51 protein-coding genes are annotated in these 57,671 nt (G+C 63.3%); 29 read left to right on the top strand and 22 right to left on the bottom strand.

Features of this window, described 5'->3' with window-relative positions; genetic code table 11:
• The first annotated feature begins 82 nt into the window (after positions 1-82).
• From nudC to GGD90_RS11350, 5 genes are all read left to right on the top strand, one after another.
• The gene (nudC, locus tag GGD90_RS11370) at positions 83-871 is read left to right on the top strand and encodes an NAD(+) diphosphatase (RefSeq protein ID WP_153116948.1); all 789 of its coding nucleotides are present in this window, start codon (positions 83-85) and stop codon (positions 869-871) included.
• Positions 872-1,010: 139 nt separating this feature from the next.
• Positions 1,011-1,433 carry an RcnB family protein gene (locus tag GGD90_RS11365; protein WP_153116949.1) on the top strand — a complete coding sequence of 141 codons (423 nt, stop codon included), beginning with the start codon at positions 1,011-1,013 and terminating at the stop codon, positions 1,431-1,433.
• 82 nt (positions 1,434-1,515) lie between these two features.
• On the top strand, positions 1,516-2,079 hold the full coding sequence (locus GGD90_RS11360) for a lipid-binding SYLF domain-containing protein (RefSeq protein WP_153116950.1): 564 nt from the start codon (positions 1,516-1,518) through the stop codon (positions 2,077-2,079).
• A gap of 192 nt (positions 2,080-2,271) precedes the next feature.
• Positions 2,272-3,378 (top strand): glutamate--cysteine ligase family protein, encoded by a 1,107-nt coding sequence (locus GGD90_RS11355; RefSeq protein WP_153116951.1) that lies wholly within the window; start codon positions 2,272-2,274, stop codon positions 3,376-3,378.
• 359 nt (positions 3,379-3,737) lie between these two features.
• Complete coding sequence (locus tag GGD90_RS11350) at positions 3,738-5,366, top strand: methyl-accepting chemotaxis protein (RefSeq protein ID WP_153116952.1); 1,629 nt, start codon at positions 3,738-3,740, stop codon at positions 5,364-5,366.
• A gap of 71 nt (positions 5,367-5,437) precedes the next feature.
• On the opposite strand, the gene GGD90_RS11345 is transcribed toward GGD90_RS11350, so the two are convergent.
• The 4 genes from GGD90_RS11345 to GGD90_RS18230 are packed head-to-tail and all read right to left on the bottom strand — an operon-like array spanning position 5,438 to position 9,669.
• Positions 5,438-6,880 carry a mannose-1-phosphate guanylyltransferase/mannose-6-phosphate isomerase gene (locus GGD90_RS11345; protein ID WP_153116953.1) on the bottom strand — a complete coding sequence of 481 codons (1,443 nt, stop codon included), beginning with the start codon at positions 6,878-6,880 and terminating at the stop codon, positions 5,438-5,440.
• 31 nt (positions 6,881-6,911) lie between these two features.
• Positions 6,912-7,931: a UDP-glucose 4-epimerase GalE gene (gene galE, locus GGD90_RS11340; RefSeq protein WP_153116954.1), complete on the bottom strand. Its 1,020-nt coding sequence runs from the start codon at positions 7,929-7,931 to the stop codon at positions 6,912-6,914.
• A gap of 24 nt (positions 7,932-7,955) precedes the next feature.
• Positions 7,956-8,978, bottom strand: a complete 1,023-nt coding sequence (locus GGD90_RS11335) for an SDR family oxidoreductase (protein ID WP_153116955.1) — start codon at positions 8,976-8,978, stop codon at positions 7,956-7,958.
• Between the two features lie 37 nt (positions 8,979-9,015).
• Positions 9,016-9,669, bottom strand: coding sequence for an outer membrane lipoprotein-sorting protein (locus GGD90_RS18230; RefSeq protein WP_228273736.1), 654 nt, complete (start codon positions 9,667-9,669; stop codon positions 9,016-9,018).
• A 198-nt stretch (positions 9,670-9,867) separates the two neighbouring features.
• Between GGD90_RS18230 and GGD90_RS11325 the strand changes: the two genes are divergently transcribed.
• The 3 genes from GGD90_RS11325 to GGD90_RS11315 all read left to right on the top strand — a co-directional run bounded on the left by GGD90_RS11325 (position 9,868) and on the right by GGD90_RS11315 (position 13,107).
• Positions 9,868-10,626: an ABC transporter ATP-binding protein gene (locus GGD90_RS11325; RefSeq protein ID WP_153116957.1), complete on the top strand. Its 759-nt coding sequence runs from the start codon at positions 9,868-9,870 to the stop codon at positions 10,624-10,626.
• Positions 10,627-10,730: 104 nt separating this feature from the next.
• Positions 10,731-12,077: a DUF1302 family protein gene (locus GGD90_RS11320; protein WP_153116958.1), complete on the top strand. Its 1,347-nt coding sequence runs from the start codon at positions 10,731-10,733 to the stop codon at positions 12,075-12,077.
• Between the two features lie 181 nt (positions 12,078-12,258).
• Positions 12,259-13,107 (top strand): PEP-CTERM sorting domain-containing protein, encoded by an 849-nt coding sequence (locus GGD90_RS11315; protein ID WP_153116959.1) that lies wholly within the window; start codon positions 12,259-12,261, stop codon positions 13,105-13,107.
• 154 nt (positions 13,108-13,261) lie between these two features.
• Here GGD90_RS11315 and GGD90_RS11310 read toward each other — a convergent pair whose 3' ends face one another.
• On the bottom strand, positions 13,262-14,368 hold the full coding sequence (locus tag GGD90_RS11310) for a nitroreductase family protein (protein WP_153116960.1): 1,107 nt from the start codon (positions 14,366-14,368) through the stop codon (positions 13,262-13,264).
• A complete protein-coding gene (locus GGD90_RS11305; RefSeq protein WP_153116961.1) occupies positions 14,368-15,249 on the bottom strand; it encodes a ThiF family adenylyltransferase in 882 nt (293 codons plus the stop codon). Before GGD90_RS11305 ends, GGD90_RS11310 begins: the two co-directional genes overlap by 1 nt.
• Before the next feature lie 73 nt (positions 15,250-15,322).
• Between GGD90_RS11305 and GGD90_RS11300 the strand changes: the two genes are divergently transcribed.
• The 19 genes from GGD90_RS11300 to GGD90_RS11210 all read left to right on the top strand — a co-directional run bounded on the left by GGD90_RS11300 (position 15,323) and on the right by GGD90_RS11210 (position 38,552).
• Positions 15,323-16,552 carry an ABC transporter permease gene (locus tag GGD90_RS11300; RefSeq protein WP_153116962.1) on the top strand — a complete coding sequence of 410 codons (1,230 nt, stop codon included), beginning with the start codon at positions 15,323-15,325 and terminating at the stop codon, positions 16,550-16,552.
• Positions 16,549-17,778 (top strand): ABC transporter permease, encoded by a 1,230-nt coding sequence (locus tag GGD90_RS11295; protein WP_228273737.1) that lies wholly within the window; start codon positions 16,549-16,551, stop codon positions 17,776-17,778. Before GGD90_RS11300 ends, GGD90_RS11295 begins: the two co-directional genes overlap by 4 nt.
• Before the next feature lie 120 nt (positions 17,779-17,898).
• Positions 17,899-18,516: an XrtA/PEP-CTERM system exopolysaccharide export protein gene (locus tag GGD90_RS11290; protein ID WP_184415147.1), complete on the top strand. Its 618-nt coding sequence runs from the start codon at positions 17,899-17,901 to the stop codon at positions 18,514-18,516.
• 61 nt (positions 18,517-18,577) lie between these two features.
• The gene (locus GGD90_RS11285) at positions 18,578-20,137 is read left to right on the top strand and encodes an XrtA system polysaccharide chain length determinant (protein ID WP_153116963.1); all 1,560 of its coding nucleotides are present in this window, start codon (positions 18,578-18,580) and stop codon (positions 20,135-20,137) included.
• 9 nt (positions 20,138-20,146) lie between these two features.
• Positions 20,147-21,124: an XrtA-associated tyrosine autokinase gene (locus tag GGD90_RS11280; protein ID WP_153116964.1), complete on the top strand. Its 978-nt coding sequence runs from the start codon at positions 20,147-20,149 to the stop codon at positions 21,122-21,124.
• On the top strand, positions 21,114-22,745 hold the full coding sequence (locus GGD90_RS11275) for a TIGR03016 family PEP-CTERM system-associated outer membrane protein (protein WP_184415131.1): 1,632 nt from the start codon (positions 21,114-21,116) through the stop codon (positions 22,743-22,745). The genes GGD90_RS11280 and GGD90_RS11275 overlap by 11 nt, the downstream gene beginning before the upstream one ends.
• Before the next feature lie 4 nt (positions 22,746-22,749).
• Positions 22,750-23,868 (top strand): XrtA/PEP-CTERM system-associated ATPase, encoded by a 1,119-nt coding sequence (locus GGD90_RS11270; RefSeq protein ID WP_153116966.1) that lies wholly within the window; start codon positions 22,750-22,752, stop codon positions 23,866-23,868.
• A complete protein-coding gene (gene wecB, locus GGD90_RS11265; RefSeq protein ID WP_153116967.1) occupies positions 23,868-25,037 on the top strand; it encodes a non-hydrolyzing UDP-N-acetylglucosamine 2-epimerase in 1,170 nt (389 codons plus the stop codon). The genes GGD90_RS11270 and wecB overlap by 1 nt, the downstream gene beginning before the upstream one ends.
• Positions 25,038-25,053: 16 nt before the next feature.
• Positions 25,054-25,884: an XrtA system polysaccharide deacetylase gene (locus GGD90_RS11260; RefSeq protein ID WP_153116968.1), complete on the top strand. Its 831-nt coding sequence runs from the start codon at positions 25,054-25,056 to the stop codon at positions 25,882-25,884.
• Positions 25,885-25,890: 6 nt separating this feature from the next.
• Positions 25,891-26,925, top strand: coding sequence for a FemAB family XrtA/PEP-CTERM system-associated protein (locus tag GGD90_RS11255; RefSeq protein WP_184415129.1), 1,035 nt, complete (start codon positions 25,891-25,893; stop codon positions 26,923-26,925).
• Between the two features lie 6 nt (positions 26,926-26,931).
• Positions 26,932-28,164, top strand: coding sequence for a TIGR03087 family PEP-CTERM/XrtA system glycosyltransferase (locus GGD90_RS11250; RefSeq protein WP_153116970.1), 1,233 nt, complete (start codon positions 26,932-26,934; stop codon positions 28,162-28,164).
• Positions 28,161-29,723: an exosortase A gene (gene xrtA / locus GGD90_RS11245; protein WP_153116971.1), complete on the top strand. Its 1,563-nt coding sequence runs from the start codon at positions 28,161-28,163 to the stop codon at positions 29,721-29,723. Before GGD90_RS11250 ends, xrtA begins: the two co-directional genes overlap by 4 nt.
• Complete coding sequence (locus tag GGD90_RS11240; protein WP_153116972.1) at positions 29,720-30,883, top strand: TIGR03088 family PEP-CTERM/XrtA system glycosyltransferase; 1,164 nt, start codon at positions 29,720-29,722, stop codon at positions 30,881-30,883. Before xrtA ends, GGD90_RS11240 begins: the two co-directional genes overlap by 4 nt.
• Before the next feature lie 14 nt (positions 30,884-30,897).
• A complete protein-coding gene (locus GGD90_RS11235) occupies positions 30,898-32,805 on the top strand; it encodes an XrtA/PEP-CTERM system amidotransferase (RefSeq protein WP_153116973.1) in 1,908 nt (635 codons plus the stop codon).
• Positions 32,805-34,019, top strand: a complete 1,215-nt coding sequence (locus GGD90_RS11230) for a TIGR04063 family PEP-CTERM/XrtA system glycosyltransferase (RefSeq protein WP_153116974.1) — start codon at positions 32,805-32,807, stop codon at positions 34,017-34,019. Before GGD90_RS11235 ends, GGD90_RS11230 begins: the two co-directional genes overlap by 1 nt.
• Positions 34,020-34,031: 12 nt before the next feature.
• Positions 34,032-35,222, top strand: a complete 1,191-nt coding sequence (locus GGD90_RS11225) for a glycosyltransferase (RefSeq protein ID WP_153116975.1) — start codon at positions 34,032-34,034, stop codon at positions 35,220-35,222.
• Complete coding sequence (locus GGD90_RS11220) at positions 35,215-36,495, top strand: putative O-glycosylation ligase, exosortase A system-associated (RefSeq protein ID WP_153116976.1); 1,281 nt, start codon at positions 35,215-35,217, stop codon at positions 36,493-36,495. The genes GGD90_RS11225 and GGD90_RS11220 overlap by 8 nt, the downstream gene beginning before the upstream one ends.
• Positions 36,492-37,481 carry a polysaccharide deacetylase family protein gene (locus GGD90_RS11215; RefSeq protein ID WP_153116977.1) on the top strand — a complete coding sequence of 330 codons (990 nt, stop codon included), beginning with the start codon at positions 36,492-36,494 and terminating at the stop codon, positions 37,479-37,481. The genes GGD90_RS11220 and GGD90_RS11215 overlap by 4 nt, the downstream gene beginning before the upstream one ends.
• Positions 37,482-37,550: 69 nt before the next feature.
• Complete coding sequence (locus tag GGD90_RS11210) at positions 37,551-38,552, top strand: hypothetical protein (protein WP_153116978.1); 1,002 nt, start codon at positions 37,551-37,553, stop codon at positions 38,550-38,552.
• 53 nt (positions 38,553-38,605) lie between these two features.
• On the opposite strand, the gene GGD90_RS11205 is transcribed toward GGD90_RS11210, so the two are convergent.
• From GGD90_RS11205 to GGD90_RS11130, 16 genes are all read right to left on the bottom strand, one after another.
• Positions 38,606-39,817, bottom strand: a complete 1,212-nt coding sequence (locus GGD90_RS11205; protein WP_184415127.1) for a polysaccharide pyruvyl transferase family protein — start codon at positions 39,815-39,817, stop codon at positions 38,606-38,608.
• Between the two features lie 25 nt (positions 39,818-39,842).
• Positions 39,843-40,598: an FkbM family methyltransferase gene (locus tag GGD90_RS11200; protein ID WP_153116980.1), complete on the bottom strand. Its 756-nt coding sequence runs from the start codon at positions 40,596-40,598 to the stop codon at positions 39,843-39,845.
• 29 nt (positions 40,599-40,627) lie between these two features.
• On the bottom strand, positions 40,628-41,407 hold the full coding sequence (locus GGD90_RS11195; protein WP_153116981.1) for a glycosyltransferase family 2 protein: 780 nt from the start codon (positions 41,405-41,407) through the stop codon (positions 40,628-40,630).
• Positions 41,408-41,504: 97 nt separating this feature from the next.
• On the bottom strand, positions 41,505-42,959 hold the full coding sequence (locus GGD90_RS11190; RefSeq protein WP_153116982.1) for a lipopolysaccharide biosynthesis protein: 1,455 nt from the start codon (positions 42,957-42,959) through the stop codon (positions 41,505-41,507).
• Between the two features lie 69 nt (positions 42,960-43,028).
• Entirely contained in the window at positions 43,029-43,799 is a 771-nt protein-coding gene (locus GGD90_RS11185; protein WP_153116983.1) for a tetratricopeptide repeat protein, read from the bottom strand.
• 78 nt (positions 43,800-43,877) lie between these two features.
• Complete coding sequence (locus GGD90_RS11180) at positions 43,878-44,825, bottom strand: glycosyltransferase family 2 protein (protein ID WP_153116984.1); 948 nt, start codon at positions 44,823-44,825, stop codon at positions 43,878-43,880.
• Positions 44,826-44,892: 67 nt separating this feature from the next.
• On the bottom strand, positions 44,893-46,560 hold the full coding sequence (locus tag GGD90_RS11175) for an asparagine synthetase B family protein (RefSeq protein WP_153116985.1): 1,668 nt from the start codon (positions 46,558-46,560) through the stop codon (positions 44,893-44,895).
• A gap of 35 nt (positions 46,561-46,595) precedes the next feature.
• Positions 46,596-47,768: a right-handed parallel beta-helix repeat-containing protein gene (locus GGD90_RS11170; RefSeq protein ID WP_153116986.1), complete on the bottom strand. Its 1,173-nt coding sequence runs from the start codon at positions 47,766-47,768 to the stop codon at positions 46,596-46,598.
• A gap of 13 nt (positions 47,769-47,781) precedes the next feature.
• A complete protein-coding gene (locus GGD90_RS11165) occupies positions 47,782-48,045 on the bottom strand; it encodes a phosphopantetheine-binding protein (protein ID WP_153116987.1) in 264 nt (87 codons plus the stop codon).
• Positions 48,046-48,065: 20 nt separating this feature from the next.
• Positions 48,066-48,914: a hypothetical protein gene (locus GGD90_RS11160; protein ID WP_153116988.1), complete on the bottom strand. Its 849-nt coding sequence runs from the start codon at positions 48,912-48,914 to the stop codon at positions 48,066-48,068.
• Positions 48,915-48,919: 5 nt separating this feature from the next.
• Positions 48,920-49,804, bottom strand: coding sequence for a hydrolase 1, exosortase A system-associated (locus GGD90_RS11155; protein WP_153116989.1), 885 nt, complete (start codon positions 49,802-49,804; stop codon positions 48,920-48,922).
• Complete coding sequence (locus tag GGD90_RS11150) at positions 49,801-50,652, bottom strand: hydrolase 2, exosortase A system-associated (RefSeq protein ID WP_153116990.1); 852 nt, start codon at positions 50,650-50,652, stop codon at positions 49,801-49,803. Before GGD90_RS11150 ends, GGD90_RS11155 begins: the two co-directional genes overlap by 4 nt.
• Before the next feature lie 3 nt (positions 50,653-50,655).
• On the bottom strand, positions 50,656-50,925 hold the full coding sequence (locus tag GGD90_RS11145; protein ID WP_153116991.1) for a phosphopantetheine-binding protein: 270 nt from the start codon (positions 50,923-50,925) through the stop codon (positions 50,656-50,658).
• A gap of 20 nt (positions 50,926-50,945) precedes the next feature.
• The gene (locus tag GGD90_RS11140; RefSeq protein ID WP_153116992.1) at positions 50,946-52,052 is read right to left on the bottom strand and encodes a 2-oxo acid dehydrogenase subunit E2; all 1,107 of its coding nucleotides are present in this window, start codon (positions 52,050-52,052) and stop codon (positions 50,946-50,948) included.
• A gap of 15 nt (positions 52,053-52,067) precedes the next feature.
• Positions 52,068-54,092 carry a thiamine pyrophosphate-dependent enzyme gene (locus GGD90_RS11135; RefSeq protein WP_228273738.1) on the bottom strand — a complete coding sequence of 675 codons (2,025 nt, stop codon included), beginning with the start codon at positions 54,090-54,092 and terminating at the stop codon, positions 52,068-52,070.
• Positions 54,092-54,475, bottom strand: a complete 384-nt coding sequence (locus tag GGD90_RS11130) for an acyl carrier protein (RefSeq protein ID WP_153116993.1) — start codon at positions 54,473-54,475, stop codon at positions 54,092-54,094. Before GGD90_RS11130 ends, GGD90_RS11135 begins: the two co-directional genes overlap by 1 nt.
• A gap of 35 nt (positions 54,476-54,510) precedes the next feature.
• Here GGD90_RS11130 and GGD90_RS11125 point away from each other — a divergent pair, with 35 nt between their 5' ends.
• Both GGD90_RS11125 and GGD90_RS11120 read left to right on the top strand, forming a co-directional pair.
• Positions 54,511-56,109, top strand: a complete 1,599-nt coding sequence (locus GGD90_RS11125) for an acyl-CoA ligase (AMP-forming), exosortase A system-associated (RefSeq protein ID WP_153116994.1) — start codon at positions 54,511-54,513, stop codon at positions 56,107-56,109.
• Between the two features lie 64 nt (positions 56,110-56,173).
• Positions 56,174-57,379 carry a pyridoxal-dependent decarboxylase, exosortase A system-associated gene (locus tag GGD90_RS11120; protein WP_221227747.1) on the top strand — a complete coding sequence of 402 codons (1,206 nt, stop codon included), beginning with the start codon at positions 56,174-56,176 and terminating at the stop codon, positions 57,377-57,379.
• Positions 57,380-57,671: the final 292 nt, after the last annotated feature.

Raw genomic sequence — 57,671 nt, 5'->3', positions numbered from 1 at the left:
GCCGGCCCGCCGTGCAGGCGCCCGGCCGGAATACAATTGCCGGTGCTGATGCGGCGCTCGTCATCGACCCACTGGACCGCTCATGAACGAATCGAGTTACTGGCTGCTGCGTTGCGAGAACCGCATTTTTGCGATGGATTCGCAGTCTCCGGCGACGCTCTTCCCCTGCGCACAAGCAGCAGACTTCGGTTCACCCGCAGGCGCCTTGCTGGTCGGCGAGTGGCAGGGCCGTCGCTGCTACGCGGCCGATGTCGCCAGCGCACCGGCGCATCTGGCCGGAGACTGGCGCACCTTGCGCGCGCTGTTCGGCCAGGGCGGCGGCGAAGCCTTTGCGCTGGCGGGGCGCGCCACACAATTGCTCGACTGGCAGAACAACCATCGCTTTTGCGGCCGTTGCGCGACGCCGACGATCGTCAGGGACGGCGAGCCGGCGATGTGCTGCCCGCGTTGCGGTCTGCTCGCTTATCCGCGCATCTCGCCGGCGGTGATGGTGCTGATATCCCGAGGCAACGAACTGCTGCTGGCACGCAGTCCGAATTTCAGGCCCGGTGTCTTCAGCGCGCTGGCGGGCTTTGTCGAGGCGGGCGAAACGCTCGAGCAATGCGCCGTCCGTGAAGTCCGCGAAGAGGTCGGCCTCGAGATCACCAATCTGCGCTACTTCCACAGCCAGTCGTGGCCCTTCCCCAACTCCTTGATGCTGGCCTTCTTTGCCGATTACGCCGGCGGGGTGATCACGCCACAAGCCTCGGAAATCGAGGCTGCCGACTGGTTTGCCGTCGACGCACTGCCCGACCTTCCCGATCAGCTCAGCATTGCCCGCCAGCTGATCGACGCCTGGTGCCGGGAGCGCGGTGGCCAGGGCGCGAGCTAGCCTGCACAAACTTTATGTTCGGCAGCGCACAGACCCGGCACGGCAAGAAGCCGACGATAACGACTTCCAGAAACGGCGCCCGCCACGAATGACGGGCGCGGATTCTGCCCGCGCCGCGCGCGTCAGTTCCGGAGTCGAGATGAATCGCAACACTGTAGTGCTCTCAGCCTTGGCGATTTCGCTATTGCTGGCCAATCCGGCATTCGCCGATGGCCCTGAACGCGGGAACACCCGCGGACACGGCGATCAGGGACAAGGGCGCAACCCAGGTCGCGACCAGCCGCACAATCGTGGCCATGACGCGCAACGCCAGCCAGCACACGAAGCGCAACGCGGCTACGAGCAGCGGCACGGCGGACCGGGAGCCGGACCGAATCACAGCTTTTATCGCGGCGAACGCCTGCCGAACGAATACCGTCACCGCAACTACGTGATCAACGACTGGCGCGATCACCGGCTGCACGCCCCGCCGCGCGGCTACCACTGGGTGCAAACGGGGCCTGACTACCTGCTGGTCGCGATTGCCAGCGGCATCATCACCGAGGTCTTGCTGCACCACTGATTGCTTGCCGAGCAACGATCGCTTCACCGTTTCGCTGCCCGACGCAGCGCTCTGCACCACGCACACTCATCAAGGAGAAATCATGAACACGACACGACGCGCATTCCACAAGGCCATTCTGGTCGCCACCGCCGCATTGTCGCTGGGCGCTCTCAGTTTCGAGGCCGTCGCCGCTAGCGCCGAAGATCTGAACAAGGATGCCGCGCAGGCATTGCAGACGCTGTACAAGACAAATCCTGCCGCCGAAGGGCTGGCCAAACGCGCCAAAGGGATTCTGGTTTTCCCGAAAATCATCAAGGCCGGGCTGGTCTTTGGCGGCAGCTATGGCGAAGGTGTGCTGACCAAGAATTCCGAAGTCGCCGGCTACTACAACTCCGTTTCGGCCTCCTGGGGCTGGCAGGCGGGCGCCGAGTCTTACGGCTACGTCGTCTTCCTGATGAGTGACAAGGCAGTGAAGTACCTCGACAAATCGAAAGGCTGGGAAATCGGTTCCGGGCCGTCGGTGGTGGTGATGAACGAAGGCGCCGCCAAGAACCTGACCTCTTCGACGCTGAAGGACGACGCCTATGCCTTCATCTTCGACCAGCAGGGCTTGATGGCCAGCCTGAGCATCGAGGGGACGAAGATCTCGCGCATCCAGCGCTGATCTGCAGAAGTCCGGCCGTCAGGCGGCCGCTTCTTGCCCGGAACACAGCGGCCAGACCACGGAATTCCCGTGTGTCTGGCCGTTCCCGTTGGGCTCGCCGCATCGCCTGCGGCGCATCGAGCGCAGGCCATGGCAGTCATCGGCGGTGCGCTATGATCAAGGCATCGGTAGCGATTCCCCGGGAGCGAATCTGTGCGCTGCGGCGTCGAATTCGAATATCTGCTGATCGACACCGCAGGCCCGCAGGCGGGACGCATCCGCAATTTCGCCAATCTTCCGTTCGCTGAAATCAGCGAGCTGCTAGCCGAAAAGCCGGGCCGTGACGAGCCCGGACTCGCCACCGGCGATCTCGGTATCAAGAGCGGCTACTGGTACGTCGAAGGTGACGAGCGTTTTCACGCTGACGGGCGTTTCCGCACGCTCGCAGTCAAGGGCGTGGAAATCCGCACACCGCCGGCCGGCAGCGTGCCGGAAGCGCTTGGCCGGCTGCTCGCCATCGAGAGGCAACTGTCGGCGCTTCTCGCCAAACATGATCTTGGTCTGGCCATCGCCGGTTTCCACCCGCTCATCGCTGCCTACCCGTTCGATCCGCCGCTGAATGCCTGGGAAGTCGAGCTACGCAGCCGCAACCGGGCCTACGACGGCTCACATATCTCAACGCTCAGTTATGGCCCGGACATCAACCTGTCGATGCCGGAATGGAGCACCGTGCAATGCCTCGATGTGGCGCGCAAGCTCAATTGCTACGCGCCGTGGATCATCCCGTTCAGCTTCAGCAGCCCCTTCTTTGCCGGGGATGTCTGGCCCGGCTGCTCGAAGCGGACCTTCGAACGCGCGCCGTTGCGGCCGGCGGTAAAACTCTTCCTGGCAGCGCCTGAACTGGCGGCGCTCGGCAACATTTCCCGGCTGATTCATCCGGTCCGCCTGCCCGGCGAGGCTGGACGCATCGAGTTCAAGGCGTTTGACGCCATGCCATCGCTGGAGACTTTGCGCGCCTGCTGCCATCTGCTCGAAGGCATCTGCCTGGCGAACGACCTGCCCGGACGCAGCGAAGAAGTTGACCTGGCCCGGTATCGGCGCGGCGCGCTCGTTGGATTCACCGACGCAGCAGTCCGTGCCGTCGCCAGCGACATTCTGCGCAAGGCAAGAAGCGCGCTGCTCAAGAGCGGCGATGTTGCCGCCGCCGGATCACTGATCGCGCTCGAAACAATGCTCGTCGAACAGCGCACACCGGCGGATGACTTGCTCGATGCCTACCGGCAAAACGGCCTGATGCTCAAGCCCGGCGGTTTAGCCTGAAACCTGCCTGCATTGCGCCGAAGCGGAACGCAGCTGCCGGCCTCGCCGGCAGTACGGCGGCGCGCGCTGCTGCCTGGCCGAGCGCCAACACTGGCAGATGGCTCGCGGAGCCGGAGTTCGCACCTCACCGGCGCGACGAAAGACGCTGGATTTTTTTCACCGGCCGAATACGCTGGAATAGAATCCGGAAACAGTCATATCGAAGAACAGAAAGGAACATTGAGCCGAAAACCTGCGTCAGAGCGCCTGCAGCCACGGAAGTTGCCGGCAAAGGCCATCGAGAAGCCGCTCCGCGTTCAAGCTTTAGCCGCCAATACCGTTAATAAAACAAGGATTTCGATTCCCAAGGGAGCCTGGTAATGAAAAGTCTGTCGTCGTGGCGCGTATCCACCCGTTTGCAGATCATGATCGGCCTGACCCTGCTGGGCTTGCTGATCCTCTGTTTTACCGCGCTCTTCCAGCTCAAGGCGAGCATGCTCGAAGACCGCAAGCAGAAAACGCAGAATCTCGTCGAGGTCGCCCTCGGAATCCTCGCCCACCAACACAAGCTTCAGCTTGACGGCAAGCTGTCGGAAGAAGACGCCAAGACAGCTGCGCGCGAAGCACTGCGCGAATTGCGTTACGACACGAAAGACTACTACTTCGTCCTCGACACCAATTACGCCTACGTCCTGATGCCGCCAAAGCCGGCGATGGAAGGCAAGGTCTTCAAGGACATGAAAGACGCCAACGGCAAGCCGCTGATCGAATTGATCGTCAATACGGCGCAAAAGGGCGGCGGCTTTGTTGACTACCATTTCGCCCGCCCCGGTCAGGAAACCGCCGAACCCAAGATTTCCTACGCCAACATCTTTGCTCCGTGGGGCTGGGTGGTGGGTACCGGCATCTATATCGACGACGTCGAACGTGAGTTCCGCAAAAGCGCCATGCTGCTCGGCGGCATTTCACTCGTTCTGCTCTTCATTCTCAGCGTCTTTGGCTGGCTGGTCAGTTCGAGCATTGCGCGGCAACTGGGTGGCGAACCCTCGGCGGCAGCGGCGGTGATGCAGCAGGTCGCCGATGGCGATCTCACCGCCTCGGTCGGCACCCCGAAACCCGGCAGCCTGCTCTACGCGCTCGGTTCGATGGTGACAGCGCTCAGGAGTCTGGTCCGCGAAATCAATGCCGGTGCCAACAGCGTTGTGCTCAACGCCGAACAGATCGGCCACGCCTCGCGCGAGGTAGCGACTGCCGCCGAACACCAGACCGACGCCACGACATCAATGGCTGCCGCCATCGAGGAGCTGACGGTCAGCTCCAGCCACATTTCCGACCGCGCGCAGGATACGCGCAAGGACTCGCAGGAATCGATGACGCTCGCCGCGGAAGGCAGCCAGCGCGTCGAACAGGCGAAAGGCGCCATCCAGAAGATCGCCACAACCGTCGCCGACGCTTCACAGCGGATTCATGCGCTGGAAGAGCGCGCCAACGAGGTCTCTTCGATCGCCAACGTGATCAAGGGAATCGCCGCGCAGACCAATCTGCTGGCGCTGAACGCAGCGATCGAGGCCGCGCGTGCCGGCGAAATGGGGCGCGGCTTTGCCGTCGTCGCCGACGAAGTGCGCAAGCTGGCCGAGAGCACCTCGGCGGCGACGATCGAAATCGAGCAGATGATTGTCGGCATCCAGAGCGACACGGTCGGCGCCGTAGACGCCATGAACGCCACCTTGCCGGAAGTCGAGCACGGCGTGCAACTGGCCGAATCGGCGGCGGAATCGCTGAAGGCAATCGAACTGAGTTCGAGCCGGACGCTCGAGCGAATCGGCGAAATGTCCGATGCCACGCGCGAACAGAGCGCCGCCAGCACCAGCATCGCGCAACGCGTCGAACAGATTGCGCAGATGGTCGAGGAAACCACCGCGACGATTCGCGGCACCTCGGAAACGGCGGGTAATCTGGAACAGACGGCGCAGGGACTGAAGTCGCAGATCGGGCGCTTCAAGGTTTAGGCTTGCACACCTCCGCCTGCATTCGGGCAGGCGGAGTCAGCGCCGATCAGGCTTCTCGCGCGGGCGCCGGCTTATTCGTGCCGGCCGTAGACGTCCTCGAAGCGGACGATATCGTCCTCACCGAGATAGGAACCCGACTGCACCTCGATCATCTCCAGCATCACGCGGCCAGGGTTTTCCAGCCGATGGCGCTGCCCGAGCGGGATGAAGGTCGATTCGTTCTCGGAAACGAGATAGCTGTCTTCGCCGCGCGTCACCTTCGCCGTACCGCGCACGACGATCCAGTGCTCGGCGCGATGGTGGTGCATCTGCAGCGACAGGCAGCTACCCGGCTTGACGCCAATGCGCTTGACCTGGAAGCGCTCGCCGTTGTCGACGCTGTCGTACCAGCCCCAGGGCCGGAAAACCTTGCGGTGCAGTTGCCCCTCCGGACGCTGCTGCGCTTTCAGCGTGTCGACGATCTTCTTCACCTCCTGCGTGCGGCTCTTGTGCGCGACAAGAACCGCATCCGGCGTTTCGACGACGACGAGATCATCGACGCCGACGCAGGCGATCAGCCGCGAATCGGCCAGCGCCAGCGTGTCGTGGCAGTCGTGCAGCAGCACGTCGCCCTTGGCGACGTTGCCGTCGACATCCTTCGGCAAGACCTGCCAGAGCGCATCCCAGGCGCCGACATCAGACCAGCCGGCGGCCAGCGGAATGACGACGCCGGAGGGCAATTGCGCATTTCCACCAGTGAGGCGCTCCATCACCGCATAGTCGATCGAGTCGGCCGGGCAGGCGACAAAGGCTGCCTTGCCGACGCGCAGGAAATCGCCATCGGCCTGCCCTTCGCTCCAGGCCAGACGGCAGCCAGCGAGAATGTCGGGCCGGCAAAGCTCGATCGCGGCCAGCCAGACCGAGGCACGCATGACAAACAGGCCGCTATTCCACAGGTAGTTACCGGCGTCGAGGTAGGTCTGTGCCGTCGCGCGGTCGGGCTTTTCGACAAAACGCGCGATGCGGCAAGCGCCGTCGGCGTCGACCACCGCGCCGCTCTGGATGTAGCCGTAACCGGTCTCCGGCGCGTCGGGGGTGATGCCGAAGGTGACGACGGCGCCCTCTGCGGCAAGGGCTGCGCCGTGGCGAACGACCGCCTGGAAGGCGGCGGTGTCGGCGATGACGTGGTCGGCCGGCATCACCAGCAGGACCGGGTCGGCGCCATCGCGCGTCGCGGCGAGTGCCGCCAGCGTCAGCGCCGGCGCGGTATTGCGGCCGACCGGCTCAAGCACGATGCCGCCGCGCTTGCCCATCAGGCGCAGCTGCTCGGCGATGACGAAGCGGTACTCCTCGTTGCAGACAACGAGCGGATCGGCGAGCGTCGCGCCGGCCAGTCCGTCAACACGGCGCACCGTCGCCTGCAGCAGCGAATCGTCGCCAACAAAAGACAGGAGTTGTTTCGGGTATTTCTCACGCGACAAGGGCCACAGGCGCGTTCCGGAACCGCCAGACAGGACTACGGGCTGGATCAACACGGACTGCTCTCCATTGGTTTACATACTCGCTTCATTCCGCCAGATTCGCCGCCGCCCATTGCTGCCAGCGCCAGGCGTCGCGGCACATCTCTTCGATGCCGCGTTCGGCCTGCCAGCCGAGCAGTCCCCTGGCCTGCGCTGGATCGGCGTAACACTGGGCGATGTCGCCCGGCCGACGCTCGACAATGCGGTATGGTACCGCGCGACCGCTGGCGCGCTCGAACGCCTGCACCACCTGCAGCACGCTGTAGCCCTGACCGGTGCCGAGATTGACCGTCAGCACGCCGGCGCGCTGCAACAGCGCTTGCAAGGCCGCGACATGGCCGCGGGCGAGGTCGACGACGTGGATGTAGTCACGAACGCCGGTACCATCAGGAGTCGGGTAGTCGCCGCCAAACACCGACAGTTGCTCGCGCAGGCCGACCGCCACCTGGCTGATGTACGGCATCAGGTTGTTCGGAATGCCGTTGGGGTCTTCGCCGATCAGCCCGGAAACGTGCGCGCCGACCGGATTGAAGTAACGCAGCAGCGCGATACGCCAGCTGTCGTCGGCATGCGCCGTGTCGCGCAACACCTCTTCGATCATCAGCTTGGAACGACCGTAGGGATTGGTTGCCGAGAGCGGGAAATCCTCGCAGATCGGCACGCTGTGCGGATCGCCATAGACCGTCGCCGACGAGGAAAAGACCAGCGTCTTCACGCCGAACTCGGCCATCACCTCGAACAGCGCGACACTACCGCAGACGTTGTTGTCGTAATAGCGCAGCGGCTGCGCAACCGATTCGCCGACGGCCTTGAGACCGGCAAAATGGATGACGGCGCCGATTGCGTACTGGCCGAACACCGCGCGCAAGGCGGCGCGATCACGCACATCGGCCTCAAAAAAAGGCAGTTTGCGGCCGCTGATCTCTTCAACGCGGCCGAGCACAGCAGGCTTGCTGTTGGAGAAGTTGTCGATCACCACCAGATCGAAGCCGGCAGCGAGCAACTCGATGCAGGTGTGCGAACCGATGTAACCGGCGCCGCCGGTGATGAGAATGGTGGAATTCATTGCCGATCGCTGCGCCGGAAAATGTTACTTGAGGAAACGGATGTACCAGGGCATCGCACTGCGGATTCCCGCCTCGATATCGAAACGCGGCGAATAACCGAGCAGACGCTGCGCCTTGCCGATGTCTGCCTGCGAGTGGCGGACGTCGCCGGCGCGGAAATTGCGAAAACAGGCTGGGCTGTCGTAGCGGATGCCATTATCGGCGAGCGACTGTTGCAAGTATGTGAACAGCTGCTTCAGCCCGGTGCGGCCGCCGACGGCGACGTTGTAAACCTGATTGCGTGCCTCGACGCCAGCCACGGCAGCGAGCAGATTGGCCTGCACGGCGTTGTCGACGAAGCAGAAGTCGCGGCTCGTTTCGCCGTCGCCGTTGATGAACACGTCCTCTCCCCTGATCATCGCGGCGGTCCACTTCGGGATCACCGCCGCGTAAGCGCCAGCAGGATCCTGCCGCGGACCGAAGACGTTGAAGTAGCGCAAGCCGATCGTGGTAAAGCCGTAGCAGCGGGCGAAAACGTCGGCGTAGAGCTCGTTCACGTATTTGGTGACGGCGTAGGGTGACAAGGGCTTGCCGATGACGTCTTCCACTTTGGGCAGCCCGGGGTGATCGCCGTAGGTCGAACTGCTGGCAGCGTAGGTAAAGCTCTGCACGCCGGCATCGCGCGCGGCGACGAGCATGTTGAGAAAGCCGTCGATATTGGTGGCGTTGGTCGCCAGCGGATTGTCGAGCGAACGCGGCACCGAACCGAGCGCCGCCTGATGCAGGGCGTAATCAACACCGGCACACGCCATCCGGCAGTCGTCCGGCACACGGATATCGCCTTCGATGAAGCGGAATCCGGCCCACTGCGCGGGACTGACCAGCGTCTTCACCTCATCGAGATTGCGCTGGTGCCCCGTGGCGAAGTTGTCGAGGCCGACGACGCGCTGGTCGAGCTTGAGCAGGGTTTCGAGCAGGTTGCTGCCGATGAAGCCGGCAACACCGGTAATCAGCCAAGTTTTTGGCGCGGCGCGCAGGGATTCTTGCAGGGTTTCGTATCGGGACATTGGCGCTGTTTTGTTGAAGCAAGGCTAAAGACTGGCTTCAATCAAGTTTCTTCAGATAATCCTTGGTAAAAATCTTGTCCGGCAACTCGCGCAGCTTCATTTCGCTGTATTCGAGAACCGACTTCTCGCCGCTGCGCAGCGCGTCTTCCATCACCAGCCGGGTCGGCCGCTGTTTCCCGGCGAGCGTCTGAAAACGCTCGTATGAACACTTTTTCAGCAAGCGGTTGGACAGCGAATAAAACTCGGCTTTCAGGGGCCACGCCGTCTTCTGATTCACCCAGTAGACAACCTTCTGGTAGGTCACCGAACGATCAACCGCAGAGAGTTCGAGCACGACGTAGGTCTCACCGGCGATGGTTTCGCTGTGCAATACCCTGGGGTTGTAGTCACCGGCGAAATTGGCACGTGCCAGATCGCCATTGGCCACCTGCCCGGTCAGGCGCTGCGCCAGCGAAATGCGCACGGGTTGCGACACTTCCGGCATGAAGACCCAGAGATCGCGTCCCTTCATCAGGATGATCTGACCGCGCTCGGAAGCCGGCTCGGTGACCATGACCACGGTATTCTCGTTGCCCTTGGAGAGCACCCGGTACTTGCGCGATTCGGCCTGGCGATCGCTCTGCTGCGTATTGATGCTGATATCGACCTGGAAGCCCTCGGAGGGGAAACGAACCTGGTCTGCCTTTTCCACTATACTGCGCGCATATGCCTCGTCAGCCTGCCCAGAACTGGTTTCCTGGGCAAAAGCAGAGGGCGCGGTGAGCAGGAAAAAAATGCAGGAAAAGACGACAGGAGCCCGCGAACGCAGACGATTTTCGCCAAATCTCGACATCGATTGCTCCTTGCAAATATCCAATATGATCTGTCTCACTCATAAAGACCGCCAGCAATGAAAAGCGTCGTCCGCATGGAGCATGTCTGCAAGGACTATCTGCTGGGCGAGCAGACCGTTCGGGCGCTCAATGATATAACACTGGCCATCGAGCCCGGCGTTTTCCTCGCCATTTCCGGCCCTTCGGGCAGCGGCAAGACGACGATGCTCAACCTGATGGGCTGCATCGACCGTCCGAGCAGCGGCAGCATCTACATCAACGATGAAAGCGTTGCCGACAAATCGGCCAATGAACTGGCCGATCTGCGTGCGCACTCGATCGGCTTCATCTTCCAGACCTTCAACCTGCTGCCGGTACTTTCTGCCGCTGAAAACGTCGAATACCCGTTGTTGCGGCGCAAGGACGTTTCCGCCGAAGAGCGCAAGCAGCGCGTCGCCTACTTCCTTGACATCGTTGGCCTCGCCAGATACTCCAACAACCGGCCCAACCAGTTGAGCGGTGGTCAGCGCCAGCGCGTCGCCATCGCCCGCGCGCTGGCGATCAAGCCGGCGATCGTCCTCGCCGACGAGCCGACCGCCAACCTCGATAAACGCACCGGCCGCGAAATCCTGCGCCTGATGAAGAAAATCAATCAGCGACTGGGGACAACCTTCATCTTTTCGACGCACGATCAGAAGGTCATCGATCACGCCGACCGTCTGGTCCAGTTTGAGGACGGACGCATACGGGCTTTCGGCATTCGCGACGTTGACAACAACTGGCGTCTGGCGCGCGTTGATTACCCCGACGACAACCTTCCGGACAACGCCGAATAGGTCGACGCCCCCATCACGCCGTGCTCAGAACCCGACATTTCCCGAGCGAATCACTACCGCTGAAACCATCGCCGCCATCGCCCCGCTGCCCACGGACCAACGCCATGCCCAAAGCCGCCAAGAAGCTCCCTCGCCTGACACTCATCGCAGCGCTCTCCATCAGCCTGGGCGCATACGCCGCCGATGGCCGCGACTCGCTTTTCGGCGACGACCTGCCCCTGGCGGAGTCCAAACCCGCAAGCGGTAGCGGTTCCGGCATCAAGGGCTTCCTGCAGTTCGAGCTCGCCCGTACGACGGCGACGCCAACGCACTGGTCGAAGGCGCGCACCCGCGCCGACCTGAGCACGCAAGGCAGCCTCGGCGACGGCATCAAGTGGAAGCTCGGCGCACGCGTCGACTACGACGCGGTTTACCACATCAATGATTTCTATCCGGCCGAGGTCGAACGCAACCAGCGCTCAAGCGTCGAGTTGCGCGAAAACTATATCGACATCAGCCGCGGCGACTGGGATTTCCGCCTCGGTCGTCAGCACGTCGTCTGGGGTGAAATGGTCGGCCTGTTTTTCGCCGACGTCGTTTCTGCCCGCGACCAGCGCGAATTCATCCTGCCCGAATTCGACCAACTGCGCACGCCGCAATGGGCTGCGCGTGCCGAGTACTTTGCTGATGACTTCCACGCCGAAGCGCTGTGGATTCCGGTCGCCAGCTACGACAACATCGGCAAGCCCGGCGCCGAGTTCTACTCCTACCAGCCTGTGCCCACTGGCGTTACCGCCCACTACCGTCAGGAACTGCGCCCGGATCGGAATGCCGACAACATGAACTACGGGCTGCGCCTATCGACGCTCAGGAATGGCTGGGATGTCTCGGGCTTCTACTACCGCAGCACCGACATCAACCCGACCTTCTACCGGGAATTCATCGACGCCAGCAACGTCGCCTTCCAGGCGCGGCATGACCGTATCGACCAGTTTGGCGGCACCGTCGCCAAGGACTTCGGCGATGTCGTCCTCAAAGGCGAAGCGGTCTACACCCGCGGCCGCAGCTTCACCGTGCTGAGCGCCACCGACGCCGATGGCGTCGTGCGGCAAAACACCCTCGACTGGGCCGCCGGCCTCGATTTCACGCTGCCGGCGGAAACACGCTTCAACGTCCAGCTCTTCCAGCGCCAGTTCTTCGACTACAACACCGATCTGATCAGCGACCGGCACGAGAACGGCTACAGCCTGCTGCTCAACAGCAAGTTCTTCAGCAACTGGGAAGCACAGGGGCTGATCATTTCCAGTTTCAACCGCACCGACTGGCTGTTCCGTCCGCGCCTGACCTGGAACTTCGAGCGCAACTGGCGCTGGATCCTCGGCGCCGACATCTTCAAGGGGCCGGCGCTCGGCATGTTCGGCCGCTACGACCAGCAGGACCGGGTGTATTCGGAAGTGCGCTACAGCTTCTGATCGACTCCTAAAGGATGTGCATTGAAGCATCGCCGTCTTTGCTTGTCGGAAATCTTTACACCGAACCAACCAGACCTACCACAAACATATAAAAGCCATTTAAAATCATGCAATTAAATACATGGCACACTAACTGCTAATAGGCAATCGTGGTTACTTCCAAACTAACACGGAGCCCAAAATGAACCTCAAAAAGACGATTCTCGCTGCTGCGGTCGTTGCTGGACTGACGGCTTCTACTGCTGCGAACGCTGTCCTCACAAATTGGTATCTGGACCAAGATGGTGCCGGAGCGGGTAGCGCAACGAATATCATCAGCTTTCTGGACATCACGGGCGGCGCGCTGATCAGCATCACCCCGACGCCTACCACCGGCAACCCGGCAGCTTTCAGCTTTACCGAGTGGGGTGGCGTGACTTCGAAGTCGCATGACTTCGGGATTGATTACGCCGACAATCAAACCGCGCAACTCTCCTCGTTGTTCAAGGCGACAGGAAATGGAACGTTCGGTGGCTCCGCAAGTTTTAGCGGCGGTATCCTTGAGCTTTATTCGCTCGGACTGGGTGCGTGGGGCACTGCAGCCGGCACCTTTGGCGTCACCGGAACGCCGATTGCAACCTTCGAGATCACGGGCGGGGGACTTCAGGTAAATCCGGATGGCACTCCGATCGCCAATGGCCAAGTACAGATCGTTGCGAAAGCAACGTCCATGACTGCAGGCTACTTCTTTGAGGATGCCGCCAAGACCAAAGATCTGTCGTCACTCGTAAGCGCTCCTGACGGTCTCCTATTCGGCTTCGCAACGACCAATGCGAACTACATCCCCAACGGGCAACTGAACCCGATTCTCGCCTCCGAGCTTCTCGACTATTCCGGCATCCCTGGTGGAGTCGTAAATGATCCGACTGCCGGCCGCTTCTACGTGAGCAATAACGGCCAGTACCGTCTGGAAGTGCCGGAGCCCAGCACCCTCGCTTTGGCCGGCTTGGCCCTCGTTGGTCTGGCTGCGCGTCGTCGCAAGAACGCCTGACTTTCGAAGCGTAGTGCTTGACTGGAAAAGCCTCCGTAATGGAGGCTTTTCCATTTTGAGCGCAGGATTTTCGGTCACGGAAACATCCCGTGCAGCCTTCAGCCCTTGTTTCTTGCCACGTCCACTTGTTTCTTCTTGCGTCCTTATCGCATCCTTATCGCGTCAGGTCGCTGACGTCCATGCGCAAAGACCTCCCTTTGGGCGGGGTTGAGCTTCCAACCCGGCAAAAGAAACCCAAAGACTCATCCTTTGCGGTATTTGAAACACGCTCGAAATGAGCGGCCAGCGCCTGCAACAGGCCGACAAAAGCAAGATCACGCGAGATTTGCCGGCCAGCCCGTGCGTACCAGCGAAAGATGACCGGAGTCATTTGTGGCTGGAGATGCAGGTTTTGCTGAGTCGCGGTCAGCCACACGCGCTGTACGGTCTGCCCCAGACTGATCCAGTCTTCCAGCCGGCGGGGAGGCACCTTCGGCTTGATCAGAAGATGAGCGGCACAAGACAGCGCGGGCAGATAATCGAGTTGGACCCTCGGCAAAATCGTGCCCATCAGGTAGCGATTAAAGAAGGAAACCCGCTCCCAGCTCTGCATCACCCAATGCATAAGCTTCGCGGTCAGCGGATCAACGCCTACCGCCTGCTCGGGAATGCGGTCCTTGCTGAAACGCGCGCCCCACTCGATGATCCGCTGATGAACGGGAAACGCCTCGGGGCAGGTCAGGCGAATATAGGCGTTATCCCAGAGAATGCCAGCGATGGCGCGACGAGCAGAAAAAGACTCGAAAAACTGCAGGGAATACTCTGCCCCCGCTGCGGCAAGCAAGGCTGAAAGTTGTGACTCGGTCAGCGGCGTGGTGCGCATTGGTCGCCGCTGCACGACGCGCTTCTCGATAAATGGATAAAGAGGATCGACCTTGATGTCCGCCGAGGGCGCAAATTGCACGCGGTACTTGACATGGCGATCATCGGCATCGGCCGTATGTGTCCAGTCAAGTCTCAGCCCTTCTGCACTCGCCGCAATACGCATCGTTTCGAGCAATGCACCATGCGCAATGTGGCTGGCGTGCCCGTCAAAGTCATAGAGCACCTCGTCTCGCGTGTCGTGACCATGCACGACAAGGACGTCGTCGGAAATGATCTCGAAGCGCCATGGCTGCGTGTTGTCACCACTCGGCGCCCAGCGCGCCAGATCGAGAATTCCGAGAAGCCGTTCCCTTCCAGCAGATGTCGTTTCAGCAACTCCGTCAGGATTTTCGCCCATCACGCCACCCTTTTTGCCCGTGTCATTTTGCCGAGTTGCTGGCGCACCAGAAAACGCATCATTCGCTGGACTGGATTGCGATATCCACCCGGTCGCCAGGTTCGTACGTAGCGCATTCGATAGGCGTCAAACTGGCTACCCCATGGAGCCAGCCTGACGCCGGGCCGATGCAAGGCCAGTTTCAGCACCTCGACCGCGGCAACCCCCGCGCATAACTGGCATGCAGCAATACACGACGGGCCGCGTCGTTCCGCAAGATTGACGCGTGTCATGTCCGCTACATAGCCTCTTTGCAACATCGCTGGCGACAGACCGACGAGAAAGCGGACCGCCATTTCCATTTCGTCGCAGCCGGCAAAACCGAAGTAATCCTCGGCAGACATGCCGCCGGGACCAAAGACCAGCAGCGCCGTCCCCAAGCCCAGCGGCGCAGCCGTCACCACCGGAATGCCTCGCGCCTCGCAGGCCGCAAAGGTCTGGCGACGCGCATCAAAGGCAAAAAAATCGAGCCCATCGACATAGACATCAACACCGTCGAGGAAAGCGTCGATGTTGTCTTTATTGACCCCGTCCGGAAAAGTGTTCAACTCGATCTCGGGATTGATGTCACGCACCAGTTCCGCCATCACCTCCATTTTCGCGCGGCCGAGCGAGCTGACGGATGCGCCCACCTGTCGATTGAAATTGACGATGTCAAAAACATCAAAATCCGAGATGTTGAACTTGCCGACGCCCAAACGCGCCAGCGTCAATAAATGAACCCCACCGACGCCTCCCATTCCGCCAATCGCGATCCGGCAGTTACGCAATTCGGCCTGCTCTGCCTCGGTAACCCAGCCGATGTTTCGCGAAAATGCGGCACTGTAGTCAAACTCTCCCATAACGGACTCCGCTTGCAGACGATTGCATTATGATGATGCACATCACCTTACCCTGAATGGCAAGTCGCCGCCAATGACTGAACTTGCGTCCGAATTCACCATAGCGACGCGCAACCTGAGGCGCAACACCAAGAGAAGTTTCGTTGCGGTGATGACGGTTGCCGGCGGTGTCATCGCCTATGTGCTCGCTGGCGGCTTCATTGCCTGGGTTTTCCAGGACATGCGCGAAGCGACGATCCATTCGCAACTCGGACACATCCAGATCGTTCGTCCGGCCTATTTCGAAAAGGGTATCTCCGACCCCTACTCGTTCCTGTTGCCAGGAAAGTCTGAAGCGCAAAACCTGATCGAAAAAACGCCCGGCGTACGCAGCCTGACGCCGCGCCTTGCCTTCAGCGGGCTGATCAGTCTGGGCGATACGAGTGTTCCGTTCATCGGCGAAGGCATCGATCCCGTCGCAGAGAAACCGATCAGCAGTCGCATCACCATGACCAGCGGCCGCGAACTGCAAGGCGCCAAGGAAGCCGCCGTGATTCTTGGCGAAGGCCTTGCCCGCAATGTCGGCGCAAACACCGGCGATACGGTGGTCATTCTGGCGACGGCAGCCAACGGCAGCCCCAACGCGGTCGAAGTGAAAGTCGCTGGCACCTTTGCCACGATCACTAAAGACTTCGACGACAACGCCTTGCGTATGCCGATAGACGTCGCCCGCAAGCTGATGCGTGTCGATGGCGCAACGTCGTGGGTTGCCCTGCTCGACAGAACCGAACTGACCGGGCAGAGCATCGCCACCATCCGCTCCGGACTGCCTGAAAAGGATTTCCAGATCGTCCCCTGGAGCGAACTGGCCGACTTCTATAACAAGACGGTCGTTCTGTTCTCGCGGCAGGTCGATGTCGTGAAAGTCATCATCGGCCTGATCATCATTCTGACCATCTCCAACACGCAGACGATGAGCGTACTGGAGCGAACCACTGAAATCGGCACCAGCCTGGCCATCGGTCTGCGCCGTAAAGGCATCATGCGACTGTTTCTGCTCGAAGGCGTCCTCATCGGCGCCGCCGGTGGCGCGATCGGCGTCGCCTTGGCGTATGGTCTCGGCGAAGCAATTTCCGCCATCGGCATCCCGATGCCACCACCGCCCGGGATGGCCCGCGGCTATACCGGGCAGATACTGGTGAGTGGCTCACTCGCGCTTGACGGAATGATTCTGGCACTCGTCACCACACTGCTCGCCAGCGTGGTTCCAGCCTGGAAAGCCAGCCGCATGAACATTGTCGACGCGCTGCGCTGCAATCAATGATGGCCGGCAGTCTGCTCTCTCTCGCCTTGCGCAACATCGTCCGCCAGCGCGCCCGTTCGCTGGCGACGCTGACGGCGATCACGATTGGTGTTGCCGGGCTGATTCTTGCCAGCGGTTTCGTGCAGGATATTTTCATCCAGCTCGGCGAAGCAATCATCCACTCGCAAACCGGCCATATCCAGATCACCCGGCAAGGCTACAGCGAGGGGAAAAATCGCGCTCCCGAACAGTATCTGATCGAGAATCCCGATCGGCTCAAGAGCGCGATCATGGAAGCTGCACCGGGAATCGATACTGCGATGGCGCGCCTTGGCTTCAGGGGCTTGCTGAACAATGGGCGACGCGATCTCGGCATCATCGGCGAAGGCGTCGAACCCGATGCCGAAGCCCAAATGGGCACTTATCTGCACTTCGTTGCAGGGCGGGCGCTCAAGAACAGCGACCAGGACGGAATTGTCGTCGGCCAAGGCGTCGCGCGCGCACTTGGATTGAAGGTTGGCGACCGCATCACTCTGGTCATGACCCTTGCCGAGGGTGCCGTCAATACGCTCGATTTTGAACTGGTCGGCATTTTCCAGAGTTTTTCCAAGGATTTCGACGCCCGTGCAGTGCGCATCCCGTTGGCAGCAGCAAAGAGTTTGATGGATACGCCTGCTGCGCATCTCATCGTGGTGATGCTCGAACACACCGAAGATACGGCAGCCACCGCAGCCGCACTGAAACAAGGCTTTTCCGGTGCCGGCCTCGAAATCACGACATGGAACGAACTATCTGATTTTTATGAAAAGACCGTAGATCTTTACGACCGGCAATTTGGCGTTCTGCGCCTGATTATTCTGCTGATGGTGCTGCTCAGCGTGGTCAACAGCGTTAACATGACACTTTTCGAACGTACTCGCGAGTTCGGCACCATGCTGGCTCTGGGCGACAGGTCGAGAACAATCTTCAAGCTGATCATGATCGAGAGTCTTTGCCTTGGCCTGTTCGGCGCCACGCTCGGCATGGCCGTCGGTTGCGGAGCAGCGCTGGGCATCTCGGCGATCGGCATTCCCATGCCACCGCCACCGAATGCGAATCTTGGCTACACCGCGCTGATCCGCATCGTCCCGCTTGAAATCGCTGCCGCCGGGATGATCGGTTTCATCGCAACCTTACTGGCGACTGCCCTTCCCGCCCGCCGCGCCGCCCGTCTGGAGATCGTCGAAGCCCTTCGTCATGGCGTGTGACATTCGACACAAAAACGGAAACCGTTTCGCGGTATCCTCCGCACGCTTTCTTTATGCTTCCGAGTTATCGAATTTTCGGCTAGGTCGGCCTGCGACCTGAATGAGGGGAGAAACATGAGCATGATCCGCGAGAGCGTCAAATCTACTACTCAATGGCTCATGATCGCTGCTGCAGCCGTCATGTTTGCCGGTTGCGCCAGCTTCCCGCCAGCGCCGACAGCAGCTGCTTCCGCCGACTACAACTACAAGATCGGTCCTGGCGACAATCTGAACATCGTCGTCTGGCGCAACCCGGAACTCTCGATGTCTGTTCCCGTGCGTCCCGACGGCAAGATTTCTGCTCCGCTGATTGACGACCTCGACGCGATGGGCAAGAACCCTAGCAGCCTCGCGCGCGATATCGAGAAGGAACTCGGCAACTTCATCCGTGACCCGGTCGTCACCGTCATCGTCACCGGTTTTGTCGGCCCTTACAGCGAGCAGATCCGCGTCATCGGCGCCGCCGCCAAGCCACAGATACTGGCTTACAAGCAGAAGATGACGCTGCTCGACGTGATGATCGCCGTCGGCGGCATCACCGATTTCGCCGACGGTAATGGCGCGACGATCCTGCGCACCGCAGAAAACAATGCGCAGTACAGCGTTCGTCTCAAGGACCTCGTCAAGCGCGGCGACGTCTCGGCCAACGTCGAGATGAAACCGGGCGACGTCCTCGTCATCCCGCAAAGCTGGTTCTGATCATCTCAAAACGTCGACCGCTGCGGCATGAGCCGGAGCGCTGACAAGCCTGGATCCATCGATGGAAGACATCCTTCGCCAAGCATTGGCCATCCTGCGCGCGGCCTGGAAGCATCGCCATCTCGGCGTACTGGTCGCATGGGTGGTCGGCGCCATCGCCGCCGGCGTGATCCTGCGCATTCCCGACCGTTACGAAGCGTCAGCGCGCATCTTCGTGGACACGCAGTCGATCCTGAAACCGCTTCTTTCGGGTCTCACCGTTCAACCGAACGTCGAACAACAGGTGATGATGTTGAGCCGGACGCTGATCAGCCGGCCCAATGTCGAGAAACTGGTGCGCATGGCCGACCTCGACCTCAATATCAAGAGCAAGGCCGCGCAGGAAGCGCTGATCGACGAACTGACTTCCACGCTGAAAATCCAGAGCGTTGGTCGCGACAACCTGTACACGCTGTCGTATCGCGACACCGATCCGGCCAAGGCACAGCGAGTCGTTCAGGCACTTGTGTCGATCTTCGTCGAATCAAGCCTCGGAGACAAACGCGAGGACTCGGATTCAGCGCGGAAATTCATCGAAGAGCAGATCCGCGGCTACGAAAAGAAGCTCGCCGACGCCGAGAATCGCCTGAAAGAGTTCAAGCTGCGCAACATCGAGTTGCAAACCGGCGAAGGCAAAAGCAGCATTGATCGTCTTTCGGAATTAACAACTGAATTGAACCGATCGCGGCTGGCGCTACGCGAAGCCGAGCAATCACGCGATGCACTTCGCCGACAAATCGCAGGCGAAGAACCGGTACTCCTGCCCGAATCGCCGGGCGCCGACGCCGGCGTTTCTCTGCCCGAGATCGACGGCCGCATCGACACGCAGAAGCGTAACCTCGACAACCTGCTGCAGCGCTACACGGAAAAACACCCGGATGTGCTCGGTACGCGCCGCCTGATCAAGGATCTTGAAGAACAGAAGCGGCAGGAACTGCTCGCGCGCAAGAAGTTCGCCGCCGCTAATCCTGGCTCTTCGGTCAGCAACAACCCCGTCTATCAGCAACTCAAGGTTTCCTTGGCGGAATCCGAGGCCAGCGTTGCATCGCTGCAGGCCCGGGTTGCTGAATACGAGTCTCGCTACAAACGCACGACGACGATGATGCGAACTCAGCCGGAGGTAGAAGCAGAGTTTTCGCAACTCAATCGCGATTATGAAATCGACAAGCGCAATTACGAACAACTGGTGTCACGTCGTGAATCGGCAGAGCTCTCAGGAAACCTCGATTCGGCGGGATCAATCGCCGATTTTCGTCTGATTGACCCCCCACGCGCATCGAACAAGCCCGCGTCGCCGAATCGCCTGCTCCTGCTGCCTGGCGGCTTGCTAGCCGCACTGGCAGCCGGCATGTTTGCCGCTTTCGTCGCCAGCCAATTGCGACCGGTGTTCTTCGACGGCAAATCGCTACGCGATGCCACCGGCCTGCCACTCCTTGGTACGGTCTGGCTCATTCCGAACGAAACGCGTCGTCTCAAGGAGCGCGCCAGTATTCGGCGCTTCCTGCTTGCCGTCGTCGGACTGATCGCCGCTTATGGAGTCGGCATTGCTGCCCTCTCTTTACTCACCCAACAAGCTGCCTGAGGTTGATCAATGAGTCTGATTGAACAAGCAGCCAAGCGCCTCGAACAGCTTCGCCAGGCCGGCGTGGAACTGCCCGACGAGCAGGGTCCGTTGGCAGTACCCGCCGGCGAAAAGAAGAGTCCTAAACCGACGCCAGATGTACTGAAAGAAACAGCGGCTTCTCCCCCGACGCTTCAGGAGAAGCAGAAAGCGGAATCAGGCTCGGCGACATCGCCAGCCAGCGAGAATCACGTCTCCAGCAGCAAGCGCGTCGACATCAACCTCGAAGCCATGGCCGCCGCTGGACTGCTGGTGCCGCAGGCGACGCGCAGCGAATTGGCCGGCGCCTTCCGCGTCATCAAACGGCCGCTGATTGCCAACGCCATGGGCAAGGGTGAAACGCCCATCGCGAACGGCAACCTGATCATGATCACCAGTGCTGTGCAGGGCGAAGGCAAGACGTCAACCGCCATCAATCTGGCGATCAGCATCGCCATGGAACTCGACAGCACGGTGATGCTAGTCGATGCCGACGTCGCCCGGCCGTCGGTCCTCAATACGCTCGGCCTGCCGCCAGCGCCCGGTCTGCTTGATGTCGTCGACAAGAACTCGCTCGACATTTCCGGCGTGTTGCTGCGTACCAACGTCGAAAAGCTGTCAATCCTGCCGAGCGGCACCCAACATGGCCGCGCAACGGAACTACTCGCCAGTGACGCGATGGTTCGATTGCTCGAGGACATGGCCAGCCGCTACAGCGACCGGATCATCATTTTCGACTCACCACCGCTGTTGCTGACCACTGAGGCACGCACGCTCGCCACGCACATGGGGCAGATTGTCGTTGTCGTTCAGGCCGAAAACACGCCGCAAGCGGCGGTCAAGCAGGCTCTCGCGATGATTGACGCATGTCCGGTGAAGATGATGATGCTCAACCAAGCGCGTCAGGCGGCGAGCGACGGGTATGGTTATGGCTACGGTTATGGCTACGGATACGGCCATGAAAAATAGGCGGTCTACTGCCCCCCTGTTCCCAGCTGCCCTTTTGCTGCTGCTGAGTGCGGCATCTTTCGCCCAGTCGACTTCAGGCGTTACAGGCGGAACAACAGCGAACCCGACAGCGGCGAGCAGCGCGTCACTAATCGCCGATGCCGTCAGCGATGGAAGCCGCCTGCAACCAGCCTGGCTGATCAAACCGCGAATTTCACTGACAGAAACGCTCACCGACAATGTGAACATTGGCTTGGGTGCAACCGGAAGCCAAAAACAAAGCGACCAAATCACCCAGATCGCACCCGGCATTCGGATTGAGGCCAAGACTGCTCGTCTCAAGGGCTATTTCGACTATACCGCCAACCAGAGCTACTACTTGCAACACTCCGACTACGGCCGGACGCAAAACGCACTGAACACCTTTTCCACCCTTGAAGCCATCGACAACTGGCTTTTCGTTGACGTCAGCGGAATGATTGCCCAGCAATCCATCTCTGCATTCGGCCCGCAATCAACCTCGACGACCAGCATCAACAGCAACAGCACCGAGACGTCCACCTATCGCGTGTCACCCTATATTCGCGGCCAGATCGGTGGGGCGGCGGAATACCAGTTGCGCTACAACGCATCAACGACTCGTGCTGATACCGCCCTTGCTTCCAACGTCGATCTCTCGCAATGGACCGGGCAACTGCGCGGCAGCACGCCTTTCCAGAAGCTGAAGTGGACCGTCGACGGCAACCAGCAGAGCACTGAATACAGCAGTGGGCGCAAGACCGACGCCGATCTTCTCCGCGCCATCGGGACATATTCCGTACTTCCCGATTTCCGCGTATCGCTGAGCGGCGGTCGCGAAGCGAACAACTATGCGTCGGCTGAGCAGGAAAGCCACAACACGCATGGCTTCGGTTTCGACTGGACGCCGACCGAGCGTACCAAGCTCTCGATGTTCAAGGAAAAACGCTTCTTTGGTGATGGCCACAACTTCAGCTTCAGCCATCGTTTCCCGCTGAGCAGCATCAGCTATACCGACACCAAGGACGTTTCGGTTCTTCCCAACCAGTTTGCGACGGTTAATGCTGAAACCCTTTATAGCGATTTCTACAACCGGTTTTATGAAGATCCCAACTTCCGCCCGGACATTAAAGGTCCGCAACGCGACGCGTTCGTAAGGAACATGCTGGCTGGCCTGAACCAATACAACATCGGATTCCTGAGCTCACGCGCCACGCTGCAGCGACGGCAGCAACTGGCATTGGCCCTGACCGGAACACGCAACACGCTGACGCTGCTGGCCAACCGCAGCGAGAGCCAGTCACTGCTCGCCGCTGCCGACATCAATATTCATGACGATCTCAGCAACAATTCGCTGATTCAGCAACGAGGCCTGAGCCTGAACCTCTCGCATCGCCTCAGCGAAGTATCAACCCTCAATGCGCTGGTTTCGCGCCAGGAGAGCATTGGCAGCGGTGGCACGACCGATCTGAAAACCACGACGACGCTCTATCAACTCGGCTTCTCGACCAAACTCGGCGCCAAGACTACCGGAGTCGTCAACGCCCGGCGCTCAGTCTCCGCAAGCAACACCAGCCCCTACAGCGAAAACGCTGTCATCGGTTCCGTCAACTTCGTCTACTGAGCCCATGTACACCGCTTTCTATGGCTTGACCCACAAGCCCTTCCAGCTCAACCCCGATCCCGCTTTCTATTACGGGAGCAAGCAGCACCGGCGAGCGGCAGCCTATCTCGACTACGGCATGCACCAGCATGAGGGCTTCATCGTCGTCACCGGCGAAGTCGGTGCGGGCAAGACGACCATCGTGCGTGGCATGCTCGACAATCTCGATCAGGACAAGGTCTTCGCTGCTCATCTGGTGAGCACCCAACTGGACGCGGAAGACACGCTGCAACTGGTCGGTGCCGCTTTCGGCTTGCGCACGCGCGGCGTCTCCAAAGCAGATGTGCTGATGTCTCTGGAAGCCTTCCTCATCAGCATGACGACCAAGGGCAAGCGCTGCCTGCTGGTTGTCGATGAAGCGCAGAACCTGACGTCGCGGGCTGTGGAAGAGTTGCGCATGCTGTCGAACTTCCAGTTTGGCAACCACGCGCTGCTGCAGAGCTTCCTGATCGGTCAGCCCGAGTTCCGGCAGATGCTGCAGAGCCCGCACATGATGCAGTTCCGGCAACGCGTGATCGCCGCCTGCCACATCGCGCCACTCGACGCCGAGGACACGCGCTCGTATATCGAGCATCGGCTGAAATGCGCGGGTTCGACCGGACTGCCGCATATCCAGCCCGCAGCCTTTGACGCCATCTTCAAGGCGAGCGGCGGCATCCCGCGGCGTATCAACGCCGTTTGCGACCGTCTTCTGCTCTCGGGTTTCCTGAACGGCAAGACCGACTTCGACGCGCAGGCGGTTGAAGAAGTCGCTCACGAAATCCAGGAAGAAACGATGGGGGCGACGTTCACGCCCGAGCCCGGGAATCTGTCAGCCGATGCGCCCAATGGCAGGTCGCTGCCGCGTTTGGCGCCGAATGAAGACGCGGCGATGGACAACCCGGCCGCAGTCCTCGCCAGCCTCAACGTGCAGCAATTCGGCGAACGTCTGCGCCGGCTCGAGCGCAGCCTGTTGCAGATCGAGCGGATCAACACCGCCACGCTGAACCTGCTGCAGCAACTGGTCGAAAACGGCAGTCAGCTGTCGGCCGGCAACGAGCCGCCGCAGCCCATCCCGCTGCACTCCGCAAAGAAAAAAACCTGATGACGGCACAATGGCAATGGCCTCTCGGGCTTGGCCCGGTGATCTGCATCGTCGGCGCCCGCCCCAATTTCATGAAAATGGCGCCGATCCTGCGCGCCTTTGCCGCGCATTCGCCTGCGATCCCGGAGCTGCTCGTGCACACCGGCCAGCACTACGACAAGGACATGAACGACCGGCTGTTCGAGGACCTGCGCCTGCCGCAGCCGGACATCAATCTCGGCGTCGGCTCCGGCTCGCATGCCGTGCAGACCGCCGAAGTGATGCGCCGCTTTGAGCCGGTAGTCGACGAAAAAAAGCCCTCGTGCGTGCTCGTCGTCGGCGACGTCAATTCGACGCTGGCCTGCACCCTGGTTGCTGTCAAGAAAGGCGTTCCGGTCGTGCATGTCGAGGCGGGTCTGCGCAGCTATGATCGCCGCATGCCCGAAGAGATCAACCGCGTTCTCACCGACCAGATTGCCGACCGGCTGTACACGACGGAACGCAGTGCCGCCGCCAATCTGGCGCGCGAAGGCATTGCTGCCGACCGCATCAGCTTCGTCGGCAACGTGATGATCGACTCGCTGCTCAGCAACCGCGCGCTGGCACGCGCGCCGGCGGCGACCGTCAGTGCCTTTGCCGCCGACCCGGCGCTGCTCGCCGGATCGGCCGGCTACGGCGTCGTCACCCTGCACCGGCCGTCGAATGTCGACCACGCCGACGTACTCGCCTCGCTGCTTGGCGTGCTGCGCGAGATCGCCGACTCGCTGCCGCTGGTCTTTGCCATGCACCCGCGCACGCGCGGCAACATCGAACGCTTCGGCCTCTCAGCGCTGCTCGACACGCCACGCATCATCGTCCTGCCGCCGCAGGGCTATCTGGAAATGCTTGGCCTGCTGGCCGGGGCGCGCATCGTCCTCACCGACTCGGGCGGTCTGCAGGAAGAGACGACGGCGCTCGGCATTCCCTGCCTCACCCTTCGCGAAAACACCGAGCGCCCGATCACCGTCGATCAGGGAACCAATACCATGGTCGGCACCGACATCGACGCCATCCGCCGGCACGCGCAGGCGACGCTCGCCGGCCAGGGCAAGAGCGGCCGCATCCCGGAACTCTGGGACGGTCATGCCGCCGAGCGCATCGCCGCCGACCTCGCGGGCTGGCTGCTCGCCCGGCAGCAAGCAGCTTACTGAGAGCCCAAAGCGCCCGATGCCGATCAGCAATGCGCTCACCATCGATGTCGAAGACTACTTCCAGGTTTCGGCATTTGCGCCGCATATCCCGCGCAGCGAATGGGCGCTGCGCGAGTGCCGCATCGAGCGCAACGTCGATCGCATTCTTGCCATGCTCGACGAGCACGGCACGCATGCCACCTTCTTTACCCTTGGCTGGGTCGCCGAGCGTTACCCGCAAGTCGTCAAACGCATCGTCGCCGGCGGTCACGAGATCGCCAGTCATGGCTACGGCCACGAGCGCGCCAGCGAGCAGACGCCGGAAGCTTTCTTTTCCGATGTCCGGATTGCCAAGCTGATCCTCGAAGACCTTGCCGCTTGCGCAGTCAGTGGCTACCGCGCGCCGAGTTTCTCGATCGGTGAAAAGAACCTGTGGGCCTTCGAATGCCTCGAGCGCGCCGGCTATCGTTACAGTTCAAGCATCTACCCGATCCGCCACGACCACTACGGCATGCCCGACGCGCCGCGTCACGCGCACCGGATCGGTGGCCTGCTCGAAATCCCGGCGACGACGCTGCGCTTCTTCAACCGCAACTGGCCGGCGAGCGGCGGTGGCTATTTCCGGCTGATGCCCTACGGGCTGTCACGCTGGCTGATCGGGCGCGTCAACGCGGTGGACGGCTTGCCGGCCGTCTTCTACTTCCATCCGTGGGAAATCGATCCGGCGCAGCCGCGCGTCGCTGGCATCAGCGCCAAGACCCGCTTCCGCCACTACGTCAATATCGACCGCATGGAGCAGCGTCTGCACCGGTTGATCGCCGATTTTTCCTGGGGCCGGATGGACGAACTTTTCCTCGGCCGGAACTGAGTGCCGATGATCATCAGGCAACTCGACCCTGCCGACGCGGCAAGCGCCAAGCGCTGGGACGAATTCGTCTTCGCCTGCGCCGACGCCACCTTCTTTCATCGCGCCGCCTGGCAGGACATTCTGCGCTCGGTTTTCCGGCACCCGACCTACTTCCTTTTCGCCGAAGAGGCGGGCGAGATCGAGGGCGTGCTGCCGCTGGCACACGTCAATAGCCTGCTCTTCGGCAACGCGCTGGTCGCACTGCCCTTTGCCGTATACGGCGGCGTCGCCGCCAGCAACCCCGCCGCCGCCAGCGCGCTTGAAGGCGAGGCGCAGCGGCTGGCGCAGAAACTCGGCGTCGATCACCTTGAATTCCGCAACGTCCAGCCGCGCCATACCGACTGGCCAACACAGGACCTCTACGTCACCTTCCGCAAGGAAATCCTGCCCGAGATCGACGCCAACATGCAGACCATCCCGCGCAAGCAGCGCGCCATGGTGCGCAAGGGGATCAAGAACGGCCTCGTCAGCCACATCGACAGCAACGCCGACCGTTTCTTCAAGCTTTTCGCCGACAACGTGCATCGCCACGGCACGCCGGCGATGCCGAAACATTACTTCGATACACTGCTACGCACCTTCGGCGACGACTGCGAGGTACTCACCGTCACCGATGCCGACGGCCGCCTGCTCAGCAGCGTGCTCTCCTTCTACTTCCGCGATGAAGTGCTGCCCTACTACGCCGGCGACGACGAAAGCGCCCGCCACCTCGCCGCCAACGATTTCAAGTACTGGGAGCTGCTGCGCCGCTCCTGCGAACGCGGCCTCAAGGTCTTCGACTACGGACGCAGCAAGCAGGGCACCGGCACCTACGCGTTCAAGAAGAACTGGGGCTTCGAGGCGCAGCCGCTGCACTACGAATACTGCCTGTACAAGCGTGACAGCATCCCGCAGAACAATCCCAACAACGCCAAGTACCGGCTGTTCATCGCAGCCTGGCGCCGCCTGCCGATCGGCCTTGCCAACCGGCTCGGGCCGCACATCGTGCGCAATCTCGGGTAAGGCACGATGGCCAACATCCTCTACCTCGTCCATCGCCTGCCCTACCCACCGAACAAGGGCGACAAGGTCCGCTCGTGGCACCTGCTCAAGCATCTGCTGACGCAACACCGCGTCTTTCTCGGCACCTTCATCGACGACCCGGAAGACGAGCCGCACATCGCCTACCTGCGCAGTCTGTGTGCCGATCTCCATGTCGCGCACCTCAATCCGCGCTTGGCGCGCCTGCGCAGTCTCAACGGCCTGCTCGGCGGCGACCCGCTGACGCTGCGCTACTACCGCGACGCCGCCTTGCAGTACTGGGTCGACAGCGTCTGCCAGCAGCAGGCGATTGACGCGGCAGTGATCTTCTCGTCGGCGATGGCGCAATACGTCGAAGGCATGAACCGCCTGCCGATCCTCATCGACTTCGTCGACGTCGACTCGGCCAAATGGACGCAGTACGCACCGAATCACCGCTGGCCGATGTCAGCGCTGTACCGGCGCGAAGGTGAGTTCCTGCTCGCCTACGAACGCGAAATGGCGATGCGCGCCGCGCGCTCGTTCTTCGTCACTGAAGCCGAAGTTGCCTTGTTCACCGCGCTCGCGCCCGAATGCAGCCTGCGCGTCGAAGCCGTCGGCAACGGTGTCGATGCCGACTATTTTGCGCCCGACCCGGCCCGCGCCAGCCCCTTCGCTGCCGACGAACTGCCGGTGGTCTTTACCGGCGCGATGGATTACTGGCCGAATGTCGATGCCGTCAGCTGGTTCGCCCGCGAGGTGCTGCCCGGCCTGCGCCAGCGGCGGCCGCAAGTGCGCTTCGTCATCGTCGGTCGCAGTCCGACTGCCGAGGTACTGGCGCTGGCCGGCGAGCACGTGCGCGTCACCGGCACCGTTCCCGATGTCCGCCCCTACCTGCAGCACGCCGCGGTCGTTGTCGCCCCGCTGCGCGTCGCCCGCGGCATCCAGAACAAGATTCTCGAAGCCATGGCGATGGCCCGCCCGGTCATCGCCAGCAGCGAATGCGCGGCAGTGGTCGACGCCGTCTGCGAACCGGCAGAAGGCAAAGCTCCGGAACTGATCAGTGCCAGCAGTGCGGCCGACTTCATCGCCGCGATCGATGCGCTGCTGGCCAGCCCGGATCGCGCCACCGCCATCGGCGAAGCGGCGCGTGCGCGCGTTGTCGCCCGCTATAGCTGGGAAGCGCACCTGAGCCGGATTGACCCTTACCTGCCGTCGCCGGAGAAACCCTCGCCACCATGAGCACCACTTCGCCCGACGCGCTTTCTCCGTCTTCGCCAGGGCTTTCGCCATCCTGGCGGCAGTCGCTGCCGCTGCTGATTGCCATCATCGGCTGGATACTGTTCTGCTACCGCGACACGGCGCTGGCAATGGTCGAAATCTGGGCGCGCTCGGACACCTACATGCACGCCTTCCTCGTTCCGCCGATCACCTGCTGGCTGATCTGGCGGCAGCGCGAGGAAGTCCTCGCCGAGCAAACGCGGGCCTCGATACTGCTTGCCCTTCCCGTTGCCGGAACAAGCTTCCTCTGGCTGCTCGGCGAACTGACCGCCGTCAACGCCCTCACCCAGTTCATGCTGGTCGGAACGCTGGTATTTGCCATCCTCGCCTTGCTCGGCACGGCGGTCAGCAAGCGCATCGCCTTTCCACTCGCCTTCCTGTTCTTCGCGGTGCCTTTCGGCGATTTCCTGCTACCGCAGCTGATGGAGTGGACAGCAAGCTTTACCGTCTTCGCCCTGCGCGCCAGCGGCATCCCGGTCTATCAGGAAGGGCTGCAATTTGTCATTCCTTCCGGCAACTGGTCGGTCATCGAAGCGTGCAGCGGTGTGCGCTACATCATTGCATCGATCACCGTCGGCACGCTGTTCGCTTATCTCAACTACGTTTCCTGGCGTCGCCGCGTCGCTTTCATCGCCGCCTCGCTGATCGTTCCGGTTGCCGCCAACTGGCTGCGCGCTTACCTGATCGTGATGCTCGGACACCTGTCCGGTAACAAACTGGCGGCCGGGGTCGATCACCTGATCTATGGCTGGGTGTTCTTTGGCATCGTCATCGTCATCATGTTCATGATCGGCGCCCGCTGGGCCGAGTCACCGGCAGCCGTGGCGGCCGGGGAATTTGCCATGACGGCGAGCAATCGCCATCCCGTTGGCCGTATTCAGGCATGGCTGGCGGCATTCGGCATTGCCCTGCTCGCTGCTGCCGGCCCGTTTGCTTTCTTCGCAATCGACCGCGCTGATCAGGCGAGCTCTCCACAACTTGCCAGCCTGCCGCCACCTAGTGGCTGGAGTGCAACGACTTCTTTCGCCAGCTGGAAACCTGCCTATGCCAATCCTTCGGCCGAGACGCTGACTGCCTTCGAACGCGAAGGCAGCAGGGTCGGCGTCTATATCGGCTACTACCGCCATCAGGACTACCAGAGCAAGCTGGTCACCTCGACCAACACTTTCGCCGTGAGTACCGATCCTGTCTGGTCGGTCACGGCGCGCAGGCAAAGCGCGACCCGGTTTGATGGCCTGCCGGCAAGCGTGCGCACCGCCGAACTGCTCGGCCGGGATACCACCCCAGAAACGCGGCTCATCGTCTGGCAGTGGTACTGGATCAACGGCCAGCTGACCAGCTCGGACCTTGCAGCCAAGCTGTACACCGCACTCTCCCGCCTGCGCGGCAATGGCGACGATTCGGCTGTGGTCATGCTCTACGCCCCCAAAGACATCGCTGACGAAGCTTTGCCGGCCTTTGCCCGTGACGCCGCTGCAGCCATCGCCAAGCAACTCGCCAGCACCCGCGACAGCCGATGAAACAGGATCCGCGCCCGCTCGTCGCTCATGTGATGTACCGCTTCGATACCGGCGGACTGGAAAACGGCATCGTCAACCTGATCAACCACATGCCGGCCGAGCGCTACCGGCACGCGGTGATCGCACTGACCGAAGTCACCGACTTTCGTCAGCGAATCCGGCGCGACGATGTGCAGTTCATCTCCTTGCGCAAGGCGCCGGGCCACGGTATCTGGCTCTTTCCCAGGCTCTACCGTCTGTTCCGCGAGCTACGCCCGGCCATCGTGCATAGCCGCAATCTGGCGGCGCTGGAAGTTCAACTTCCCGCCTGGGCTGCCGGCGTTCCGGTGCGCATTCATGGCGAGCATGGCCGCGATGTCGGCGATCTAGACGGCTCGAACCGCACCTACCAGCGTGTACGCCGTTTTTACCGTCCCTTCGTGAGCTATTACCTCGCGCTCTCCCGCGACCTTGCCGACTATCTCACCGATATCATCCGTGTCCCGGGAAACAAGGTGCTCCAAGTTTATAACGGTGTCGACTCGCAGCGTTTCCATCCCGGCGAACCCGATCGGGTGGCGGCGGACTGCCCCTTCGCGCGTCCGCAGCACTGGCTCGTCGGCACCGTCGGCCGCATGCAGACGGTGAAGAATCAGCCGGCACTGGCGCGCGCCTTCATCCGCGCGCTGCAGATCGAGCCGGCACTGGCCGAGCGCGCCCGGCTGGTGATGGTCGGCGACGGGCCGCTACGTGACGAATGCCGCCAGCTGCTCGACGCCGCTGGCGTCGGCGAACTGGCCTGGCTGCCCGGCGAGCGCAGCGACGTCGACGCGGTGATGCGCGGACTCGACTGCTTCGTTCTTCCCTCGCTGGCCGAGGGCATCTCGAATACCATTCTCGAAGCGATGGCCTCGGCGCTGCCGGTCGTTGCCACCGACGTTGGCGGCAACGCCGACCTCATTGCCGCTGGCGAAACGGGCGAAATCGTTCCGCCGAGCGACGACGAGGCCATGGCCCGAGAGATCGTCCGTCTGGCCAGCCGGCCGGAGCAGGCCAGGCATATGGGGCTGGCCGGACGCCGGCGCGTCGAACAGAATTTCAGCATGCAGGCCATGGTCGAGCGTTACCAGGACACCTACGACAGACTCCTGCACCGTCCAGGTGCCAGCCAGGCGCGCTGACAGGAAAGAAACGAATGTGCGGAATCACCGGAATCTTTGACACCCGCGGCAAGCGCGACATCGATCGCGCGGTGCTCCATCGCATGAACGAATCGCAGCATCACCGTGGCCCGGTGGAAGGTGGCGTGCATGTCGAGCCGGGGCTCGGTCTCGGCCATCGGCGGCTGTCGATCATCGACCTGTCCACCGGCCAGCAGCCGCTCTACAACGAGGACGGCAGCGTCTGCGTCGTGTTCAACGGCGAAATCTACAACTATCAGGAACTGATCCCGGAGCTGCTGGCACTCGGCCACCGCTTCCACACGCGCAGCGACACCGAAGTCATCGTGCATGCCTGGGAAGCCTGGGGTGAAGCCTGCGTCGAGCGCTTCCGTGGCATGTTTGCCTTTGCGCTGTGGGATCGGAACCGCGACACGCTGTTCCTCGCCCGCGACCGGCTCGGTGTCAAGCCGCTGTACTACGCGCTGCTCGACGACGGCAGCTTCCTGTTCGGTTCCGAGCTCAAATCGCTGCTCGCGCACGGTGGGCTGCGCCGCGAAATCGACCCCTGCGCCGTCGAGGAGTATTTCGCGCTCGGCTACGTCGCCGAGCCACGTGCGATCTTCAAGCAGGCAAGGAAGCTGCCACCGGCGCATACCTTGCTGCTACGCCGCGGCCAGCCGTTGGGCGAGCCGCGCGAATACTGGGATGTGCGCTTCACGCTCGACAACCCGATCAGCGACGAAGATGCCTGCGAGGAATTGACGGCGCGGCTGAAAGAATCGATCCGCCTGCGCATGATTTCCGAAGTCCCGCTCGGCGCTTTCCTCTCCGGCGGCGTCGATTCGAGCGCCGTCGTCGCGCTGATGGCCGGACTGTCGGACTCGCCGGTCAACACCTGCTCGATCGGCTTCTCCGACCCGGCCTTCAACGAATCCGAGTTTGCCCGGAGGGTCGCCGACCGCTACCAGACCAACCATCACCTCGATATCGTCGAAAGCGACGACTTCGACCTGATCGACACGCTGGCGCGGCTCTACGACGAGCCTTACGCCGATAGCTCGGCGATCCCGACTTACCGCGTCTGCCAGCTGGCGCGCAAGCACGTCACCGTTGCGCTCTCGGGCGACGGCGGCGACGAGAGCTTCGGTGGCTATCGCCGCTACCGCCTGCACCTGATGGAAGAAAAGATGCGCGCCGCGCTGCCGCTCGGCCTGCGCCGTCCGCTCTTCGGCGCACTCGGCGCGCTCTACCCGAAGGCCGACTGGGCGCCGCGCATGTTCCGCGCCAAGACCACTTTCGAAGGCATGGCGCGCACTTCGGTCGAAGCCTACCTGCACTCGATCTCGATCCTGCGCGCCCCGATGCGCGAGCAGCTGTTCAGCGCCCGCTTCAAATCGGCGCTCGGCGGTTACGACGTCAGCGAGGTCTTCGCCCGTCACGCGGCACGCGCCGGCACCGACGACCCGCTGGCGCTGATCCAGTACCTCGACCTGAAAACCTATCTGGTCGGCGACATCAACACCAAGGTCGATCGCGCCAGCATGGCGCACTCGCTCGAAGTACGCGAACCATTGATGGACCATGAACTGGTCGAATGGCTGGCGACGCTCGATTCGACGCGGAAAATTCGCGGCCAGGAAGGCAAGTTCCTGCTCAAGAAGGCGATGGAACCCTTGCTTCCCGACGACGTACTCTATCGCCCGAAGATGGGCTTTGCCGTGCCGCTGGCGCGCTGGTTCCGCGGCCCGCTCAAGCAGCGCGTGCAGGAATCGATCCTCGGCGCGCGCCTCGCCGACAGCGGCTGGTTCAACCGCGACTATCTGCAGCATCTGGTCAGCGCGCACAACAACGGCAGCCGCGACTACAGCGCGTCGATCTGGACGCTGCTGATGTTCGAAGCCTTCCTGCGCAATGTCATGGAAGCAGGAGAACCCGCCTGATGCGCGTCCTGCACATCCTCGACCATTCGATCCCGCTGCACAGCGGCTACACCTTCCGCACCGCGGCGCTGCTGCGCGAGCAACGTGCGCTCGGCTGGGAGACATTTCATCTCACCTCGCCGAAACAGGGCGCCACGGCGGCGGCGCTTGAGGAAGTGGACGGGCTGCGCTTCTACCGTACACCGCTGGCCAGCGGCACGCTGGCGGCCCTGCCGCTCGGGCGCGAAGTGGCGCTGATGCAGCAACTGGCAGCGCGCATCGAGGAAGTGGTGCGGGAGGTACGCCCGGACATCCTCCACGCGCACTCGCCGGTGCTCAACGCGCTGCCGGCGATCAAGGTTGCGCGCCGCCTCGGCATTCCCGTCGTCTATGAAATTCGCGCCTTCTGGGAGGACGCCGCCGTCGACCATGGCAGCACCCGCGAAGGCAGCCTGCGTTACCGTGCCACACGCCGCCTCGAAACGCGTGCGCTGCGCCAGGTCGATCACGTGTTCACCATCTGCGAAGGACTGCGCGCCGATATCGTTGCCCGCGGCATTGCGGCCGACAAGGTAACGGTGATCCCCAACGCGGTCGATGTCGACGCCTTCCCGCTCGCCAGCCCGCGCGACCCGGCACTGGTCGAAAAATGGGGGCTTGCCGGCAAGACGGTGATCGGATTCGTCGGCTCCTTCTACGCCTACGAAGGCCTCGACCTGCTGCTCGATGCGCTGCCCTTGCTCATCGCCCGCCAGCCCGACATCTGCGTATTGCTCGTCGGCGGCGGCCCGCAGGAAAGCAATCTGCGCCAGCAGGTGGAGCGACTCGGTCTCGCCGATCACGTCAGGTTCACCGGTCGGGTGCCGCACAGCGAGGTCAATCGCTATTACGACCTGATCGACGTGCTCGCCTACCCGCGCCACCGCATGCGCTTGACCGAACTGGTCACACCGCTCAAACCGCTGGAAGCGATGGCACAGGGGCAGCTCTTCGTCGCCTCCGATGTCGGCGGTCATCGCGAGCTGATCGAGCACGGCAAGACCGGCATCCTGTTCGCGGCCGGAGACCCGAAGGCACTGGCCGGGGCACTACTGCAACTCCTGAACGACAAGGATCACTGGCCCGTGCTCAAGGCCAACGGACGGCATTTCGTCGAGCAGGTGCGCAACTGGCGCAACAGTGTTGCCGCTTACGTCGCGCCCTACCAGCGCCTGACCGGCCACGCGGCCGACTGATCCACTGCCTGCATGCCCCGCCCGCTGAAGATCCTGCTGATGTCCACGCTGTACCCGAGCGCAGCGCGCCCGGTGCACGGCATCTTCGTCGAGACCCGCCTGCGCGAACTGCTCGGCAGCGGCGAGGTCGAGGCGCGCGTGATCGCGCCGGTGCCCTGGTTTCCCTTTGCCGGCGCCCGCTTCGGCGAGTACGGCAGATACGCCGCGACGCCGCGGCACGAGCGGCGCAACGGTATTGACGTCAGCCATCCGCGCTATTTCCTGCCACCACGCGTCGGCATGAACCTCGCTCCGCACACGCTCGCCCGCGCCTTCCTCGGCGAAGCGCGACACCTGGCCGCGGAAGGCTTCGTCCCGGACGTGATCGATGCGCACTACTACTACCCGGACGGCGTCGCCGCCGGCATCGCCGCCGCTCGCCTCGGCCGGCCCTTCGTCGTCACCGCGCGCGGCACCGACGTGAACCTGATTCCCGATTACCCCTATCCGCGGCAACTCATCCTGGCCACCGCTGCGCAGGCACGCGCTTCAATCGGTGTCTGTCAGGCACTCAGCGACCGGCTGGCCGAACTCGGCGCCGACCGCTGCCGGCTGCGCACCTTTCGCAACGGTGTCGATCTGGAGCGCTTCTCGCCGGTCGCCCGGACTGAAGCTCGGCGCCACCTCGGCATCGCCGACGACGGCCCGGCGCTCGTCTCGGTCGGTCACCTCGTAGAGCGCAAGGGGCATCACCTTGCCGTCGACGCGATGCGTCAACTGCCGGCCGATACCCGGCTCTACGTGATCGGCGAGGGCGAGGAGCGCCCAGCGCTGGAGCGGCAGATCCGGCAGCATGGTCTCGAGACGCGCGTGCGGCTGGTCGGCGCGGTCGCCAACACCGAGCTGAAATGGTGGTACAGCGCCGCCGACGCCACGGTCCTGTGCTCCAGCCGCGAGGGCTGGGCCAACGTCCTGCTCGAATCGATGGCCTGCGGCACGCCGGTCGTTGCCACCGACATCTGGGGAACGCCCGAGGTGGTGTCGTCGCCGGCCGCCGGCAGGCTGATGGCGGCGCGCACTGCCGACGCCCTGTGCGCGGGGTGGGCAGCGCTGCGCGCCGAACCGCCGGCGCGCGAGGCGACGCGCCGGCACGCCGAGGGCTTCAGCTGGGACGCGACGACACGCGCGCAACTCGCGCTGTTCCGGGAAATCGCCGATGCGTGACCTGATCATTGCGCCGATCATCGTCGCGCTATGTCTCATCGCCCTGCGCCGCCCGTGGATCGGCGTGCTCGGCTGGACCTGGATCAGCCTGATGAACCCGCACGCGCTATCCTGGCAACTGAGTTCGCTGCCCGTCGCCGCGACCATGGCGGGAACCACCCTGCTCGCCGCGCTGTTCACCCGCGAGCCGCGCAACTTCAAGATCAGCGCGGAAATGTGGGTACTGATCGCGTTCATGTGCTGGATGACGATCACGCTCACCCTGGCCTTCGACTTCGATAACAGCTTCACGATGTGGAAGCGGGTGATGAAGATCGACTTCATGGTGCTGGTGACGATCGTGCTGCTGCATAGCAAGCGTCAGTTGATCGCCTTCATCTGGGTCGTTGCCGCATCGGTCGGCTTCTACGGCATAAAGGGCGGGCTGTTCACGCTGGCGACCGCCGGTTCCTACCGCGTCTGGGGGCCGACCGGCACCTATATCGAAGGCAACAACGAACTGGCGCTGGCGCTGGTGATCGTGACGCCGCTGTTGCGTTTCCTGCAACTGCAGACCCAGTCGAAATGGATCCGCTATGGCCTCACCGCAGCCATGCTGCTGTGCGTCGCCGCGGCGCTGGGCAGCCACTCGCGCGGCGCCCTGCTGGCAATCGGCGCGATGGCGATGGCGCTGTGGTGGTTCGGTGGCCGCCAGATAGGCATCCTCTTGAGCATCGTCGCGGCGGCGGCGGCGGCCTACTTCTTCATGCCCGAAGAGTGGTTCTCGCGCATGCACACCATCTCCGAATATCAGGATGACGGTTCGGCGATGGGGCGCATCAACGCCTGGACGATGACCTGGAACCTCGCGCGCGACCGTTTCTTCGGCGGCGGTTTCGAAATCTACAATGCCACGCTCTATGCGCTCTACGCGCCGAATCCGGATAGCGTGCTGGTCGCCCACAGCATCTACTTCCAGGTGCTCGGCGAACACGGCTTCGTCGGGCTCGCCCTCTTCCTCGCGCTGTGGATATTGGTCTGGTGGCAGGCCGGCAAACTGCGCAAGAGCGGACGGGCACGCCCGGAAACGCGCTGGGTAGCCGAACTCGGCGCCATGTGCCAGGTCAGCCTGATCGGCTACGCGGTCGGTGGCGCCTTCCTCAGCCTTGCGTACTTCGATCTGCCGTACAACCTGCTGATCATGGTGGTGCTTGCCCGGCGCTGGGTGCAAAGCGAGGGCTGGAGCAAGGAGACCGCATCCCCGCCCGCCACCACCCCCGGAGGGAGCACATGAACCTGTTGAGAACGGCATTCCGGCTGGTCTCGCCTCCCGGACGATCGGCGCGTCTGAGCATCCTGATCTTTCATCGCGTGCTGGCACAGCCCGACCCGTTGCAACCCCACGAACCCGACGCGCGCCGTTTCTCGGAACTGCTCGGCTGGCTGAAGGACTGGTTCACGATCCTGCCACTCGATGCGGCGATCCCCCGTCTGATCGATGGCAGCTTGCCGGCGCGGGCAGCGGCGATCACCTTCGACGACGGTTATGCCGACAATCACGATGTCGCCCTGCCACTGCTCAAGGCGCACGGACTGCCGGCGACCTTCTTCATCGCTACCGGCCATCTCGACGGCGGTGCAATGTGGAACGACCGGATCATTGAAAGCGTGCGTACGCTGTCCGCCGACGCGATCCGCCTCGACGACGTTCCCGGACTACCGGCGACGGCCCCGGTTCAGCTACCCGCGCGCTCGCTGACGGAGCGGCGGGCTGCCATCGACTTCCTCCTGCAGCAACTCAAGTACCTTGAGCCGGAATCCCGGCTCGAGGCGGTGGCGGCCATCGCGGCGCGCAACCGGACGCAATGTCCGGGCGATCTGATGATGAGCAGCGGACAAGTCAAAGCGATGGCGCATGCGGGAATGGGCATCGGCGCGCATACTGCCACCCATCCGATCCTCGCGCGTCTGGACGAACGCAGCGCCCGCACCGAGGTCTGTACGAGCAAGAGCTTCCTCGAAACCCTGCTCGGCGAACCGGTGCGTTACTTCGCTTACCCCAATGGAAAACCCGACCTCGACTACACCGCCAGGGACGCCGCCATCGTCCGCGATGCTGGATTCACTGCCGCGTTCAGCACGGCGTGGGGCACCACGCGCCCTGGCGACGATCTCTTCCAGTTACCCCGATTCACGGCGTGGGACACGCAACGCCGGGCCTTCGGTACACGCATGCTGCGAAATCTCGCCTTCACGACGCCGCAGCGGGCGCGATCTTGAGCCCATGCCTGTGTGGTGTACCGGTGAGGGAATGTGCTTGACCGGAAGTTATTCTGCGGTAGCGAGCCAATGAAACCGGAATTGCCGCCGCCCGACTCCGCCCGCTGGACAATCGCCATATTTACGGCACGGGAAAGTCTGGAGACGCTGAACGCTTGCCTGCACGCAGTCGGCGCGGCCTGTCGCGAAGACGCGATCATCGACGTTGTCGTGAACGGCAACCCGGGCCTGGCGCGCAGGCTCGCCGACGAAGCTCGCCTGCCGGTGCGCTGCGGCCTTCCAGGCAGGGCGTGCCTGCGCATCTGGGAAATCGGACTCGGCGACAAGGCGAACGCGTGGAACCAGTACATCGCCAAAATTTGGCCAGGAAGCAAAATCACGTATTTCATCGACGGCTACGTCCAGCCCTTCCCCGATGCCTTGCAACGCATCGACACAGAACTTTCCGCCCATCCGACGGCGCTCGCCGCCACCGGCGTTCCGAGCGTCGGGCGCAGCGCGGCGCTACTACGCGAGGAACTCCTCAGCCACGGCGGGCTCCACGGCAATCTGTTCGCACTCCCCCGAGCGACGATCGAAGCGCTCAGACATATCGATTTCCAGCTACCATTGGGTCTGTACCGCACTGATTCGACCATCGGTGCCGCGCTGGCGTATTCGCTGCATCCCGAATCCTGCGCGTGGGACCCCAGAGGCAACATCCATGTCTGCGCCGACGCCAGTTGGTCCAACCCCACCGGCAGCATCTTCCGCTGGCGCGACCTGCATGCGCAGATGCTGAGAGTACTGCGCCAGCAGCGCGGAACCCTCGAAAACCATGCCGTCCGTCATCTCTTTTCCGAACTGCGCCTGCCAGTCGGCGCCTTACCGCGCAGCGTGAACGAACTCGTAGACAACTGGCGGCGTGAAAAGCGATCCGAGTTCCTGCACCTGCTGCTTGTCAACCCGATTGCGGTGGCGCTGGCACTGCGCAACCTCGAGAGCAAGCGCTCCGCCGTGGACAATCCCCAACGCGGCCCCGAAGCCGTCAGTGCTGAACCGCTCCCCGGGAGCGCAGCGCCCCGGCAGTAGTTACGCCTTCGCGGTAGCAAGACGCATCCTGCAGCGCACTTGGCAAGCGCGCGTCACGCCCAGGCGATGGCACAAGCGCCGGCCATGCGCTCGAAATTCCGGCGCGAGAGTGCGATCAGGTGCCGTCTCAACGACTGGCGTACCTCGTCGGCGACGGCGAGCGCTTGGCCGGCCAGATCGGCCATTTCGTGCACGGCAATGCAGAGCGCCTGTTCGGCGATGTCCCAGGTCGCCAGATAGTGGCCCAGCTTCTGTCGGCGCGGATCATCGAGTCCTAGATGCGGCACGGCAAAGGACTGGGCGGTAACCGCGCCGTGCAGGCTGCTTCCGATGAACAAACTGGCTTTCGCCATCACGAGCATCGTCTCCCAGATTGACGCATGGCCGCCAACGAGAAAGGAAGGCGTTTTCAAGCGCGCATGCAGTTCGCGCAGGGCGATCTGATCCTCAAGCCCCACGTAGCGGCCGATAGGTAGCAGGGCTGCCGGCAAGCCGTAACGCCCGTAAATCTCACCGAGCGCGGCGACGATCGCCTCCCGGTGTCGCCGCACGTAGCGAACATCCGCCTGAAAACAGACGTAGGGCGCCTCATCGACGCGTGCCAGCAAGGCTGGCGACGCACGCGCCGCCAGCCAGTCGACGGAAAAGTGCTCGGACATGAGAACAGCCGAATCCGGCGCCATGAACAAGGGCGCCTGCGCCTCGACGGGCGCCAGCAGCGCGTAGCTCGTCGCGTCGCGGACGGAAACGTAGCTCGCACGCCCGAGTGTCTCCAGCGTGCGGGAACGAAGCTCTGGCGACAGATTGACGACCTCTGAAGCGCCGACGGCGTTATAGGCCACAGGAACGGGAAACGGAAGGTCCTCGGGAGCAATCACCCACGGCAATGCCGAGCAGCCACCGAAGCGCTGACGGCTCAGCGCCTGAACGGCGTCGTCGCCAAGCAGGCGGTGCAGATAATAGAGCATGACATTGCCGCCACGGCCGAGGAGATTGCCGTGCATGGCGCTCCACTGCGCGCCAATGGTCCCGCCGCCGGCAAAGATCACGGCGTCGCCCTCGACCAGACTGCCGGGCTGCAGAAGTGTCCGTAGCGATCGCGTCGGTTCGGCGCCGAAGCGTGACAGATCGCTGCGTGCAAGCGCATAGGTGCGCACGCAGGCCAACGGGCTGTTGGCGGCAAATTCACGCTTCGCGATCACGGGAAACAGCAGGTCGCCGTAGTTGAACCGGTCAAACGCACCCAGCAACGCCACGCCGCACATGCGCCTACCTCCCGTGATCGAGTCGTCAGGTACCTGCCCGTCCGGCATTCACCATGTGGCAATCGAATTCCACCAGGCCCAGCACGGCATCCGGGTGGACCGGAAAGATGCCGCCCAGACGGAAGCCCCGCGCGGCAAAATAATCGATGCTGTCGCGATACCCCGGCATGCCGGCATAGATCGGGGTCACCGAGGCCTCGGTCTGCAAGGCCACCATCGCAGCCAGACTTGTGCACGCCCCCCGTGCCACTTCGATGTCGAAGCCTTGGGTGTCCAGTTTCAGGTAGGGCGCACGCGCCCCCGTCTCCGCCAGCAGCGGCGGCAGCAACTCGTCAAGTGTGCGCATCTCGACCTCGACCACGCGCGACACCTCGTTCTGTCCGACGAATTCGGTGGTATGCGCGTGGTCGGGAACCAGAAACGAACTGAACACCGACGAGCGCATCACGTTGAAGTGAAGCACTCCGAGCTCGGCGCCCAGCGCGTACTCCAGAATCCGCCATTTCGCATCGTCGCCGGCACGCGCCCGCATCTGTTCCACATGCTCGGCCACCGGCTCAAACGACAGAATCCAGCCGCCGTAACCGACCCGCTCGCGCAGGAAATCGCGATACTGGCCGACATTGGCGCCGACATCGATCACGCAGTCGACCGAGAGACGCGCAAACAAGCTGCGCAGATACGTTTCCTGCCCGACATAACCGAGCCGCCACTCGGGAAGTACCGCGATTCCGAAACGTCTCAGGAGAGCTTCAAGCCCGCGTACCAGTTGCCGCTTCATCGTACCTTCCTCCGCAACTGCCGCCGGAATCAAGCATCCCGGAACCTGAGCTTCAAATACTTGAGATAGACGGTAATCCGGATGTATCGGCACAACACGCGGCCGATCTCACCGTCGCGCCAGGAGCCGTAGAGCAAATACCAGCGAGCCCAGATCAGCCAGGGATAGACGTTCAGCCTGAGCCAGGAGCTGCGTTCGCCGCGCGACGCGGCGTCTTCAGCCATCAGGCGGGTGTACAGGCCGACCTTGCCGTAAAGGTCGTCGACCGAATCGCAGGTGTAATGAAGAATCGGCTCCTCAAGGCTGACGAGCGTGCACCGCTCGCCGCGCACCGATTCATGGATGATGCGGCTGCCACGGGTCGAAATACGGTCCTTGCGGAACAAGCGGACGATGTAGTCGGGCGTACGCACCGGGTAGAAGTTGCGCACCTTCCGCCCGAGAAAGAACCAGTCGCGGCGAATGCTGAAACCGTCGGGATGGCTGCCGTCGGCAAGTGAAAAACTCTGCGCCTTGAGGTCGCGAATCCGCGCGACCAGTTGCGGCGAAAGCACCTCGTCCGAATCAAGCGAGAGTATCCACGGATAAGTGCAATGCTCTTCGGCATAGACACGCTGATCGCGGAAATTGTCGAAATCGCGGTGCAAGACGCGAACAGGATAGCGCGCAAGGATGCTATGAGTGGCATCCGTGCTGCCCGAATCCACAACGAGGATCTCGTCGGCCAGTGGCACGACCGCATCGAGCACCTCGGCCAAGCGTCTCTCGCTGTTGCAGGTCAGGATGTAGCAGGATAAGGACGGGTTCATTGACGCACCTTCGCCCGGTGGCGTATCAGTCGTTCAGCATACACGGCATGCGACAAGCAGACCATGCCGACGTCAACACGGCAGGACGCAGCCCGACTCATTTGCGGACCATGCGCAGGGCGCTTGCCATTTCGGAGGGGAAGATGAGGCGCAGGGCTGCGGCGTAAACCGCCCCGCCGACGCCAATCTCGATCAGCAACTTCGCCAGGCCCGGCATTTCCGGCAATGCAACGCGCAGACCGGCGACGGCGCCAGCCATCACCAGCGAGCAGACGGCCGCGGGCACAAGCGCACGCGCCAGACGTGGCAAGGGCAGATCGAGCATCTTCCCGCACATCGCCATGGTGGCAATCGCGATCACGGGCTCAACCACCAGAAACGCGCCGACCACCCCCATCAGCCCGTAACGCGTGCCGATCCAGACCAACGGCAGAAACAGCAGCAGATTGATGATCGACGAGCGTAGCGTCAGGTCGGGACGCCCGACTCCCGCCATAACCTGGCGCAGGAACAGGCTGACCAGACGAAAAGGCATCGCCAGCGCAAGCAGGGTCAGCGGCGCGACTGCTGGCAGCCACTTCTCGCCAAGGACGGTGGGTACGAACTCGTGCGCAACGCAGCTTACCCCGACCAGCGCCGGCACCAGCACCAGGCTGGCAAAGCCGAGCGAGCGCAACAGATAATAGGCAACCGACTCGGGCTGATCCTGGAAACGCGAGAAAGCGGGAAAGACGATCGTGTTGACGATCGGCATCGTTTTCGACAGCGGCAGCACCGCAAATTCGAGCGCGACGGCGAAAATGCCGAGCAGTTCGGAGCCGAGCACCGGCCCGGCGATCGTCACCGGCAGCGTATTGCTGACGACCGCCACCGCGGTGGCGATGGTCATCGTGCCGCCGAAGGCCATCATCTTGCGCACTTCCGAGAAACGGAAATCGGGACGGATGAACCACGGGTTGAAAATGCTGAGGACGACGATCGCCAGCACGCTGCTGACGAGAACGCCGGCGACCAGCGCCCACACCCCGGCGCCCATGACGGCCAGCGTCAGCGTCGTCAGCGCCGTGGCAACGCTAACGAAGAGATCGACCGAAGCCTTGAGCTTGAACTTGAGCTCGCGCTCAAGCAAGGCGTTGGGGATGATGCGGAACGGCACCGCCAGATAGATGAAGGCGAGCACCTGCGCCAGCGGCTTGAGCCGCGGCTCGTTGAAGTACTCGGCGATCACGCCGGCGCCGAAGAAATAGACGAGAAAGAGCCCGCCGTTGAGCAGCAGCAGATAGCCGAAAGCACAACGCAACTGCCGGTCATCCAGCTTCTTCGCCTGCACCAGCGCCAGATCGAGACCGAAGGTGCTGAGCAGGAAGAGCATCTCCAGCGGCGTCTGCAGCATCGCGTTCAGGCCGTAGTCGGAAGCGCTGATGTAGCGCACGACGACGATGGTGCACGACCAGTTGATCAGCTGCGCGAGCAAGCGGAAGGCAGCCGCCCAGCGCGCACCGCGCACCACCTTCGCCACGACCTGGGCGCTATCGTCCGGCGGCGGGCTCATTGCGTCTCCTGCGTCCGTCGCCCGGCATTATGGCCGCTGCGGCGGCTATCGCCGCGGCAACGGACCGGCTTAGCGGGCTTCAGAGGCATCCCCGTCGGCCGACACAGCAGGCGCTGCGGCCGGTGGTATAGCAAGCGGTGCCGCCGGCGGCGTGACCGTAGTCTCGCTCGGCTCCCCGAGCGCCGGCTCGGCAAGGACACGTACCTTGGGCATGCGGCTCGCCACGCCGCCGAGAACGAGATAGAGCTTCTGCAGGGGCAAGGCTTCCGGCGCCTGTTCAAGTCCGGAGGTCACCAGCTTGAGCGCCTCGGCGCGCTTGCCCGCGTTGCGCAGGTATTCGGCCCAGTGGAAATACGCTGGCCAGTAGTCGGGCTTCAGTTCGCGCGCCTTCGCGAACGCCGCCTCCGCCCGGAGGGCTTGGCCGCGCATCAGCTCGGTTTCGCCGAGCCGCGAGTAGATTTCGGGCAACAGGATGAAATCCGGCTCGGCGTTGTTGATCACGTACATGATGTCGCCGCGCGCCTCCTCGATGGCGGAGGTCCGCGCCATGTCCGGTGTGGAGGCCCGCCGGGCGCGGCCGATGTTGACCAGGGCCCAGCAATAGTGATGCATATGCCAGAACGACGGCCCCATCAGGCTGACCCAATAGGGCGCGCGCGGCGAATTCCTGCCGTACTTGAAGGTGTGCCCCTGGGTATCGACGCAGTACTTCGGCAACAGCTCGATTTCGGCCGGCGTGATCTCGCTCGGCGCCGCACTCGCGAGTTGGGCGAATAGGCCGAAGCCCGCGGCGAGGACGCAGGCCGGAATCGACAGGCGCCACGTACGGCGATAATTCATGACGATCTCCTCATCGTGCCGGACCTGCCGGAGGTACCGCGGCCGCCCCGCTGGCAGCTTCGGCATGATCAAACAGCCTCATCGCGCGGTCCATCCCAGGCCCGTCGCCAGCCAGTAGGCGAGCGGTTTCGGATTGAACGGGTCGGTACGCCAGGCGCGGAAGAATGCCGAGCGCGCCAGCGCGCGATCTGCGCCCGCGCTGCGCGAAGCATGCAGCAGCCCGAAGCCGAAATGAAAACCGGCGAGCGTGCGCCGGAACTCGCGCAGCGAAATGGCGCGGCCGTCCGGACTCGCACGCCCCCACTGCGCAAAAGCGCGCATCACCAACCGGCTGCGATAGTCGATGGGACGCGCCACGCGCGATCCCTGGCGGGCATGCTGCCGGTAGAGAACAGTCTTTTCGCGCAGTTTGAGGAACTGCGACGAACGCGACAGGCGCAGGAACAGATCCCAGTCCTCACTATACGGCAGGAATTCGTCGAAGCCTCCGGTCGCGAGCAGCGGCGTGCGCCGGATCAGCGCGGCGCTGGTCAGCGGGCAACACTCAAGCAACATGCGGTGGTAGATCCAGCCGGACATCTCGGGGTCGATTCCATTCGCCACCGCATGTTCAGCGAAGGTTTCCGGCGGATCGAAACGGCGGGTCTGCCGATTGACGAACCAGTAGCTGATATCGGAATAGACGACGTCGACTTCCGGATGCTGCGCGAAGGCGACGAGCTGGTTGGCGAGCTTGTGCGGAAACCAGTAATCGTCGTGATCGACGAAGGCGACGAAATCGCCGCGCGATTCGCGCAGGCCGCGGTTGCGCGCGGCGCAGACGCCGGCGTTGGCCTGCTCGAAGACACGCACGGAGTCTCCACAGGCACGCGCGATCTCCGGCGTACCGTCCGTCGAGCCATCGTCGACGACGATCACGTCGAGGACGAAATCGCCGGTCTGCGCCAGAATGCTGTCAACGGTTTCGCGCAGATAAGGCGCACAGTTGTACGACGGAATGATGACCGAGACGACGGGCGTTGGCACAGAAGGAGTCCTCAAAAAGCCAGCCGGCGGCGCGCGCCAGCCGCGGCGCGCGTCAGGCAGCGGGCACTCATCGCGCGGACACCGAAAAATCGGGACGGTGCACCTGCAGCCATTGCTCCAGCATCATCGCGATCCAGATCATCTCGCCGTAATAGCCGGGATGTTCCGCCAGATAACGCGCGAACAGGTCGTTCACGAAGGCATGGCGCAGGACGCCGCGTTCGGCCAACGACTGCAGCGATGACAAGGCCAGCTGGCGCAGCGGCGGATGCCGCGTCGCCCAGACCCCGAAAGGCAGGCCGAATCCCTGCTTCTTCTTGACGATGATCTCGTCGGGCAGGAAACCGCGCAGCGCCTCCTTGAAAAACCAGCGCAGGCGCAAACCTTTGAGCTTGTACTCCGCCGGCAGGCGCAGCGAAAAAGCAAGCAGTTCGTCGTCGAGCATCGGGAAACCGACGGCCAGCCCGGCCATCGCCGTGGTGCCGCACACCTTGGGCAGATCGCATTCGGCCAGCGTATAGCGCCAGTCGTAGGCCAGCGCCCGGTTCACCTCGCTGCCGGTGGTCGCCGCCTGCCACACCGCGCGCTGCTGCCGGACCGGCGCCTCGACGTCGACCGCCGCGAGCAGGTCCGCGCCGAGCACCGTCGTCAGGCCGAGGCTGCTCAGCAGATTGCCGAGTTGTGCGCGGTCGGGCATCGGAATCCTGGCCTGCTGGACATAGCTCGACGCCTTCTTGACGCCGGGAATGGCAGCGGCGATGGCGGAACCGAACAGCGGCTCCATCAGTCCCCGCCGCAGCGCTGCCGGCAAGTGGCGATACGCGTCGAAAACACGCTGTTTGGCGTAGCGCGTATTGCCGCCGAACAACTCGTCACCGCCGTCGCCGGCGAGAATGCGCGTCACGCCGTCGGCCTGCGCCATGCGCGCGCAGTAGAAGGCTGGCAGCGCCGACGAATTGCCGAAGGGCTGGTCGTAAAACGACGCCACCGCCGGAATGCTGCGCACCAGATCGTCCGGCGTCACGTAATACTCGTGGTGCTCGGTATTGAAGCGGCCGGCGGCAATCCGCGCGAAAGCCATCTCGTCGTAGCCTTCGGCCTCGAAGCCGATCGAATAGCTCGCCGCCGGCTGTCCGCGCACCTTGCCGATCATGCCGGCGACGGTCGAGCTGTCGGTACCGCCGCTGAGAAAACACGCGGCCTTGCCGTCGCCCAGCTGGCGAGCCGTCGCCTGCGCCAGGAGATCGAGGAACTCCTCGCGCAGGCGCGGGAAGGACGGTGCAGCAGGTTCCGAGAACGCCGGCACCCAGTACGGCGCCACGCTCAAACGTCCGTTCTCGAAGAGGCCGTAATGCGCCGGCGGCAGCCGCAGAACCGACTCGAAGACGGTCGCCGGCGAGGGAATGACGTGAAAGTAAAGATACTCGTACAGCGACTGCAGGCGGATCGGCGCCGTCGTCCCGGCGAGTTCGTCGGCGCGCGGCGAAACGGCGATGCTCGTCACGTCGGCGCGATAGCACAGCGGCCGGATGGCGAAGCGGTCGACGGCGAAGAAGACGCGCCCGTCGGCCAGGCGCACGGCCACCGAAAAATCGCCCTGCACCCGCGCAAAGCCCGCCCCACCCTCGCGTTCAAGCAGGGTTTGCCACGCCGGCAACGGGTCATCGCCAGCGCCGCAGAGATCGGCAGGCAGTCTTGGCGAACCGGCGAGGTGGAGGAGTTCGGCAGCGGACATGAACAAACCCGGAAAGTGGAACGATCGATGCAAACTCAGCCGTCGACCTGGAAGGCGCCGGGGCTGAGGCGCTCGACACGCAGCGGACGGCTGGATCGTGGATGGACGTATTGCTGCTCGGGACGCAGACTCAGCCGGCCGACCTGCGGCGGCTCGACGCCCTTGAAACGCAGCGGCGAGTCGGCCGCCAACCGGTAGTCATCGCGCGCGGCGCGCTCGAAGCCCTCCCAGCCGGCGTTGAAGTTGTTGCGATAGGTGCCGGGTCCCGCTGATTCGAGCGATCCGTTACCGACGAGGATGTTGTTGATGGCCAGCACGCTGCGTGTGCCGGGCGCCAGACGCAGGAAAACGCCGCCCTGTGTCCGGCCGTCGACGAGCGTGTTGTTCGCCAGATAGAGGTGATTGTTCTCGCCGCGATAGCCTTCGGCGCCGTAGGCAATGATGTGCGGGTTTTCCGTGGTCGAGCTTTGCTGGATCAGGTTGCCGATCACGTAGGCGACGCCGCCGTTGGGAAACTCCAGCTCGTAGCTCGCCGTGCCGCCGATTTCGTCGGTCAGCCGGTTGTAGAGGATGCGGCTTTCGCGCGCGCGCGACTTGAGCAGGTGGCCGACGCGCGCATGGTGGAAGTAGGAGCCTGTCACCGTCAGACGCGCGATCGCGCCGACGTAGAGGTTGTGGCTCTGACCGTCGCCGAAACCGTTGCGGGCAAATTCGCTGTTGCTGATCTCGAGCGCACTCTCGCCGTCGCTGGCCGTCAGGATGCCGTTCTCGTTGTCAAGGAAGCGGCAGTCGCGAATGCGCAGCACGCCTTTTTCAAAACGGATACCGGCCCCATTCCGATCAGGTACGCGGGCGCCGATGAAATCGAAGCCATCGACGCTGACAGTGCCGCCGCGGACGACCCAAATGCCCTTCCCTTCAGCGGAGGCGCCATCGGCCAGGAGGCGGACGCGGCCACCGACGGCACGGAATTCTAGCCGGTCATGCGTCCACACCGCGACATCGCGCCGGTAGTCACCGGCGTCGACCTCAAGGATATCGCCGTCGCGCACGAGGCGCGACGCCTGCTGCAGCGTTCTGATCTCGCGCTCGGGACCGATACGGATCACGCGCCCAGCAGCGGCATCGAGCGCCCAAACAGTGCCGACGCCCAGCCACGCAAAGGCTAGGAGTGAGGCGGCGGCGACAATGCGCGAAGCGGTTTTCACGGTCAGGCAAGCTTCAGGACTGTCCGGACTCAAGAATCCGGGTGACGCAAGCTGTCAGCGAACCGACCGTTTCGAAGATGGTGCCATCGAGCAGATCTTCCGGAAACTCGAAACCAAGATCGCTTTCCAGTGCTGAAATCAGCGAAACGATCGCCATCGAATCGAGTTGCGGCAATGCCCCGCGCAAGCGCGTATCGGCCTTAAAGCCTTGCGCGCGCCCGTTGAGATTCAGTTCGCGGTCAAGAATACGCAGAACCGCAGATTGGATATCGTTCATTTGACTGCTCGCTTTCGCGTCTAGAGATCCATCGACACCGACTCCGAATAGAGGTAGTCAATGTCGTCGGGCAACAGGGTGGAAGAATTGAATTGTTTCGGATTGAAGCCGCTGCGCAGGACGCCGAGCTTCGGCGTCCTGCCGAGCATTCGCCGCTCGATGTGTACGGAGAGTATCCCGCGCCGGCAGAAGTACGTCTGCAGAGCACCCAAGCCCGCGTTCAGCAATTCACGATCGCTGCGATAGATCAGCTGAGCTGCCGGCATGCCCTTGAAGTCGCGCAGCTTGTAGATGAGATGACACCAGGCTCCCGGGCGCCCGAGCAGCAGCTGGCGCAGCCAGGGATAGACGGAATGGTCCTGCCAGGCCTGGCGCAGTTCGTCCGGAATCTCCTGCCCGATCGCGACCGCGTCGTCGAGCACGCGTTCGTTGCCGAGATGGACCGGCAGGCCGGGCAAAACGACCACGGCGTCGTCGAGCGACTGGAACTTCAGGAACTGCAAGGTCCCGGCAACCACCTTCGTCGGTGAAAAATCGGTGAAGTGATAGCCGGGCTGCGCCAGCAACTGCATCGCCAACGCCACGCTGAACCTGCGGAAATCGTCGCGCACGCACCAGCTGGTGATGTTGCAGAATCGTTCGCTCTGCCCACGCACCTTGCGCTCGGCATAGAGCGCACCGATCCCGCCAACCACGTCTTCCCCTGCGCGCAGCAGGAAACCGTAATTGGGTCGCTCGGGCAACCAGTTCGCCGACAGTGCCGAGCCCCACGCTTCCGGGCTGCGCGGGATGCTCATATTGGCTGACAGGAAGGCGGCGAATTCGGGCAGCGACTGCGCCGTGACGGCTTCAATGACGGGTCGGGCCATGATGGTCAGGCGCCTCCGGGTGCGTTTTTCGGCTTGCCTGCGTCTACCTCGGCGAGCCATTGCAGTCCCCAGCCGGCGACCTGATCGCGCCATTCGCCACTGGAGAAGGTATGGTCGGCGTAAGGTAGATCGTGGCGCTGCGTCAGGCGCGGCAGGAACTCGGCCTGCCATGCCGCATCGCTTTTCAGCAGGTCGTCGAACTCCTTCGCCACCCAGTCGCGCCCGCTCATGACCAGCATGATCGGGCCGTGGAAGCGCCGCAGTCCGGCGAGCATGCGGTCGGGCAGGCGTTGCGGCGTTGCCGACGTGCCAGCGTCCGTTGCCGGCGCGCCAGACGCCCGCGACAGCATCTGCGCCGCCGATCGCGCCGAGCCGAGCCAGTCGAACTGCAGCGAGAAAATCTTTTTCCAGAAGGACGGCTGGCGCAAGCGTTCCAGGTAGTAATGGCGAACCACGGTACGCGCCTCGCCTTCCTTGGTGCGGACCCAGGGATTGAGCATGACCAGACCGCGGACGCGGGGGTCGCGGTGAGCATAGAACAGCGAGGCCGAGCAGGCGTTGCATTCGCCCCAGAGGACAACGCCCTGCAGTGACGGCACGGCGGCGAAGAAGGCGTCGAGCGCAGCCCGGATGTCCTCGTCGACATGTTCAAAGCCGCGATAGTCGCCGTAGCTGTCGCCCATACCGGCGAAGTCGAAGCGCAGCGCCGGGAAGCCCGCCGCCGCGAAATCCCGCGCCCAGAGCAGCAGCTGCCGGTGCCCGCCAATCCGGTACTGCGGTCCGCCGGCGACCATCATCAGGACACCCAGGCGGGCTGGCCCGGCGGCCGGGTGCAGCATGCCCGGCAGCGGCAGGCCGCCGCTCTCGAACACCAGAGGCTGCTCGTTCACGCTGCCCTCCCCACGTCATCAAGCCACGCGGCGGTCAGGCCGATCAGCTCGGGCGCCGTATGCCGGTCATGCAGTGCCCAGAAGGCGGGAGCGTCGAAGACTCCGACCGCGACCTCGACACCAGCCGCGCGCCAGGCGCTCACCACCTGCGCACTAGCCGGCAGCAGGGCGGCGTCCTCGCCGGTCTTCTTCTCGAACCAGGCGACCGGTGCTCCCGGCTGCGGCGTACGCGTCGCCAGATTGACCGCTTCGATCGCCGTCGCCAGCGCCGGCGCCACCTCGTATCCGGCGACCTCGATGCTGGCCCCCTCGGCGAGACGGGCGCGCATGCCGGCGGTGGTGTCCTTCGGAATGTCGGTCCGGTCCATGTTGGCGGCGATACGCATGCGCAGGAACTGGGTGAAATAGTTGCGGCCGTCGCTAACGGGCTGCCAGGCCGCCAACGGACACGCTGCGGCGTCACCGGCCAGTGCGTCGAGCGCCAGCGGCACGCCGAGGCGCACGCCGAGCAGCGCGGCGCAGCCGCCGCCGTCCGGTCCGTCGAGCCAGGCGCGGACCCGACGAATGTCGTCAATCCAGCCATCCCAGCGTGCGTCGCCGTAATGACCGTCGCTCTCGCCGGTGCCGGAAAGGTCGAGCACCAGCGTGCCGAACCCCAGCCGCGCCAGAGCCTGCGCCTGCAGCGTAAGCATGCTGCGGCAGCGGTTCATTTCCTCATTGAATGCCGGCACGACAAGAATGCTGCCGCGCCGGCAGACGCCGTCGGCGGGACGGTGGTGAACGGCGAACAGCCGTCCGCTAGCGCCATCGAGAAAGAAGGGATGGGGACGCGAAGGCAGGGCCCGCATCGTTCAAACCAGCCCTTTCTTGAGCAGGACGAAGTGCGCCATGCGCGCCAGCGTGCCGAGGTTGTCGATGTTGATTTCCGCCTGCGTCAGCGGAATCTGGTAGGTCTTCTCATACCACGCGATCAGGTCGAGCAGGCCGGCCGAATCGATCAGGCCGGTCGCCGGAATGATCTCGTCGGGCCCCAGTTCGGAGGCGTCGTCGCCAAGTTCGGCGGCAATGGCAACAATGCGCGCCTTGATCTCGGCGGCAATGCTTTCGGCGGTCAGCGGCATCGGGGAATCCTGTCCTGTCGTCATGTCGGGGAAGAGAGTTTTTTGAGCGCGGCAACGACCTGTCCGCCGTTGAGCACGCGGTGGTCGTAGCTGGCGCCGAGTACCGCGCGACCGTTGCGCGCGGCGGCGTGAGCAAGCATGAAGGCAGTGTGCGGCGGCAGCACCGGAATGTGGCGGGTGACTTTCCAGCGCTCCATGCTGGAAAAGCCGATGGTCGCGCCGGAAGCTTCGCTTTCGCGCAACTGGTGCGACGCCGCCCGGCGCAGCACGTCGCCCAGTGCGTTCACAAACCCTCCGGCATCGAGAACCTCTGCCTCACGCACGACAGCAAGGTAAAGCGACTCGCCGGCCTGGATGGTGAAGCCGAGATTGACCGCGCCGTACTCGTAGCGCTGCTGCTCGACGAAAGTGGCGTTGATACGGGGCATCGTTCTTGCCACCTCGACCAGTCGCCACGCCATCAGCGGCAGCAAGGGCGGCATCAGCAGCCCCTTCTCTTCCTGGAAGGCGCGTGCGTACTCGGCCCAGGGCGCCGGGTCGTAATCGATCTCGATGTAGCCGGGCACCGCGCAGTCGCGATGCCAGACCACCGTGGCCGCCATGCCCTTTTCTTCGCGCGACAGCGCGACCGCCGTGCCGGGAACCTCGGGTCGCGGTTCCGCCGGGCGCGAGACGGCCACCACCGGCGCCGGCGCGGCGGCGGCGAGGCCATGCGTGGCGAGATAGCGCTCGACCGCCTCGACGGTAATGCGGCCATCGATTGGCGTCACGGCGTCGGACTTCACTCCGTAGCGCGCGAGCAGGAGTTTCGCCTTGCCCGTCACCGGCGATGGTCCCGCCGTCGAGGAGTCGGGCGTCGGCGCGCCGGCCTCGGGGATCGGCTCCGACGCGCTCGCACCGAGCCACAACATCACGCTGCCCACTTGCGCGATCTCGTCGGGCTGCGCCACGAAGCCAAGCACATAGCCGTCCACCGGCGCGGTGACGTCGAGAACCGCCTTGTCGGTTTCGACCTGGCCGACAATCTGGCCGGCGCTGACGCGCTCGCCGGGCTTGACGTCGAAGGCGAGGACCTTGACCTCGTCGTCGTTGTTGTTGATGCGCGGAACGTGGATTGGCGTCGCCATTCGCTTATGTACCCGTTACAGAAGATCGATCACGGCCGCGACGATCGCAGCCTCGTCCGGCAACTGCGCGCTTTCCAGACTGCGTGCTGACGCAATCGGCACCGGCAGGGTGCCGAGCCGGGCGAGCGCGCCGGAATAAGCGCTCTCGGCGAGGAGCGCCAGGATCTCGGCGCTGACGCCGAAATGATGGTGCGCCTCCTCGACGACGAGAATGCGCGGACGGTCGAGCAATGCCTGCAGTAGCGTCTGCCGCGGTAGTGGTGCCAGCAGTGCCGGCGCGACGATCTCGACCGCGAGTTCTTCCTGCGTCTCAAGGATCTTTGCCGCGCGTTCGGCCACCGGCAGCATGCCGCCGTAAGCGAGCAGCGTGACGTCGGGCGCCGCGCTGCCGCGACGCAGGGTGGGAAACAGCGCCGCACCGAGATCGTCGTCACCGGCGGGCAGGATTTCGTAGTCGGCGGTGTCGCACTTCTCGCCGTAGAGCAGCTTGTGTTCGAGGAACAGCGTCGGATTCGACCAGCGGAGGACAGCATCGGCGAGCAACTGACCGACGCGGTGGCGATGGCTGGGATAGAGCACGGTCAGGCCGGGGACGGAAACGAACAGGTTCTCCGGGCTCTGGCTGTGCGTCGGACCGTAGCCGCGGCGGCCGCCGCAGGGCGCACGCACGACCAGCGGCACCGTCGCCTCGGGGAACATGCCGGGAAACTTGACCGCGTGGTTGTAGAGTTGGTCGAGGCACAGGCTGAGAAAGTCGGCAAACATGATCTCGACGATCGGCCGGCGCCCGGCCATCGCCAGACCGATGCCGGCGCCGGTGATGCCCGCCTCGCTGATCGGCGTCGAGATCACCCGCCCCGGGAACTTCGTCGAGAGTCCGGCCGAGACCTTGAACGCCCCGCCGTAGGGATCGTGCAGATCCTCACCGATCAGCAGCGTTTCCGGCGCTGCCGCGAGCAGGCCGTGCAGGGCGCTATTGAGGGCCGCGCGCACGTTGCCGTCCGCGACCTCCGGAATCTCGACCTGCCCGGCCTGCGCTGGACGGAAGCTGTGCTCGGGTAGCGGGTCGAAGTTTGCTGCCGGCGATGCGAGCGCACGACGCTCGACCGCCTGCAGGTAGGCCGCGCACGACGCGCGGATCGCCGCGACCTCGTCCGCGGGCAGGCACGCCGCCAGTGCAGCGAGCGGGTCAGCCGCCGCCAGCGCTGCGCGCTCGCCGGGATCGCGCAGATCATCGCCCTTGCTGTGCGGCCCCAGCCGCCCGGTGTCGATCACCAGCATGCCCGGCCGGCGCCGCTCGCGCACCTGCGCGACCACCGCCGCGGCGGCATCAATGAAACCCGCCTCGCGGTCGGACACGCGCCAGGTGTCGAGTCCGAACGCGGCGCCGCGTGCGACGATGTCGCCACCGAGCGTATCGCGCGTATAGGTCGTTTGCGCGATGCCGTTGTGCTCGACGACGAACAGCACCGGCACCTGCCACACCGACGCCAGGTTCATGCTCTCGTAGAGCAGCCCTTCGCCGAGCGTCCCGTCGCCGATGACGGTGACGACGATGCCGCGGCTGTCGCGCGCCTTGAGGGCGGCAGCAAGACCGACACCGATGCCGGTCATGCCGGCCTGCACCCCGTTGCTGTGGAAATGCCGGTAGGCCAGATGCTGGCTACCGCCATAGCCGCCGCAGACGCCGTCGCGCCGCCCCATGATCTCGGCGACCAGACCGTGAAAATCGCCCGAGTAGCTCAGGAAATGCCCGTGATTGCGGTGGTTCGAGAGCACGTGATCGTCCGGATGGTCGAGCGCGCGCACCACCGCCATCTGGCAGAGCTCTTGCCCGAGGCAGGTATGCGTCGTTCCCGAAACCAGCCCGCGCGAGAACAGATCGAGGATCAGTTTCTCGGTGTCGCGGATGAGCGTGGCGAACGCGAACAGACTGGCGGGGTCCGTGCCGATCCGCGGCTTGCCCGAGGCATCACTGAGGAAGGGCGCCGGCACACCGTTCGCACTGTCGGCGGCCATCGGCGATGCATCACTCATCATCAGTGCGGCGTCCGCAGATTTTTCCGGCTCCGCCCGAGGGAGATCAGCTTGCCATCGATAAAAGCAACGAGGGAACCGACCGTGGCGAAGGTTGAACCCTCGATTTCGTCGTCTTCGGCGATGAAGCCGAAACGCTCTTCCATGCCGGTAATCAGCGCAATGACGGCCATCGAATCCAGTTCGGGCAAGGCGCCGAGCAAGGGCGTCTCCAGGTTGAAGCGCGCGGAGCGTCCGTCGAGGCTGAGGACATCAGCCAGCAGAGAATTCACTTCTATCAATGTATTCAATCGCTTATCCGGAACTGGATTTCCCAAGGGGGCATTATAGGGGGAATTCCCGCAGCGGGCCGTGAGATACTTCACAGCGTCATAGGATTGCTGCATTTATTATCTTCCGCCATCTCTACGGTTTGCCGTCCATGCAAAACGCCACACTTCTGCACGAACTCATCGAGTCGGCTGCGGCACGCAATCCTGAGGCCGTCGCGCTCACCCACGGCCAGGAGCATCTCCGCTACGGAGAACTGGAAGAGCGGGTGCAGCACTTCGCAGCCGGAATCGTCAGTCTCGGCCTGCAGCGCGGTGAACGCGTCGCCATTTACCTGGAAAAGCGCTTCGAGACGGTGATTGCCAGCTTTGGCGCGCCGGCAGCCGGTGGCGTCTTCGTGCCGCTGAACCCGCTGCTCAAGGCTGAACAGGTCGGCTACATCCTGCACGACTGCAATGTGCGTGTGCTGATCACCTCGCCCGAGCGTTTTGCGCTGCTGCAGGACACCCTGCTGGCCTGTCACGATTTGCGCCATGTCGTGCTGGTCGACACACCGGCCGCTCTGCCTGCCATCGCCACGCAAAACATCTGGCGCTGGCAGGACCTCCTCGCGCAGCCCGCAGCAGCGGCCCACCGCGTGATCGACACCGACATGCTCGGCATCCTTTATACCTCGGGCAGTACCGGCAAACCGAAGGGCGTCGTGCTGTCGCATCGCAACATGGTCGCCGGCGCCAAGAGCGTGGCGAGCTACCTCGAGAACCACGCCGGCGACACGCTGCTCGCCGCCTTGCCACTATCCTTCGACGCCGGTTTCAGCCAGCTGACCACCGCTTTCCACGCCGGTGCGCGCGTCGTGCTGCTCAACTACCTGCTGCCACGCGATGTCGTCAGGGCGATCGAGCGGGAAAAGGTGACCGGGCTGACCGCCGTGCCGCCGCTCTACATCCAGCTGACGCAGTTGAACTGGCCCGAATCGGTCAGCGAACACTTGCGCTATTTCGCCAACACCGGCGGCCGCATGCCGCGCGAGACGCTCGACGCGCTGCGCCGCCATCTGCCGCAGGCCAAGCCCTTCCTGATGTACGGCCTGACCGAAGCCTTCCGCTCGACCTACCTGCCGCCGGCCGAGGTCGACCGCCGTCCGGATTCGATCGGCAAGGCCATTCCCAACGCTGAAATCCTCGTCCTGCGCGAAGATGGCTCACCCTGCGCGCCGAACGAACCCGGCGAACTGGTGCATCGCGGCGCGCTGGTCGGCATGGGCTACTGGAACGACCCGGAAAAGACCGCCGAGCGCTACAAGCCGCTGCCGGTGCATGCGCCAGGACGCGAAGCCGGACTGGTGCTGCCCGAAATCGCCGTATTCTCGGGCGATACCGTGCGTCAGGACGAGGAAGGCTTCCTCTACTTCATCGGCCGGCGCGACGAGATGATGAAAACCTCGGGTTACCGGGTGAGCCCGACCGAGGTGGAAGAGGTGCTCTACGCGACGAAACTCGTCGGCGAATGTGTCGCCTTCGGTATCGACGACGATCGCCTCGGGCAACGCATCCAGGTGATCGCCACGCCACCCACCGATGGCGCGCTCGATGTCGACGCCCTGCTGGCCGAGTGCCGGCAACGCATGCCGGCGTACATGGTGCCGTCCGGAATCGCCGTGCGCAGCGGGCCGTTGCCGCGCAACCCGAACGGCAAGATCGACCGCAAGACGCTGTCGACCGAGTGGATCGAAAAACATGGCGGCTGATTCTCCCACCCACTCCCAGCATCACCACTCCCTCTCTCCCCGCGCCCTGCCGGCGCATGCGCCGATGAACCAATTTCCTGTCGTCGACGGGCAACTGCAGGTCGGAGGAATGCCGCTCACACAACTCGCCGCGCGCGTCGGGCAAACGCCGTTTTACGCCTATGACCGGCAACTGCTGCGCGCACGCGTCGGCGATTTGCGCGCAGCGCTGCCCGCTTCGGTCAAGCTGCACTACGCGATGAAAGCCAATCCGATGCCGGCGCTGGTCGGTTTCATGGCGACGCTGGTCGACGGTATCGACGTCGCCTCGGCCGGGGAGCTGAAGGTCGCGCTTGACGCCGGCGCCGATCCCCACGAGATCAGCTTCGCCGGCCCCGGCAAGCGCAATACCGAACTGCGCCAGGCCGTCGCCGCCGGCGTGTTGATCAATCTCGAATCCTTCCGCGAAGTCGATGAACTGGCGCGCGTCAGCGACGAGCTTGGCCTGCCAGCGCGAGTGGCGGTGCGCGTCAATCCGGACTTCGAACTGAAAGGCTCGGGAATGAAGATGGGCGGCGGCCCCAAGCAGTTCGGCGTCGATGCTGAACAAGTGCCGCAACTGCTGGCCAAGATCGGCGAGGCGGGTTTGCAGTTCGAGGGCTTCCATCTCTTTGCCGGGTCGCAGAACCTGAAGGCCGAAGCGATCTGCCAAGCGCAACAGAAGTCGTGGGAACTGGCGCTACGCCTGGCCACTGATGCCCCCGCCCCGGTCCGCTTTCTCAACCTCGGCGGCGGCTTCGGCATCCCCTACTTTCCCGGCGAACAAGGCTTGAATCTGCGCGCTGTCGGCGACAAGCTGGCGCAGCTTGCCGAGCGTACCGCCAGGGCGCTGCCCGACGCGCAACTGGTCATCGAGCTCGGGCGTTATCTGGTCGGCGAGGCTGGCATCTACGTCGCACGGATCGTCGATCGAAAAGTTTCGCGCGGCCAGACCTATCTGGTGCTTGATGGCGGCCTCAACCACCATTTGTCGGCGTCGGGAAATTTCGGGCAGGTGATCCGCAAGAACTATCCGCTAGTCATCGGCAACCGCATGGACGCTGCCGAAAAGGAAAGTGCATCGGTCGTTGGCCCCTTGTGCACGCCACTCGATCTGCTGGCCGATCGCATGGAACTGGCGGTCGCCGACGTCGGTGATCTGGTAGTGATTTTCCAGTCGGGCGCCTATGGCGCAAGCGCCAGCCCGCAAGGATTTCTTGGGCATCCACCACCACTGGAAGTGCTGGTCTGAAACAGGGGCATGCCCCCGAAAGACGACGATTTTGCTTGCTGCTGCGCGCATATCAGCTGCATTCCCAAGGCGACAACCGACCAGCACGACTGGTTCTTCAGCCTAAGTTTACAAATATCAAAGCAGCACCCCTCTCGACAGTGGAAGTGACGAGAACCCTGGACCGGCATAGCAATGCTTTTCAACTCCTATTCGTTCGACGTCCCCCCGTTTTCAGTAGCAGCGAGCTTTAGAGTCCGAGGCTAATGTAGCCGATTTCCGGATGAGTGATTCGGCATAGGCGGCAGGCGTC

The organism is Rhodocyclus tenuis (assembly GCF_014197755.1).
Taxonomy (GTDB): Bacteria; Pseudomonadota; Gammaproteobacteria; order Burkholderiales; family Rhodocyclaceae; genus Rhodocyclus; species Rhodocyclus tenuis.
The sequence above is the reverse complement of the archived record's forward strand: the minus strand, read 5'-3'. Positions and strand labels throughout refer to the sequence as shown.

Bases quoted from the DNA above. Each gene is read 5' to 3' on its own strand.
- GGD90_RS11220 (WP_153116976.1), top strand. From the start codon at position 35,215: ATGCGTGACCTGATCATTGCGCCGATCATCGTCGCGCTATGTCTCATC.
- nudC (WP_153116948.1), top strand. From the start codon at position 83: ATGAACGAATCGAGTTACTGGCTGCTGCGTTGCGAGAACCGCATTTTT.
- GGD90_RS11260 (WP_153116968.1), top strand. From the start codon at position 25,054: ATGCCGATCAGCAATGCGCTCACCATCGATGTCGAAGACTACTTCCAG.
- GGD90_RS11125 (WP_153116994.1), top strand. From the start codon at position 54,511: ATGCAAAACGCCACACTTCTGCACGAACTCATCGAGTCGGCTGCGGCA.
- GGD90_RS11240 (WP_153116972.1), top strand. From the start codon at position 29,720: ATGAAACAGGATCCGCGCCCGCTCGTCGCTCATGTGATGTACCGCTTC.
- GGD90_RS11130 (WP_153116993.1), bottom strand. From the start codon at position 54,475: ATGCAGCAATCCTATGACGCTGTGAAGTATCTCACGGCCCGCTGCGGG.
- GGD90_RS11365 (WP_153116949.1), top strand. From the start codon at position 1,011: ATGAATCGCAACACTGTAGTGCTCTCAGCCTTGGCGATTTCGCTATTG.
- wecB (WP_153116967.1), top strand. From the start codon at position 23,868: ATGACGGCACAATGGCAATGGCCTCTCGGGCTTGGCCCGGTGATCTGC.
- GGD90_RS11235 (WP_153116973.1), top strand. From the start codon at position 30,898: ATGTGCGGAATCACCGGAATCTTTGACACCCGCGGCAAGCGCGACATC.
- GGD90_RS11270 (WP_153116966.1), top strand. From the start codon at position 22,750: ATGTACACCGCTTTCTATGGCTTGACCCACAAGCCCTTCCAGCTCAAC.
- GGD90_RS11290 (WP_184415147.1), top strand. From the start codon at position 17,899: ATGATCCGCGAGAGCGTCAAATCTACTACTCAATGGCTCATGATCGCT.
- GGD90_RS11185 (WP_153116983.1), bottom strand. From the start codon at position 43,799: ATGAATTATCGCCGTACGTGGCGCCTGTCGATTCCGGCCTGCGTCCTC.
- GGD90_RS11280 (WP_153116964.1), top strand. From the start codon at position 20,147: ATGAGTCTGATTGAACAAGCAGCCAAGCGCCTCGAACAGCTTCGCCAG.
- GGD90_RS11160 (WP_153116988.1), bottom strand. From the start codon at position 48,914: ATGGCCCGACCCGTCATTGAAGCCGTCACGGCGCAGTCGCTGCCCGAA.
- GGD90_RS11225 (WP_153116975.1), top strand. From the start codon at position 34,032: ATGCCCCGCCCGCTGAAGATCCTGCTGATGTCCACGCTGTACCCGAGC.
- GGD90_RS11195 (WP_153116981.1), bottom strand. From the start codon at position 41,407: ATGAACCCGTCCTTATCCTGCTACATCCTGACCTGCAACAGCGAGAGA.
- GGD90_RS11335 (WP_153116955.1), bottom strand. From the start codon at position 8,978: ATGTCCCGATACGAAACCCTGCAAGAATCCCTGCGCGCCGCGCCAAAA.
- GGD90_RS11300 (WP_153116962.1), top strand. From the start codon at position 15,323: ATGACTGAACTTGCGTCCGAATTCACCATAGCGACGCGCAACCTGAGG.
- GGD90_RS11175 (WP_153116985.1), bottom strand. From the start codon at position 46,560: ATGTCCGCTGCCGAACTCCTCCACCTCGCCGGTTCGCCAAGACTGCCT.
- GGD90_RS11150 (WP_153116990.1), bottom strand. From the start codon at position 50,652: ATGCGGGCCCTGCCTTCGCGTCCCCATCCCTTCTTTCTCGATGGCGCT.
- GGD90_RS11350 (WP_153116952.1), top strand. From the start codon at position 3,738: ATGAAAAGTCTGTCGTCGTGGCGCGTATCCACCCGTTTGCAGATCATG.
- galE (WP_153116954.1), bottom strand. From the start codon at position 7,931: ATGAATTCCACCATTCTCATCACCGGCGGCGCCGGTTACATCGGTTCG.
- GGD90_RS11135 (WP_228273738.1), bottom strand. From the start codon at position 54,092: ATGATGAGTGATGCATCGCCGATGGCCGCCGACAGTGCGAACGGTGTG.
- GGD90_RS11320 (WP_153116958.1), top strand. From the start codon at position 10,731: ATGCCCAAAGCCGCCAAGAAGCTCCCTCGCCTGACACTCATCGCAGCG.
- GGD90_RS11325 (WP_153116957.1), top strand. From the start codon at position 9,868: ATGAAAAGCGTCGTCCGCATGGAGCATGTCTGCAAGGACTATCTGCTG.
- xrtA (WP_153116971.1), top strand. From the start codon at position 28,161: ATGAGCACCACTTCGCCCGACGCGCTTTCTCCGTCTTCGCCAGGGCTT.
- GGD90_RS11360 (WP_153116950.1), top strand. From the start codon at position 1,516: ATGAACACGACACGACGCGCATTCCACAAGGCCATTCTGGTCGCCACC.
- GGD90_RS11285 (WP_153116963.1), top strand. From the start codon at position 18,578: ATGGAAGACATCCTTCGCCAAGCATTGGCCATCCTGCGCGCGGCCTGG.
- GGD90_RS11250 (WP_153116970.1), top strand. From the start codon at position 26,932: ATGGCCAACATCCTCTACCTCGTCCATCGCCTGCCCTACCCACCGAAC.
- GGD90_RS11120 (WP_221227747.1), top strand. From the start codon at position 56,174: ATGAACCAATTTCCTGTCGTCGACGGGCAACTGCAGGTCGGAGGAATG.
- GGD90_RS11140 (WP_153116992.1), bottom strand. From the start codon at position 52,052: ATGGCGACGCCAATCCACGTTCCGCGCATCAACAACAACGACGACGAG.
- GGD90_RS11215 (WP_153116977.1), top strand. From the start codon at position 36,492: ATGAACCTGTTGAGAACGGCATTCCGGCTGGTCTCGCCTCCCGGACGA.
- GGD90_RS11255 (WP_184415129.1), top strand. From the start codon at position 25,891: ATGATCATCAGGCAACTCGACCCTGCCGACGCGGCAAGCGCCAAGCGC.
- GGD90_RS11310 (WP_153116960.1), bottom strand. From the start codon at position 14,368: ATGGGCGAAAATCCTGACGGAGTTGCTGAAACGACATCTGCTGGAAGG.
- GGD90_RS11165 (WP_153116987.1), bottom strand. From the start codon at position 48,045: ATGAACGATATCCAATCTGCGGTTCTGCGTATTCTTGACCGCGAACTG.
- GGD90_RS11210 (WP_153116978.1), top strand. From the start codon at position 37,551: ATGAAACCGGAATTGCCGCCGCCCGACTCCGCCCGCTGGACAATCGCC.
- GGD90_RS11200 (WP_153116980.1), bottom strand. From the start codon at position 40,598: ATGAAGCGGCAACTGGTACGCGGGCTTGAAGCTCTCCTGAGACGTTTC.
- GGD90_RS11295 (WP_228273737.1), top strand. From the start codon at position 16,549: ATGATGGCCGGCAGTCTGCTCTCTCTCGCCTTGCGCAACATCGTCCGC.
- GGD90_RS11190 (WP_153116982.1), bottom strand. From the start codon at position 42,959: ATGAGCCCGCCGCCGGACGATAGCGCCCAGGTCGTGGCGAAGGTGGTG.
- GGD90_RS11230 (WP_153116974.1), top strand. From the start codon at position 32,805: ATGCGCGTCCTGCACATCCTCGACCATTCGATCCCGCTGCACAGCGGC.
- GGD90_RS11275 (WP_184415131.1), top strand. From the start codon at position 21,114: ATGAAAAATAGGCGGTCTACTGCCCCCCTGTTCCCAGCTGCCCTTTTG.
- GGD90_RS11305 (WP_153116961.1), bottom strand. From the start codon at position 15,249: ATGGGAGAGTTTGACTACAGTGCCGCATTTTCGCGAAACATCGGCTGG.
- GGD90_RS11145 (WP_153116991.1), bottom strand. From the start codon at position 50,925: ATGCCGCTGACCGCCGAAAGCATTGCCGCCGAGATCAAGGCGCGCATT.
- GGD90_RS11315 (WP_153116959.1), top strand. From the start codon at position 12,259: ATGAACCTCAAAAAGACGATTCTCGCTGCTGCGGTCGTTGCTGGACTG.
- GGD90_RS11205 (WP_184415127.1), bottom strand. From the start codon at position 39,817: ATGTGCGGCGTGGCGTTGCTGGGTGCGTTTGACCGGTTCAACTACGGC.